The sequence below is a fragment of the Streptomyces soli genome, from assembly GCF_003999195.1.
In the GTDB taxonomy this organism is placed as follows: domain Bacteria; phylum Actinomycetota; class Actinomycetes; order Streptomycetales; family Streptomycetaceae; genus Actinacidiphila; species Actinacidiphila soli.
Map to the genome: position 1 here is coordinate 1 of NZ_RJVR01000088.1, position 41,860 is coordinate 41,860.

Genomic DNA, 41,860 nt, shown 5'->3' on the forward strand with positions numbered 1-41,860 from the left:
CGTCCGCCAGCTCGAACAGCGCGTCCGCCCGCAGGGTCAGGCACGAGTAGAACTCGCGGCGGAATCGGGACAACCTGGTCAGGGCCTCGACGCGCGCGGCATCGTCTTGCAGACTGTCCATCACGGCCTTTGGTTGATCAACGTGTCTCTTGGTGGAAACACATGATCAAGCAGAGGCCGCCTCGCTGTCCGGCGAACGGCGAACCCCACCAAGAAATGATCTTGATGGGGTTTAAAGCCAAGCTTAGGCGCCGCTCACCACGGCAGGGGGCGGCCGTCCCGGAAGAAGCCGCCGGTGGGGCCGCTGTCCGGGAGGAGGGCTGCCCAGACGATGCCGGCGGCGCCGTCGGGGACGGGGCGGCCGCCGGGGCCGCCCAGGTCGGTGGCAACCCAGCCGGGGCAGATGGCGTTGACGAGGATGGCGTCGGGGCGGAGTTCGGCGGCGAGCATGCGGGTGAGGGCGTTGAGGGCGGTTTTGGAGGCGGCGTAGGCGGGGGTGCCGCCGCCCATGTTGGTGAGGGAGGCCGCTTCGCTGCTGACGTTGACGATGCGGCCGTGGCCGCCGGCGCGCAGCAGGGGGAGGAAGGCCTGGACGGTGCGCCAGGGGCCGTAGAGGTTGGTCTCGGCGGCTTCGCGGACGACGTCGAGGTCGGCGGTGGAGGCGCGCTGCCAAGTGTCGTACGTGATGGCGGCGTTGTTGACCAGGACGTCCAGCCGCCCGAAGCGGCTCCGTACCTCCTCGGCTGCCCGTACGACCCCGGGGGCGTTGGTGACGTCCAGGGTGACCGGGTGGACGTCACCGGTGATCCCCTGGGCGGCGGTCTCGGCGGCCTCGGGGGAGCGGGCGGTGAGCAGGACGGTGGCGCCTCGCGCCGCGAGCCGGCGGCAGACCTCGCGGCCGATGCCACGGTTGCCGCCGGTGACGAGGCAGACGGGCGGGCCTGCGGTGGTTTCCATGGGCCGATCGTGCTGCGGAAATGGGTTAGCCGTCCAAGACCCGCCGTGATAGCCAGGGGTTATGGACGCCCATTTGCGCGATCTCCGCTACTTCGTGGCCATCGCCGAGGAGCTCAACTTCACCCGCGCCGCAGAGCGGCTCTTCGTCTCGCAGCCCGCCCTCAGCAAGCAGATCCGGCAGCTGGAGGAGGGCCTGCGCGCCCGCCTCTTCGACCGCGACCGGCGTGCCGTGGCCCTCACGGCCGCCGGGCAGGCGCTGCTGCCCCGGGCGAGTGAACTGATCCGTTCCTGGGACGAGGCGCAGCGGGCCGTCAGCGACGCGGCGGCCGCCGAGGCCGCCGTGCTCACCGTCGGGCTGTCGACCAGCATCGGACGGGGCCTGCTGCACGGCGTACGGGAGCGCTTTGCCGAGCGGCGGCCGGGATGGCAGGTCCAGTACCGGCAGATCAACTGGGACGACGCCACGGCGGGCCTGGCCGAGGGCAGGGTGGACGTCGCCCTCGTCTGGCTGCCGGTGCCGGGGCAGGAGGCCTTCCGGACCCGGACGGTCGCCACGGAGGCCCGGTGGGTCGCGATGCGCGAGGACCACCGGCTGGTCTGGCGGGACGAGATCGCCTTCGACGAACTGCACGACGAGCCGTTCCTGGCGCTCCCGCCCAGCGCGGGCCCGCTGCGCGACCACTGGCTCGCCGTCGAGCAGCGCGCCGGCCGGGCGCCCAGGATCGGCGCGGTCGTCCGCAACGCGGAGGAGACCTTCGCCGCCGTGGAGGAGGGCAGCGGCATCGTCCTACTAGCGGCAGGCAACGCCGAGATCTACCGGCGCCCCGGCATCATCGCCCGGCCCGTCACCGGCCTGCCGCCCACCGAACTCGCCGTCGCCTGGCGGCCCGACGACCACCGCGTCGTGCTGCGCGACTTCGTCGAGGCGTGGGCGCCGGACAGCGATAGCCAACGGTTATCTCAGCGGGTCTTGGACGCCGAGCAGTGACCGCCCCAAGGCTTGCTGCCATGACGACGAACCCGATCCCCACCCGCACCCTCGGTCGGCTCACCAGCTCCGCCATCGGCTTCGGCTCGATGGTCCTTTCCCCCGGCGTATACGGCGACATCGACGACGACCGCGCCTTCGCCGCCCTGGGCGCAGCCCTCGACGAGGGCGCCACCCACATCGACACCTCCGACGCCTACGGCGAAGCCGGCCACAACGAACGCCTGGTCGGCCGGGCCCTGCGCGGCAGCGGGCGCCGCGACGAGGTGCTGCTCGCCACCAAGTTCGGCCTCGCCATCCGGGCGGGCGCCGAGGCCCACACGTATCCCGTCAACTACGACTTCGGCGAGCTCAAGGTCAACGCCGAGCCCCGTTACGTACGCGGCTACGCCGAATCGTCGCTCCGCAACCTCGGCACCGACCGCATCGACCTCTACTACCTGCACTTCCCCGACCCCACCGTCCCCGTCGAGGACACCGCCGGCGCCGTCGCCGAGCTGATCAAGAACGGCGACGTCCGCCACCTCGGCCTCTCCAACGTCACCGCCGAGCAGCTGGCCCGCGCCCACGCCGTCCACCCGGTGGCCGCCGTCCAGGTGCAGTGGTCGATGTGGAGCCCTGTCGACCACGAACTGCTGGCGACCGCACGCGAGTTGGGCGTTGGTGTCGTCGCCTGGAGCCCGCTGGGCAGCGGCTTCCTCGCCGGTACGGTCCAGCAGGTCACCGACGACGACTTCCGCCGCCACATCCCCGGCTTCCGCGACGAGAACCTCAAGGCCAACAACGACCGCTTCGCGCCCGTTCGGGCCATCGCCGCCGAACTCGACCTCACCCCGAGCCAGTTGGCCCTGGCCTGGCTGCTCCACCAGTACGAGCACGTCGTGCCCATCCCCGGCAGCCGTACCCCCGCCCACATCGCGGAGAACCTCGCCGCCGCGCGCGTCGAGCTGGCCCCGGACACCCTCACCCGCATCGACCAGGCACTGTCCGCCTTCGTCCCCGAGGGCACCTCAACCCTGCTGAACAGGAGCTGACCGCCGCCATGTCCGCTGAACGCCTCGCCATGAACGCCAGGATCATCGACGAGTTCCGCGCCAACGACGGACTCGTCGGCGGCGACTTCGACGGCACGCCGATGCTGCTCCTCACCACCACCGGCGCCCGCAGCGGCGAGCCCCGCACCATGCCGCTGACCTACCTGCCCGACGGCGACGACCGGCTCGTCGTCTTCGCCGCGAACGGCGGCCGCCCGAACCACCCCGGCTGGCTCCACAACCTTCTGGCCGACCCCGGCGTGACCGTCGAGGTCGGTGCCCGGCGCTTCGCCGCGACCGCCCGCATCGCGGAGGGCCCGGAGCGCGAACGCCTCTGGGCCGCCAAGCTCGCCGTCATGCCGACGCTCGCCGACTTCCAGGCCCGGGCGGGCGCCCGCCGCATCCCGGTGGTCGTCCTGTGCGGGCTCAGGAGTGCCAGACCTCACTGATGCGGGTGATGGTGCCGGACGACGACACGGTGATGTCGTAGATGTTCCCGGAGCAGGAGTACGGCTCGTTTTCGGCGGTCCGCTGGAGGCATGCGCGGACGTGCGCGGTCAGCGCGTCGAAGGTGACGGTGCGGTGGGTGGTGGCGCCGGTGCTGAGCTGGGCTACGACGTCCGTGGCGAAGGTGTAGTCCTTGGCTGTGCCGGTTCCCGCATAGCCGCCCCCGTTCGGGTCGCAGCTGAAGGTCGCGGCCTTCGCCTGGACGATGAACTGGGCCGGCGGGTTGACCAGCTCCACCATCTTGTGCCCGGCGGGCACGTCGCCGGACCCGCAGTCGTCGGACGGCTCCGGGTCCACGGGGAGGTCGCTGGCGGACTGCGAGGCCGTTGCGGAGGCTGCGGAAGCCGAGGTGACGGGCGCGGCGGCGGACGTGCCGCCGGCCTTGCAGGAGGTGATCGTGAGCAGGGCAGCGGCGAGTGCGGCCGCGCCGAGCAGGCGGGGGGAGGTCATGGCGGAATTCCTCGGGTGTGAGACGGGCTGAGAGGGTTAGAGTCCGTTCCTGCGGTAGGGCAGGTAGGGCTGGCCGATCGACCTCTCGTGGGCGGCGTCCCCGGAGTAGTAGGGGTACGGGATCACATGCGAGACGGTGCCCTGCGAACCGTTGTCCTCCAGCGCGATGTACTTGGTGTGTGAGGCGTCGGCCCAGCCGCCGAACAGCACGGTGTGGTCGCCGGCGATCAGGGCGTCGCCCGGCTGGAGATCGTCCTTGGTGATCTGGTGGGAGTACTGGCTGCCCATCAGGCCGTCGGTGTTGGCGCCCGGCGGATCCAGGCCCCAGGCGGCCGAGACGAAGCCGGAGCAGTCGTCGCGGTACCCGTTGGTGGTGGCCGACTGGCTGTAGCCGATGCGGTGGTTGATCCGCTCCAGGGCGCGGTTGACGACGTCCTTGCGCTCGTCGGAGAGCCCGGAGGTGTCCGGGGCGTCGATCACACCCGCACCCCGGCTCGTGTGGTGCTTCCCAGGTGACCAGGCGTCCCAGTTACCCACCGTCTTCCACTTCCCGTCGCCCTGACTGTCGAAGGAGTCGGACTTGGTGGGGCTGCTGCTTCCGCCTCCGCCACCTCCGCCACTGTTTCCTCCTCCGCCTCCTCCCGAGTGCGCGGGCGCCGTAGGGGTGGAGTCGCCCTTGTCGTGCTTCTTCATCTCGTCGTGGTTTTTGCGCTCGACGGCGGCGTACTCCTCCACGACGGTCTTGAGCTTTGTGGCGTCGGCCGCCAGAGCTGCCTTCAGCTTCTCCTGTACTTCGGCGAGGGTGTGTGCCTCGGCCTCGATCTCCCGGACGTCCTGCAGGACTTCGTATGCCGTGGCGAGGCCGGCCAGGAGGGCCGGGCCCATGACGGCCGCAGCGGCGGCGAGGTCGGTCGCGGCTGCTCGCGCGATGGCGGCTTTTACGTCGCCGAGCTTCTGGGATATCTCCTCGACGCGCCGGCTCGCGGCGTGCCAGTCCTTCTGGAGCTCGGTGAGATGGTGCAGCTGAACGCCGAACTGTTCCTTGGCCATGCGGTTTTCCCCGTTCCCCGTTTCCCCGTCACCTGTTCCCCTGTCAGGTCACAACACGTTGCCGAGACGTCCCACCGACGCGCTCAGCGCCTCAAGGTTGTCCGCGGCGGACCGAAGCTCTCGGATGCGGCCGTGAGCGTGGGCCTGGAAGGCATCAGCTGCCTCGCCATGCCAGTCGACCTGGTCGACGGCGGTGTTGATCTCCTTGCTCAGCTGGTCGATCTGCTTGCCCAGCGCGGCCAGTTCGGCCGCGATCCGGCCCAGGTCCTCGGTGCTGCCGAACATCTTCTCCAGGGCCCAGTGCGCGATCTCCACCGGCGCCATGACGATGTCCTCGCCGACCTGCACGGCGTCGCCGACCAACTGCTCGCCGTCGTGCCACGCATTGCTCAAGAAGTTCATGCCAGCGTTCCCCCGTGTCGAACGACATACCCCGCCGTACCGGCCGGTAGCCTAGTCGAAAGCCCGCGCCCCACTGCGCACTTGGGTATCACCAGAACCACTCTTGAGCATGACCATGCCGTTGTCGTACGCGGTCTCGGCGTGGACGGTGAGGTCGAGCCCGGTGAGCTCTTCCTCGGCCGAGGCGCGGAAGCCCATGAGGCGGTCGATGCCCTTGCCGAGGCCGTAGCTGACCCCGAAGGCGTAGGCGCCCACGACGAGCACCGCGACCAGCTGTTTGCCGAGCTGGGCCAGCCGGCCGCCGTACAGCAGCCCTCGGGGCCGTCCGGATGTGGGCGTAGATGTTTTGCCTGTGTTTCATTGCGGGCCGGTTACCGGAAATTCACGGTCGGCCGGGCCGACCGGATCAGGGACAATGGCGCCATGAGCGCTCGTACTGACTCCGCCACCGTCCCGCACCGCGCCGGCTTCGCCTGCTTCGTGGGCCGCCCCAACGCCGGCAAGTCCACCCTCACGAACGCTCTGGTCGGCACGAAGGTGGCGATCACCTCAAACCGGCCCCAGACGACCCGCCACACCGTGCGCGGCATCGTCCACCGCCCGGACGCCCAGCTCGTCCTCGTCGACACCCCCGGGCTCCACAAGCCCCGCACCCTGCTCGGCGAGCGGCTCAACGACGTCGTACGCACCACCTGGGCCGAGGTCGACGTCATCGGCTTCTGCGTCCCCGCCGACCAGAAGCTCGGCCCCGGCGACAAGTACATCGCCAAGGAGCTGGCGGAGGTCCGCAAGACCCCCAAGATCGCGATCGTTACGAAGTCCGACCTCGTCGACTCCAAGCAGCTCGCCGAGCAGCTCATCGCCATCGACCAGCTCGGCAAGGAACTCGGCATCGAATGGGCCGAGATCATCCCCGTCTCCGCCGTCGGCGACAAGCAGGTCTCCCTCCTCGCCGACCTCCTCGTCCCCCTCCTCCCCGAAAGCCCGCCCCTCTACCCCGAGGGTGACCTCACTGACGAGCCCGAGCAGGTCATGGTCGCCGAGCTCATCCGCGAAGCCGCGCTCGAAGGCGTACGCGACGAGCTCCCGCACTCCATCGCCGTCATGGTCGAGGAAATGATCCCCCGCGAGGGCCGCCCCGAAGGCAAACCCCTCCTCGACATCCACGCCAACATCTACATCGAGCGCCCCAGCCAAAAAGGCATCATCATCGGCCCCAAGGGCGCCCGCCTCAAAGAAGTCGGCACCAAGTCCCGCCGCCACATCGAAGCCCTCCTCGGCACCCCGGTCTTCCTGGACCTGCATGTGAAGGTCGCCAAGGACTGGCAGCGGGATCCGAAGCAGTTGCGCAAGCTGGGCTTCTGAGTGGAGCGGCACCGCTGGTCGGAGGCCGGCACCATCACCCGGAGGGGGCTCAGGCGCCTTCCTTCAGGACTGTGCGGATGAGTTCGCGTTGGGCGTCGGTGAGGTGGGGGTCGGCGCAGTGGATGGTGTGGCCTTCGATGGTGATGGCGTAGTGGAAGCCGTCGGGGACGCCGGGGGGAGGGGTGCCCTGGCCGGCGGTGAGGGTGTTGCGGGCCAGGGCGTGGAGGTGGACGGCGTCGGGGCGGCCGGTGGTGTCGAGGGTGGCGTGGCGCTCGATTCCGGCGAAGCCGCCGGAGCGGTTCACGGATATACGCATGGGTGGCGCCTACCCGTGGACGGGAGGCTGCGCACCCTCGGGCGCCGGGGTCTGGTGGGGGAGTTCGGCGGCGCCGCCGTTGGTGGCTACGCCGACCTGGGACCAGGCCTTGAGGACGGACTGGTACTCCTCGCCGTCCCCGTAGCGGGCGCGGGCCGAGGCGGCGGTGAGCGCGGCGAAGGCGGCGAAGTCGGCGGTGGTGGAGAGCTCGCCGCCGGTGAGGGTGTCGTACCAGATCTGGCCGGCCCGCTCCCAGGCGAAGCCGCCCAGGGACTCCGCGACGAGGTAGAAGACGTGGTTGGGGATGCCGGAGTTGATGTGGACGCCGCCGTTGTCCCGGCCGGTCCGTACGTAGTGGTCCATCGTGGCGGGCTGCGGGTCCTTGCCGAGGACGTCGTCGTCGTACGCCGTGCCCGGGGCCTTCATGGACCTGAGCGCGACGCCGGTGACCCGGGGGGCGAGCAGGCCGGCGCCGATGAGCCAGTCGGCCTGGTCGGCGGTCTGCTGGAGAGCGTACTGCTTGACGAGCGAGCCGAAGACGTCCGACAGCGACTCGTTCAGAGCGCCGGACTGACCGAAGTACTCCAGATTCGCGGTGTGGAAGGTGACGCCGTGCGTCAGCTCGTGGCCGATGACGTCGACGGAGATGGTGAAGTCGTTGAAGATCTCGCCGTCGCCGTCCCCGAAGACCATCTGCTCGCCGTTCCAGAAGGCGTTGTTGTAGCTCTCGTCGTAGTGGACGCTGGCGAGCAGCGGCAGGCCCGAGTCGTCGATCGAGTGCCGGTTGTAGGCCTTGAGGTACAGCTCGAAGGTGGCGCCGAGACCGTCGTACGCCCGGTTGACCGTGAGGTCCTTGGCGGTCTTGTCGCCCTCGGCACGGACCTTCCTGCCGGGCAGGTCGGTGCGGTGCTTGGCGTCGTAGACGGTCCGCGCGGGCTGGTCCGATGGCGCCCCCGCAGGCACCGGACCAATCGCGCTGACGGTCTCGAGGCGGCGTCGGGTACGCAGCGCGGCATCGCGTTCCAGGGTGCGGCGGGCCGGCTCGGCAAGCGCCTGGTCCTCGTTGCGGGCCAGCTTGTCGAGGACGTGCGGCGGGACAATGGTGCAGAAAATTGGCTCCATGCACGGCAATCTCGCACACCGTAAACACCCTGTCACCGGAAGCGATGACGATTGACGAGAAGGAGGGAAGATCTGCGCCTTTAGGCGTATCCCGGCCGGTCTTGCATAGTGAGAAGAACGGCTCCGCGGCTGCGGGAGGTCACCGCCCTGGGCTATGGTCATCAACATCATGCGTTTCGGGCTGCTTCTCCTTAGCTGCCGCGGCGAGGGCCTGTAGTCGAGGCCGACCCCCTCCCCGCGGAGTTTGGCGTTGCGCATCCGCCGCCGTCGGCCGCACGTCAGCCGGACCCAAGAGGAGCCCCAGCACATGACCAGTCCCAACGCCGTCGGCCGCCCCACGCCCATCACCGCCGCGACCGTGCGCCAGCAGCCCACCGCGATGCCGATCCACAAGTACAAGCCGTTCGACGCCGTGGACATCCCGGACCGCACCTGGCCCGACGCCCGCATCACCAAGGCTCCCCGCTGGCTGTCCACCGACCTGCGCGACGGCAACCAGGCGCTGATCGACCCCATGTCGCCGGCCCGCAAGCGCGCGATGTTCGACCTGCTGGTGAAGATGGGCTACAAGGAGATCGAGGTCGGCTTCCCCTCCTCCGGTGAGACCGACTTCAACTTCGTACGCTCCATCATCGAAGAGGGCGCGATCCCGGACGACGTGACGATCTCCGTCCTGACCCAGGCCCGCGAGGACCTGATCGAGCGCACCGTCGAGTCCCTGCGCGGCGCGGCCCGGGCCACGGTCCACATGTACAACGCCACGGCGCCGACCTTCCGCCGGGTGGTCTTCCGGGGATCCAAGGAGCAGATCAAGGCCATCGCCACGGACGGCACGCGGCTGGTCATGGAGTACGCCGAGAAGATCCTGGGCGACGACACGGTCTTCGGCTACCAGTACAGCCCCGAGATCTTCACCGACACCGAGCTGGACTTCGCCCTGGAGGTCTGCGAGGCCGTCATGGACGTCTGGCAGCCCGAGGCCGGCCGCGAGATCATCCTCAACCTGCCCGCCACTGTTGAGCGTTCGACCCCGAGCACGCACGCCGACCGCTTCGAGTGGATGTCCCGCAACCTGTCGCGGCGTGAGTTCGTCTGCCTGTCAGTCCACCCGCACAACGACCGCGGTACGGCCGTGGCCGCCGCCGAGCTGGCCCTGATGGCGGGCGCGGACCGCATCGAGGGCTGCCTGTTCGGGCAGGGCGAGCGCACGGGCAACGTCGACCTGGTCACGCTGGGCATGAACCTGTTCAGCCAGGGCGTGGACCCGCAGATCGACTTCTCGCAGATCGACGAGATCCGCCGCACCGCCGAGTACTGCAACCAGATGGAGGTCCACGCCCGCCACCCGTACGTGGGCGACCTCGTCTACACCTCCTTCTCCGGCTCCCACCAGGACGCCATCAAGAAGGGCTTCGACGCGATGGAGGCCGATGCGGCCGCCGCCGGCAAGACCGTCGACGACATCGAGTGGGCCGTGCCGTACCTGCCGATCGACCCGAAGGACGTCGGCCGCTCGTACGAGGCCGTCATCCGGGTCAACTCGCAGTCCGGCAAGGGCGGCATCGCGTACGTCCTGAAGAACGACCACAAGCTGGACCTGCCGCGCCGCATGCAGATCGAGTTCTCGAAGATCATCCAGGCCAAGACAGACGCCGAGGGCGGTGAGATCACCCCCGCCGAGATCTGGTCGGTCTTCCGGGACGAGTACCTGCCGGTGGCCGAGAACCCGTGGGGCCGCGTCCAGCTGCGGGCCGGCCAGTCCACCACCGACAAGGACGGCACCGACACCCTGACCGTCCAGGCGGTCGTCGACGGCCAGGAGACGGTTCTCACCGGCTCCGGCAACGGCCCCATCTCCGCCTTCTTCGACGCCCTGGCCGCCGTCGGCGTGGACGCCCGCCTCCTGGACTACACCGAGCACACCATGAGCGAGGGCGCCAGCGCCCAGGCCGCCTCCTACATCGAGTGCGCCATCGACGGGCAGGTCCTCTGGGGCATCGGCATCGACTCCAACACCACCCGCGCCTCCCTGAAGGCCGTCATCTCGGCCGTCAACCGCGCGGCACGCTAGCCTCCGGCGACTTCAGACCCTGGGGACGGCCCGAAAAATCGGGCCGTCCCCAGGGTCTTTTATGAATTGCCCCCTTACGTGGTACTGACTGCGAGTCGTCGGTGTGGCTAACATCACGGCAACACGGCAACGATGCCGAAGCGTTACGCACGCACGCGTGCGGGGCCGTGTCGGGACGAGGACGAACCGGGACGATACGGCCGGAGGGTGCGAGGTGCTCCAGTTCAAGGGCTTGTGTGTCTTGGGCGTGCGTACGACCTGGCACACCGAGGGCGACGGCGACTTCTTCTGCGCCGACTGCGGCGGAGACCGTGGCTACCGGCGCCGCAGCGGCGTCCGACGGCTCACCGTGCTCGGCCTCCCGCTCTGGCCACGCGGCAGCGCGGGCACCATCGTGGAGTGCTTGGTCTGCCGGGCCCGCTACGGCCCCGACGCCCTGGAACGCCCCACGACCACCGTCTTCTCCGCGATGCTCCGCGACGCCGTGCACACCGTCGCCCTCGCCGTCCTCACCGCCGGCGGCGCCAACGGCGGGGCCGCCCGCAGTGCGGCGGTCGGCGCCGTACGCTCGGCCGGCTTCACCGACTGCACCGAGGACCAGCTGCTCGGCCTTCTCGCCGCGATCGTCGCCGACGAGGGCCGCTTCCCCGGTGCCGCCGACGCCTGGGGCCCGGCCGGACTGGCCGACGCCATCGACGGCTGCGGCAGCTGGCTCTCCATCGAGCTCCACGAAGCCCTCGAACCCCTCGCCCGTCACCTCGCTCCCCAGGGCCGCGAACGCATCCTTCTCCAGGGCGCTCGCATCGCCCTCGCGGACGGCCCCTACCTCCCCGCCGAGCGCGAGGTCCTCACCGCCGTCGGCCGCTGTCTGTCCATCACCCGTGAGGAGACCGACCGGCTCCTCGAGGCGGCGGCCGGCACGCCCTCGTAGGCATCGGGCCCGCGCGTCCTTACTCCCCCGGGAGTAACCCACACCCCTCGCAGTAGCGGCCGACTCGGCCTTGCGCGCGACGAAACGACCTCCCAAGGCCGGAAGTCTGGAAGGCATCAGGCACCAGCCACATCCGGCACGGAGGGAGGCCCATCATGGGGGCCCCGAGCAGTACGACCGTCGCGACAGCGGCACCAGGACAGCAGCGAAGGCGACGATGGCGTGCCCTGCCCTGGGCGGTGCTCGTGCTGTGGGTGGCCGTGGTGGCGCTGGCCGGGCCGCTGGCGGGCAAGCTCGCGGACGTACAGCAGAACCGGGCGGTGGACTACCTGCCGGTGAGCGCCGACTCCACACAGGTGGCCAAGGTCCAGGACGCGCTGCCCGGCGGGGAGGCCACGGACCTGGTGGTCGTCTACCACCGGGACGGCGGGCTGACCGCCGCCGACCGCAGCAAGGCACGCACGCAGACCGCCGAGATCGCGCGGGCGCACGAACTCACCCGGCCGCCCACGGGCATCCCGTCCAAGGACGGCACAACGCTGATGTACGCGGTGTCCAGCACCCAGCCGGGCCAGGACGACGCGGCCAGGAACGCCTTCGTGGACGACGTACGGAAGGTGACCAGCGGCGGCGGACTGACCGCCGAGGTGGGCGGCGCGGGGGCGCTGAACACCGACATGAAGGAGGTCTACTCCTCCCTGGACGGCCCGCTGCTCTACACGACGGTCGCCGTGGTCGCGGTGCTGCTGATCCTGATCTACCGCAGTCCGCTGCTGTGGCTGCTGCCGCTGGTCGTCGCGGGCGTCGCCGACGTCACCGCCATGGGCGTCGTCTACGGCCTCCACAAGTCCTTCGACATCACCGTCACCGGCCAGAGCCAGGGCGTGATGACCATCCTCGCGCCGCGCTCGCCGCGGGCGTGCTCGCGGTGCAGTGCGCGCTCGCGGCCCTCGTCCCGCAGGACAACGGGCACCGCCCGGACGCGCTGGGCTGGGCGCTGCTCGTCGTCACCGCGCTCGGGCTGGTGCTGCGGCGGCTGGCGCCGATGACCGGGATGCTGGTGATCATCGCGGCCGTCGCGCCCTACCACGCGCTGGACAACGTGCACTTGGCCGTCGTCCCGGCCAGCATGGTCGGGATCTACTCGCTGGCCGTGGCCGGCCCGCCGCTGAGGACGTATCTGACGGTGGCGTCGGTCATCGGGATCATGGCGGCGGTGATGTCGGCTACGCCCCTCCAGCACGCGGCCTCCGACACGCTGCGCAGCGGTGGCTGGGTGCTGGCGGTCGCGCTGATCGGGGAGGCCTCGCGCATCCACCGTAAGTACGTGGCCGCGATCGTCGAGCGCCAAAACCCACGTCAGCCGCATCATGGGCAAGAACGCTGGCGCTCTGCAGGCGGATCATGGGGTCGCGCGTTGTGTTGCGCAAAGAGGATTTCTCACCAAGCTCGTCGGCGTCGCCTGAGGCATACGGGAGAATGGGTGCCATGAGTCTGTTCCGCGACGACGGCATCGTGCTGCGCACCCAGAAGCTGGGTGAGGCGGACCGGATCATCACGCTGCTCACCCGCCGCAGTGGACGCGTGCGGGCGGTGGCCCGGGGGGTACGGCGTACGAAGTCGAAGTTCGGCGCGCGGCTGGAGCCGTTCTCCCACGTCGACGTGCAGTTCTTCGCGCGGGGCGGTGAGCTGATCGGCCGGGGGCTGCCGCTGTGCACGCAGGGTGAGACGATCGCGGCGTACGGCAGCCGGATCGTCACCGACTACGCCCGCTATACGGCCGGGACGGCGATGCTGGAGACGGCGGAGCGTTTCACCGACCATGAGGGCGAGCCGGCGGTGCAGCAGTATCTGCTGCTGGTGGGCGGGCTGCGGACGCTGGCCGAGGGCTCGCACGACCCCCGCCTGGTGCTGGACGCGTTTTTGCTGCGCTCGCTCGCCGTCAACGGCTACGCGCCGAGCTTCGGGGAATGCGCGAAGTGCGGCATGCCCGGCCCGAACCGGTTCTTTTCGGTCGCGGCGGGAGGAGTGGTATGCGGCGAGTGCCGCCCGGCCGGAAGCGTCGTACCCTCACTGGAGTCCCTGGAACTGCTCGGCGCACTGCTCGGCGGCGACTGGGAGACGGCGGACGCGTGCGAGCCACGTCACTGCCGGGAGGGCAGCGGGCTGGTGGCGGCGTATCTGCAGTGGCATCTGGAGCGCGGCCTGCGCTCGCTCAGGTTCGTGGAGAAGTAGAAGAAGTAGGAGAGGCACGCGCATGGCAGTACGCGGGATTCTGACCCGTTCCCGACGCGAGTACCGGGCCCCCGACCCGCACCCGTCCGGCGCGAAGCCCCCCAAGATCCCGGGCGAGTTGGTGCCGAAGCACGTCGCGTGTGTCATGGATGGCAACGGCCGATGGGCCAAGGAGCGCGGCCTGCCCCGCACCGAGGGCCACAAGGTCGGCGAGTCGGTGGTGCTGGACGTCCTCAAGGGCTGTCTGGAGTTGGGCGTCAAGAACCTGTCTCTGTACGCCTTCTCGACGGAGAACTGGAAGCGTTCGCCGGACGAGGTCAAGTTCCTCATGAACTTCAACCGCGACGTCATCCGCCGCCGCCGCGAGGAGATGGACGCCATGGGCATCCGGATCCGCTGGGCGGGCCGGATGCCGAAGCTGTGGAAGAGCGTGGTCAACGAGCTGCAGATCGCCGAGGAGATGACCCGCGGCAATGACGCGATGACGCTCTACATGTGCGTGAACTACGGCGGCCGCGCGGAGATCGCCGACGCGGCGGCCGCGATGGCGCGGGACATAAAGTCCGGGCGGCTCGACCCTTCCAAGGTCAACGAGAAGACGCTGTCGAAGTACATGTACCACCCCGACATGCCGGACGTGGACCTCTTCATCCGGCCGTCCGGCGAGCAGCGCACGTCCAACTTCCTCATCTGGCAGTCCGCTTACGCCGAGATGGTCTTCCAGGACGTGCTGTGGCCCGACTTCGACCGCCGTGACCTGTGGCGGGCCTGCCTGGAGTACGCCTCCCGGGACCGTCGATTCGGCGGCGCGCTGCCCAACGAGGTCGAAAGGGCTTAGACGCCGCCCCACCTATTCGCGCGGCCTCTTCACGGCCTCAGCGGGCAGCCGTCGCGCACTCCGCGCACGTACCGAAGATCTCCACGGTGTGCGCGACGTCGACGAAGCCGTGGTCGGCGGCGATCGCGTCGGCCCACTTCTCGACGGCCGGGCCCTCGACCTCGACCGCCTTGCCGCAGACGCGGCAGACCAGATGGTGGTGGTGGCCGCTGGAGCAGCGGCGGTAGACGGACTCACCGTCGCCGGTGCGCAGGACGTCGACCTCGCCGGCGTCGGCCAGGGACTGGAGGGTGCGGTAGACCGTGGTGAGGCCGACGGAGTCGCCGCGGTGCTTGAGCAGGTCGTGCAGTTCCTGGGCGCTGCGGAACTCGTCCACTTCGTCGAGCGCTGAGGCCACTGCGGCGCGCTGCCGGGTCGATCGGCCGCGCACTGGGGGCTGCTTGGCGGTCGTCACCGGTGCCTCCTTCTCGGTCGTCCCGTGTTTCCGTCCGACGGGCCATTGTGCCAGGCCGGGCGGCGGCCGGTCGTCATACCTTCACGTCGTCGCCGGGGGAGCGGCTCGCGGGTACCTCAAGGGTGCACCGTTCCTCGGCCTCCGTGGCCTGCCGCGCGCCCCCGGTGACGGCCGTGGGGGCTATGAGGCGGCGACCTATGTTCATGACTCCCATTTTCAACAAAACTGGAAACGATTGTCAATTGACCTGACTGTGACCCCCGTCCTAGCTCCGCCCCCGCCCCCGGACCGGGAACCGATTTGATACGGCCCCCTCACCCGCCGGTAATCTGAGGTATTCGCCGGAACGCACGCACCGCACACGCATCCCGGCGGACTCCATCGACCGCTTCGTCGTACTGAAGAGAGCACCGTGGCCGCCGACAAGATCGACACCATCGTCAGCCTGAGCAAGCGCCGTGGCTTCGCATTCCCCAGCAGTGAGATCTACGGCGGCCAGCGCGCCGCCTGGGACTACGGGCCGCTCGGCGTCGAGCTCAAGGAGAACATCAAGCGTCAGTGGTGGCGCTCCATGGTCACCTCGCGCGACGACGTCGTCGGGATCGACTCGTCGGTGATCCTCGCCCGCGAGGTCTGGGAGGCCTCCGGCCACGTCGCCACCTTCACCGACCCGCTCACCGAGTGCAACTCCTGCCACAAGCGTTTCCGCGCCGACCACCTCATCGAGGCGTACGAGGCCAAGCACGGCCGTGAGCCCGCCAACGGCCTCGCCGACATCAACTGCCCGCACTGCGGCAACAAGGGTGCCTTCACCGAGCCCAAGGAGTTCTCCGGCCTGCTGAAGACCACCCTCGGCGTCACCCAGGACGCCTCGGGCACCGCCTACCTGCGGCCCGAGACCGCTCAGGGCATCTTCATCAACTTCGCCACCGTTCAGCAGACCTCGCGCAAGAAGCCGCCGTTCGGCATCGCCCAGACCGGCAAGTCCTTCCGCAACGAGATCACGCCGGGCAACTTCATCTTCCGTACCCGTGAGTTCGAGCAGATGGAGATGGAGTTCTTCGTCAAGCCGGGTGAGGACGAGACCTGGCACGAGTACTGGATGCAGCAGCGCTGGGACTGGTACCGCGACCTCGGCATCCGCGAGGAGAACATCCGCTGGTACGAGCACGCCAAGGAGAAGCTGTCGCACTACTCGAAGCGCACCGTCGACATCGAGTACCGCTTCAACTTCGGCGGCAGTGAGTTCTCCGAGCTGGAGGGCATCGCCAACCGGACCGACTTCGACCTCAAGGCGCACTCCGAGGCGTCCGGCACCGACCTGTCGTACTTCGACCAGGAGGCCGGCGAGCGTTACTTCCCGTACGTCATCGAGCCCGCGGCCGGTCTGAACCGCGCCATGCTCGCCTTCATGCTCGACGCGTACAACGAGGACGAGGCGCCCAACGCCAAGGGCGTCATGGAGAAGCGCACCGTCATGCGTCTCGACCCGCGCCTGGCGCCGGTCAAGGTCGCGGTGCTCCCGCTGTCCCGCAACCCGCAGCTCTCGCCGAAGGCGAAGGGCCTGGCGGCCGACCTGCGCCGGATGTGGAACATTGAGTTCGACGACGCGGGCGCGATCGGCCGTCGCTACCGACGCCAGGACGAGATCGGTACGCCGTTCTGCGTCACGGTCGACTTCGACACGCTCGACGACAACGCGGTGACGGTCCGCGAGCGCGACACGATGAAGCAGGAGCGTGTCTCGCTCGACCAGGTCCAGTCCTACCTGGGCAGCCGTCTGGTCGGCTGCTGACCGCTTGTGACTGTGCCGCCGGGTGGGCTTGTCGAGCAAGCCCACCCGGCGGCATCGTTGCGTCATGGCCACCACAAGTTCGGTCCGTGGGTCCGACCCACGGGGGCGGCAGCACACCGTGCGCGTCACCAGCCGCGGCTCCTCACGCCGTCTGGAGTGCGACACCTGCGGCTGGGTCCAGTCCGCCCAGTTCCTGCCCTGGCTGAAGGCCCGCGACCACCTGGCCGAGGCACATGGCGCCGAAGCCGCGCCGGAGTGATCGCCCGGACAGGGCTAGGCCGCCAGGCCCCTGAGGATCAGGTCGCATACGGCCGTGAAGGCCTCGTCGATGCCGGGCCGGGACCAGTCCGCGGCGTAGGTGGGGTCGTGGAAGCGTCCGGAGGCGTCCCAGACCGCCTGGGCGGTGGCGGGGACATCGGCGGGCGCGAACTCGCCGTTCTGGATGCCGTCGCGGACTATCGCGGCGATCTGGCCGACCATCGTCTCGATGTGCCGCTCCACCACACCGCTGTTCTCGGCCACCAGCGCCATGTACGTCGCGAACAGCTCAGGATCGTCCCCCGACTTTCGTCGTTTCGCAGCGAACAGCGCCGCCAGCCAGGCGGGCAGCCGCTCCGCCGCCGGGCCGGTGCCCTCGCTGATCGCCTCCAGCGTGGCGTGCGACTGGTCCAGCCAGCGCTGCGTCACCGCCTCGCGCAGCGCCGCCTTCGTCCGGTAGTGCCGGTAGACGCTCCCGTGGCTGACCCCGAGCGCGCGCGCCACGTCCACCACGGTGGCTTTCGCCGGGCCGTAGCGGCGCAGCACGTCCTCCGTGGCGGCGAGGATGCGGTCGGGTGTCAGCGTCTCGGGCGGCATCGCGTCGCGGGCCTTTCGCGGTTCGGGTGATCCCTCAAGTGAACCAATCTTCCCGCCGCCCTCCCGGGGCGGGATACGGAGGCCACCGCCGCGTCAGCCCCGCTCGCTGTCGAGGTGGGCCATCTGGGCCGCCGGGTAGCGGTCGCCCGCGGCCGAGCCGCTGGGAACGGCACGCTCGATGGCGGCCAGGTCGTCCGCGTCGAGGGTGACGTCGAGGGCCCCGAGCGCCTCGCTCAGCCGCTGGCGGGTACGCGCGCCGACCAGCGGGACGATGTCCTCGCCCTGCGCCAGTACCCAGGCGATGGCGATCTGGGCGACGGAGACGCCCTTCTGCTCGGCGATCTTCCGGAGCGACTCGACGAGGTCGAGGTTCCGGTCGAGGTTGTCGCCCTGGAAGCGGGGGCTCATGGCGCGGAAGTCGTTCGCGCCGAGCTGCCGGTCCCGGGTGAAGTGGCCGCTGATGAGCCCCCGCGACAGGACTCCGTACGCGGTGACGCCGATACCCAGCTCGCGCGCGGTGGGCAGGATCTCGGCCTCGATGCCACGGGAGATGAGCGAGTACTCGATCTGCAGGTCGCTGATGGGCGCGACGGCGGCCGCCCGGCGGATGGTCTCGGCGCCGACCTCGCTGAGGCCGATGTGGCGCACGTGGCCCGCCTCGACGAGCTCGGCGATGGCACCCACCGTCTCCTCGATCGGGACGTCGGGGTCGATGCGCGCGATCCGGTAGATGTCGATGTGGTCGGTGCCGAGCCGCTGGAGCGAGTACGCGGCGAAGTTCTTCACCGCCGCCGGGCGGCCGTCGTAGCCGAACCACTCACCGCCCGGCCCGCGCAGGGCGCCGAACTTGACGCTGAGCAGCGCCTTTTCGCGGGCGGCCGGGTCGGCGGTGCGCAGGGCCTCGCCGACGAGCAGTTCGTTGTGACCCATGGCGTAGAAGTCGCCGGTGTCGAGCAGGGTGATCCCGGCGTCCAGGGCGGCGTGGATGGTGGCGATGGACTCGGTGCGGTCGGCGTCACCGTAGAGGGCCGACATACCCATGCAGCCGAGACCGAGGGCGGAGACCTGGGGGCCGGTGGTGCCGAGGGTGCGGTTCAGCACGGTGTGCTCCTTTTGCCGAAGGTGGCGAGGGTGGTGAAGCTGATGAAGCTGATATCGGCAAGAGTGGCACATGGACTGACAGATTTCAATATCTGTCAGTCCATCGCCGTCAGTCGCAGGCTCATCAGAGCCGTCACCACGACCGCAGCCAGTTGCACCACCAGCACCGTCACCAGCGCGTCCCGCATGCCGTGCGAGGGGGCCAGGGACAGGAAGAGCGTGCCGAGCGTGGCCACGCCCAGCGCCAGCGCGGACTGCTGGGCGGTGACCATGACACCGCTGCCGACGCCCGCCCGCTCCGCGGGCACGCCGGTGAGGACCAAGCGCATCAGCAGCGGCAGTTGCAGCCCCTGCCCGAAGCCGGCGAGCGTCACGCCGGGCACCAGGTCGAGGACGGTCAGGTTGGACCAGTCCCGCGCCACGGTGACGGCGAGTACGGCCACGCCGGCCGCCTGCAGCAGCCCGCCGACCGTGACCACCCGGCTGCCGTAGCGGCCGATCAGGCGCGGTCCGCCCAGGGACGCCACGAAGAAGGCCGCGGCCATCGGCGCGAGCGCCAGGCCGGCCGCCACGGGCCCGTAGTGCAGGCCCTCCTGAAGGGCGACCGCGATGACGAACATGAAGCCGCCGAAGCCGATCGAGAACGGCAGCACCATCGGCAGCGCCCGCCGCATCCCGGGCAGTTCGAACAGGCTCGGCGGCACCAGCGGGGTCCGCCCGGCGCGGTCCGCGCGCCGCTCGACGGCGTAGAAGGAGTAGGCAGCGAAGGGGAAGATCGCCAGCGACACCCAGGTCCACACCGGCCAGCCCGCCGCGCGGCCCTCGGTCAGCGGGGCCAGCAGGGTCACCAGCGACACCGCGAGCAGCGCCGTGCCCGGGCCGTCGATCGGCGTCGGGTGCGCGGAGCGGGTCTCGGGCACCGTACGCACGGCGAGCACCAGCCCGACCAGCGCGACCGGCACGTTGACCAGGAACACCGCCCGCCAGTCGGTCCCGGCGATGTTGGCGGCGACCAGGACGCCGCCCAGGATCTGGCCCGCCACCATGGACAGGCCGGCCGTGGCGCCGTACAGGCTCAGCGCCTTGGCGTGCCGCTTGCCGCGGGTCGCGGAGTGGATGGTCGCCAGCACCTGCGGCATCATCAGCGCCGCCGCAGCGCCCTGCGCCACCCGGGCCCCGACCAGCGTCCAGGCGTTCGGAGCGAGCCCGCAGGCCAGCGAGGTCAGGCCGAAGGCGGCCATCCCGGCGAGGAAGAGCCGGCGGCGGCCGAAGGTGTCGCCGATCCGCCCGCCGAGCACCAGCAGCACGGCGTACGCGACGCCATAGCCGGCGACGACCAGCTCCAGCACGGCCGCCGAGGCGTGGAGGTCGGAGGAGATGGCCGGCAGCGCGACATTGACGATGAAGAAGTCGATCAGGGGCAGGGAGGCGCCGAGCAGCACGGTGAACAGCCCGATCGCGGAGAGCACGGGCGCCACCGGGGCGGGCGCGGACGTCGCCTGCGCGGAGGTACGGCCGAGGCGGGTCACCCGGGGCAGCACTTCTGCACGGGAGTGAAGGTCAGTCGTCAGTTCCACAGGTTCGGTCACATTAGTTACGATCCTTCGTATTTTAGAGTGGTACCAGAGAGTGTTTATCCAGGTATCGGAACCACCTGGCAATGGCTTGAGCCCAGAGCAGCGACGAGGCACCCTGGAACCATGACGACGACCGGCGCGGCACGCCACGAACTGGCCCACTTCCTGCGCAGCCGCCGCGAGCGCATCACCCCCGAGCAGGTCGGCCTCCCGCCCGGCCGCCGTCGGCGCACGCCTGGCCTGCGCCGCGAGGAGGTCGCCACGCTCGCCGCCGTGGGTGTCACCTGGTACACGTGGCTGGAGCAGGCCCGCGACATCCAGGTCTCCGCCCAGGTCGCCGACGCCATCGCGCGCGCCCTGATGCTGGACACCAACGAGCGCAGCCACCTCTTCGTCCTCGCCGGCGTCCCCGACCCCAACCCGCGCGCCAACTGCCCGGGCATGTCGCCGCAGGTGAGGGAGATGCTCGAAAAGCTGGAGCCGCTGCCCGCCGCCGTCCACAACAGCCGCACCGACGTCATCGCCCACAACCGCACGTACGGCCGGCTGGTCGGCGACCTCGACCTGCTGCCCTACGAGGACCGAAACATCATGTGGCTGATCTTCACGGACCAGGCCTGGCGCGAAGCCATGCCGGACTGGCCGGAGACGAGCCGCCTCATCGTCGCCAAATACCGCGCGGCCATGGCCGAACACCTCGCCGAGCCCGCCTGGAAGGCCCTCGTCAAGCGGCTCCAGGAAGCCTCACCCGAATTCGCGGCGCTCTGGGACCGCCACGAGGTCCTCCAGCCCGAGAACCGCATCAAGCGCTTCCTCAACCCGGAAGTCGGCCTCCTCACCTTCGACTTCACCCACCTCTGGCTCGGCCCCCGTCAGGGCCCCCGGCTCGTCACCTACACCCCGGCCGACGCCGTCACCCGCGACCGCCTGGACCGGCTCTACGACCTGGCGCTCAGGCGCGAAGCCGCTCCCGTGCCGGCCTGAGCGCGGATCGGCACGTCAGGCGGGGGATTCGACCGGTAGGTCGCGCTTCCGGGCCGCAGCGGCGAGCCGCTTGTCGTACGAGACGAACGCGGTCAGGGCCTGTTCCAGGTGCTCGGCGCTCGCCAGGTGGATGGCGTCCAGACTGCGGAGATGCCGAGCCGGGAACTGACCGGCGGCACGCAGGATGGGATCCGTCGTGACCCGTTGCTCAGGCGGCGGCGGCCCCAGCACCGCGATAAGGCGGCCGTTCCGGGTGATCTCTACGCGCTCGCCCGCCACGACTCGGTCGATGAGCTCACTGGCGTGCTGTTGCAGCTGCCGAATGGGTACTCGCGTGGTAATGACTCAAGGCTAGGCGTGTCGTGCGGCGAACGGCGAAAACGTGCGTCGATTTACCCCGATCGAAGTACGGGCTTCGTTCGCACCAGGCTCGCCATGATCCCGTCCAGGGCCGCCAACTCGGCCTCGTCGAGGTCTCGGAGGGCGGGGGGCGGGGTGCCCAGGATCCGTTCGGCTTCGGCGGCGGCGGAGGCGCCGGAGGGGGTCACGGAGACGATCTTGGAGCGGCGGTCGGTGGGGTGGGGGGTACGTTCCACGAGGCCGCGCTTGGCGAGGTCGTCGACGACGAGCGTGGTGTAGGGGCGGTCGGTCATGAGGTCGGCGGCGAGGTCGCCGAGCTTGACGGGGGCGGCGGCGATCCGGCGCAGGGCCTTGACCCGGAAGAAGCTCATGCCGAGGGCGTCGCAGACCTCGCCGCGGCGTTCGTTGCCCAGGACGAGTCCGCGCATGGCGGCCCAGACGCGGGAGGTGGCGGCGTCATTCACCGAACGCTCACCACGCTCTTCGGGGCGGGCTCGCGGAGCCGCTCGGCGGCCCGGTCGGCGGTCCCGCGGGCCCAGCGGCCGGTGGTGAGGAGGCCCAGGAGCAGCACGGCCGCGCCGCAGCCGGCGATGACGGCCCAGGCCACGATGTTCAGGCTCGCCGCGATGAGGGCGCCCACGATGGCGACGCCGAGGGACTGGCCGACCTGGCGGCTGGTGGAGGCGACGGCGGCGGCGACGCCGGCCTGGTCCCGGGGCATGCCGGAGACCGCGGTGTTGGTGATCGGGGCGTTGACGAAGCCGAAGCCGATGCCGAACAGGATGTACGCCGCGTAGAGCCGCAGGTCCGACGTGTGGGCGTTCAGCGTCGTCAGGAGCAGACCGCTCGCGGTCGTCGCCACCCCCGCGAGCACCAGGGGCAGCCGTGGGCCCCGGTTGCCGACCATCCGTCCGGACAGCGGTGCGAAGATCAGCGCCATGGCGGCCATCGGCAGCAGGTGCAGGCCCGCGTCGAAGGCGGACAGGCCACGGGTGTCCTGCAGATAGAGGGTGTTGAGGAACAGGAAGCCCGCCAGCGCGGCGAAGGCGCTCACCGCTATCACCGTCGCCCCGCTGAAGGGCGCGCTGCGGAAGAAGCGCAGCTCGATCAGCGGTTCCACGCGCCGTCTCTCGTACGCGATCAGCCCCACCAGGGCGGCCGCCGCGACCCCGATGCAGCTGAGGATCAGCGCCGAGGTCCAGCCCGCGTTCGGCGCCTCGATGATCCCGTACGTGAGCGAGCCGAGCAGCACGATGACCAGCAACTGGCCGACCGGGTCCACCCGGCGGGCCTTGGGCGCCCGGGACTCGGGGACGTACCGGGCCGTGAGCAGCAGCGCCGCGAGCCCGACCGGCACGTTGATCCAGAAGATCGCCCGCCAGCTCGCGTACTCGACCAGCGCGCCGCCGATGATGGGCCCGGCGGCCATGCTGATGCCGACGACACCGCCCCAGACGCCGATCGCGCGGGCCCGCTCGCGCGGCTCGGTGAAGGTGTTGGTGATGATCGACATGGCGACCGGGTTGAGCATCGAGCCGCCGATCGCCTGCAGCATCCGGAAGACGATCAGCCACTGCAGGCTGGGCGCGATGCTGCACAGCACCGAGGCGGTCGTGAAGAGCGCCAGGCCGGTCTGGAAGACCCGGCGGCGGCCGATCCGGTCGGCGGTGGACCCGGAAAGCATCAGCAGCGAGGCCAGCACGAGTGTGTAGGCGTCGATCGTCCACTGCAGGCCGGAGACGGAGGCGTGCAGATCGCGCCGCAGCGAGGGCAGGGCGACGTTGAGGATCGTGTTGTCGAGGCTCACGATCAGCAGGCTCATGCAGCAGATCGCCAGGATGAGCAGGCGGCGCCGGGGGCTCAGTTCAGGCATGATCGGAGACCTCGAGTTAGTTGTACGAATATAATGGATTCACCATACAATGAATGCGGCCATCCGTATACGCGAGAATGGACCCATGACCGCTGACGCCGCCGCCAACACCACCCCCCTCCAGATCGGCCCGCACTCCGTGTGGCCGCCGGTCGTGCTGGCGCCGATGGCCGGCATCACCAACGCGCCCTTCCGGACGCTGTGCCGGGAGTTCAGCGGCGGCAAGGGCCTCTTCGTCAGCGAGATGATCACCACCCGGGCGCTGGTCGCGCGCAACGACAAGACCATGCACCTCATCCATTTCGACGGCACCGAGAAGCCGCGCTCCATGCAGCTCTACGGCGTCGACCCGGCGACCGTCGGCGCGGCCGTCCGCATGATCGTCGACGAGGACCTCGCCGACCACATCGACCTCAACTTCGGCTGCCCGGTCCCCAAGGTCACCCGCAAGGGCGGCGGCTCGGCGCTCCCGTACAAGCGGAATCTGCTCCGCTCGATCCTGCGCGAGGCGGTGGGGAATGCCGGGGCGCTGCCGGTCACCATCAAGATGCGCAAGGGCATCGACGACGACCACCTGACCTACCTGGACGCCGGGCGGATCGCCGTCGGGGAAGGCGTGACGGCGGTCGCGCTGCACGGCCGTACGGCTGCCCAGCACTACGGCGGCACTGCCGACTGGGAGGCCATCGCCCGCCTCAAGGAGGCCGTGCCGGAGATCCCGGTGCTCGGCAACGGCGACATCTGGCGCGCGGACGACGCGGTGCGGATGATGCGCGAGACCGGCTGCGACGGTGTCGTGGTCGGCCGGGGCTGCCTCGGGCGACCGTGGCTCTTCGGCGATCTGGTCGCGGCCTTCGAGGGTACGCACGCCCCCGCGACCCCGGGGCTGCGCGAGGTCGCCGGGGTCATGCGCCGGCACGCGGAGCTGTTGGGGGAGTGGCTGGAGGACGAGGAGCGGGGCGTCATCGACTTCCGCAAGCACGTCGCCTGGTACACCAAGGGCTTCTCGGTGGGCTCCGAGATGCGGCGCAAGCTCGCGATGTCCTCCTCGCTCGCCGAGCTCGACGCCCACCTGGCCGACCTGGACCTCGACCAGCCCTGGCCGGCCGGGGCGGAGGGCCCGCGCGGGCGTACGGCGGCCGGCAAGCGGGTCGTCCTGCCGGACGGCTGGCTCGGCGACCCGTACGACTGCGCTGTCGTGGGCGCGGACGCCGAGCTCGACACCTCCGGCGGCTGACCGCCCCAGGACTTAGGGCCTGTCTGGCGGATCATGGCCGGGTCCATGACCCCTGGCACGGCACCTCGCCGCGTTGCCGAAACGCCCGGATGGCTCCGCTATCAGGACGCTCTCCCCCAGACTCCGTCCGGTGGGGGTCCCCCCGGCCGGAGGCTGGGGGAGTACCCCCAGCGCCTTGCGACGCACCGCACCTGGGGCCCCCGGCCGAAGGCTGGGGGAGCCGCGGCCTATCCGACCCTGATCCGCCGGACAGGCCCTAACCCCCGATCAGGTCCAGCGTCGTGGCCGCCGTCCAGCTGAAGCTGCGGATGCCTCGGCCCTCGCCGGTGTGCGGGTCGACGTACTCGGCGAAGCCGGACCGCCCCGCGGCGTCCAGCAGGCCTTCCCGGAGCTGCTTGGCGTCGGCCTCGGCGCCGTACTGCCGCAGGCCGCGGTGGAAGAGCCAGGCGATGTTGAACCAGGACGGGCCGCGCCAGTAGCGGGCCGGGTCGAAGGCGGGGGAGAGCAGGTCGTAGCTGGGGAGCAGGTGGACGCGGCCGAGGCCGAAGCGGTCGCCGGCGGCAGTGCGCAGCAGGGCCTGGACGACGTCGTCCGGCAGCCCGGGGACCACCAGGGGGACCAGCCCCGACGCACTGCGCTCGTCGATCAGCTCCTCGCCCGAAGCCGCGCGCAGGTCACGGCACCGGAAGAGCCCGGCCTCGGCGTCGTACAGCCGGTCGACGAGGGCGGCAGTGAGCTGCTGGGCCCGGTCGCGGTGTGGCTCGGGCGCGGCGCCGATGGCGTCGGCGATGTCGGCGAGGGCGTACTCGGAGACGATGAGCAGCGCGTTGAAGCAGGGGTCCTCGACGGCGAAGGCGTGCTCCAGGTGCGTGTCGTCGTAGTCGGCCTCCCGGTAGTCCGTGCAGAGCCGTACGTAGCGCCCGTAGTCGTCGTCGGTGGGCCGGTCGGCGGCATCGGAGTGGGCGAGGTCACGGCGGACGTACGTACCCGGGTCGGCCGGCGCGATCCGGGCGAGAGGTCCGTCCCAGCAGGGGCTGTTGTCCCAGCCGGACTCCCAGGGGTGGACGATGGAGGCGAGTCCGGCGCCGCCGAGGTCGCGGTGGACGCGCAGATAGTCGTGCCACAGGACGAGCCGCGGGTACAGGCGGCTCAGGAAGCCCACCTCCAGCGAGGCGCTGGGGTCGGTGCGGTGGACCTCCCACGCGGCGAGGGCGTGCACGGGCGGCTGGACGATGCCGGACGTGCCGGTGAGGCCGCACTCGCCGGGGACGCCGACCTGCCAGAAGTCGGGGCCGGGGAAGTAGGCGTCGGCGGGGACGGAGTCGTTGAAGACGATGTGGGGGACGCGGCCGTCCGACCGCCACTGGGCGGAGAAGAGGGTCTCCAGCTCGCGGCGGGCGCGGCGCGGGGAAAGATGCCGCAGCCCGATGGCGATGAAGGCCGAGTCCCAGCTCCACTGGTGCGGGTAGAGGGTGCGGGAGGGGACGGTGGAGCCGCCCGCCCAGTTTCCCAGGAGTACGGAGCACGCGGCCGCGCGCAGCCCCTCGGAATCGGTGTCAGCTGAGTTCCACGGTTCACCGGGTGCGTTCAAAGGTGAGGACACGCCTCCTATAACAGCAGTGAGCGTGGCGGCAAACAAAACTCTGGGGAATGTCCCACGAGATCGTCCGGGGAGTGAGACTGAAGGCGTGATTCTCGCCACGCCTGATAGGGGTATCGCTCAGATGAGCACCCCGTCTGATAGGACACCTCTCCAAGGCGTGGCACTCAGTGCCATCGTTGTCGAGGTCATGTGATCAAGGAATTCGATACGGACCGTGTCCGTCGCCGCCTGAATCGATCACGGCTCGCGGTCATGCGTTCGGGAAGTAAAGGAACATCCGGCCGCCCCAATACCGTGAGATCACTTTCAATCGCACGGCGGATGGGTGGTTACGGCCATGTGACGTGGTGGTGGACGTACTGCGAGGCCTTCGAGATGGGTACGCTCCCCGCCAGTCAGGGCAACCGGTCGCGAGGAGAGCAGTCCCGTGTCGGAACGAAACGAAAACCAGAAGTTCGTCTACGACTTCACTGAGGGCAACAAAGACCTCAAGGACCTGCTCGGCGGCAAGGGTGCGAACCTCGCCGAGATGACCAACCTCGGCCTGCCCGTCCCTCCGGGCTTCACCATCACCACCGAGGCGTGCAAGGTCTACCTGGAGTCCGGCGCCGAGCCGTCGGCGCTGCGTGACGAGGTGAGTGCGCACCTCGACGCGCTTGAGCAGCACATGGGCAAGAAGCTCGGCCAGCCGGACGACCCGCTGCTGGTGTCCGTACGCTCCGGAGCGAAGTTCTCCATGCCGGGCATGATGGACACGGTCCTCAACATCGGCCTGTCCGACGCGTCCGTCGCCGGGCTCGCCGCGCAGGCAGGCGACGACCGCTTCGCGTGGGACTCGTACCGCCGCCTGATCCAGATGTTCGGCAAGACCGTGCTGGGCGTGGACGGCGAGCTGTTCGAGGAGGCGCTGGAAGAGGCCAAGCGGGCCAAGGGCGCGGACAGCGACCTCGGCCTGGGCGCCGACGACCTGCAGAGCCTGGTCGAGGAGTTCAAGGGTATCGTCGCCAAGGAGGCCGGCCGCGAGTTCCCGCAGGAGCCGCGCGAGCAGATGGACCTCGCCGTGCGCGCGGTCTTCGACTCGTGGAACACCGACCGTGCCAAGCTCTACCGCCGCCAGGAGCGCATCCCGCACGACCTCGGCACCGCGGTCAACGTCTGTTCCATGGTCTTCGGCAATCTCGGTCCCGACTCCGGCACCGGCGTCGCCTTCACCCGCGACCCGGCCAGCGGTCACCAGGGCGTCTACGGCGACTACCTACAGAACGCGCAGGGCGAGGACGTCGTCGCCGGCATCCGCAACACGGTGCCGCTCGCGGACCTGGAGGGCCTGGACAAGGCCTCGTACGACCAGCTCATGCAGATCATGGAGACCCTTGAGACGCACTACAAGGACCTGTGCGACATCGAGTTCACCATCGAGCGCGGCAAGCTGTGGATGCTCCAGACGCGGGTCGGCAAGCGGACGGCGGCCGCCGCCTTCCGTATCGCCACGCAGCTGGTCGACCAGGGCCTGATCGACGAGGCGGAGGCCCTGCAGCGGGTCAACGGCGCGCAGCTCGCGCAGCTGATGTTCCCGCGCTTCTCGGAGGACGCGAAGAGTGAGCGCATCGGCTGGGGCATCGCCGCCTCGCCGGGCGCGGCGGTCGGCAAGGCCGTCTTCGACTCGTACACCGCCGTGAAGTGGTCCCGGTCCGGCGAGAAGGTCATCCTGATCCGCCGCGAGACCAACCCCGACGACCTCGACGGCATGATCGCCTCCGAGGGCATCCTCACCTCGCGCGGCGGCAAGACCTCGCACGCCGCCGTCGTCGCCCGCGGCATGGGCAAGACCTGCGTCTGCGGCGCCGAGGAGCTCGAGGTCGACACCAAGCGCCGCCGGATGACCGCCCCCGGCGGGCTCGTGGTGGAGGAAGGCGACATCGTCTCCGTCGACGGCTCCACCGGCAAGGTCTACCTCGGCGAGGTGCCAGTCATCCCCTCGCCGGTCGTCGAGTACTTCGAGGGCCGTATGCACGCCGGCGCCGACGACGCCGACGAGCTGGTCGCCGCCGTGCACCGGATCATGGCGTACGCGGACCGAGTACGCCGGCTCCGAGTACGCGCCAACGCCGACAACGCCGAGGATGCCTCGCGGGCCCGCCGCTTCGGCGCCCAGGGCATCGGTCTGTGCCGCACCGAGCACATGTTCCTCGGCGAACGCCGCGAGCTGGTCGAGCGGCTGATCCTCGCCGACACCGACGCCGAGCGCGACGAGGCACTCAGTGCCCTGCTCCCGCTCCAGAGGGCCGACTTCATCGAGCTCTTCGAGGCAATGGACGGCCTCCCGGTCACGGTGCGGCTGCTGGACCCGCCGCTGCACGAGTTCCTGCCGGACATCACCGAACTCTCGGTGCGGGTGGCGCTCGCCGAGTCCCGCCGGGACTCCAACGAGAACGACCTGCGGCTCCTGCAGGCCGTCCACAAACTCCACGAGCAGAACCCCATGCTCGGCCTGCGCGGTGTCCGCCTCGGCCTCGTCATCCCGGGCCTGTTCTCCATGCAGGTCCGCGCCATCGCCGAAGCTGCCGCCCACCGCAAGAATGCCAAGGGCGACCCGCGTCCCGAGATCATGATCCCGCTCGTCGGCACCGTCCAGGAGCTCGAGATCGTCCGCGACGAGGCCGAGAAGGTCATCGCCGAGGTCCAGGCCACCACCGGAACGGACCTCAAGCTCACCCTCGGCACCATGATCGAACTGCCCCGCGCCGCCCTGACGGCAGGCCAGATCGCCGAGGCCGCCGAGTTCTTCTCCTTCGGCACCAACGACCTCACCCAGACGGTGTGGGGCTTCTCCCGGGACGACGTCGAGGCCTCCTTCTTCACCGCCTACCTCGAAAAGGGCATCTTCGGCGTCTCCCCCTTCGAAACCATCGACCGCGACGGCGTCGGCGCCCTCGTCCGCTCCGCCGCCGAAGCCGGCCGCGCCACCCGCCCCGACCTCAAACTCGGCGTCTGCGGCGAGCACGGCGGCGACCCCGAGTCCGTCCACTTCTTCCATGAGGTCGGCCTCGACTACGTCTCCTGCTCCCCCTTCCGCATCCCCGTCGCCCGACTCGAGGCGGGGCGCGCGGCCGCCCTCAGCAAGACCACCAACGACAGTCGGTAGGCCCGTAGGGCCCGTCGGCCCGTAAAGACCATCTCCGCACCCTCACCGGGGGCGGCGCCTTGTGCGGAGGCGCCGCCCCCGTCCTTTTGTCATGGAAAAGCCACAGCTCGGCGCCTCACCGGTCAGGCCGCCACACTGATCCGATGCGAACCAAGCTGATCACCACGGCGGCCGTCGGCCTCCTCGCCCTCACGGCCTGCGGAGGCACCCCAGGCCTTCGTCAGCTGCCCGGGCCTCGACAACTCCTGACCGCACCATGAGGCTCGACATCCCAGGGCTAGAGCCCCGCGTACGTGACGCCGGTCAGGTGTTCGGAGGCGGCCCAGAGGAGTTGGGCGGCGCGGTCATCGCGGGTCCAGGGGGCGCGCCAGGAGGGGGCGGGGGAGCCGCGCCAGCCTTGGAGGCGGGGGCCGGTGAAGGAGTCGGGGGCGACGGAGGGGGCGGTGGCAGCGTAGAGGGTGGGGAGGGCGCCGGCGTCGGCGGACTGGGCGATGACGCGGTTGGCCAGGGTTGCGACGCGCTCGGCGACGTGGCGGCCTTCCATGCGTACGCCGGCGGTCTGGAGGTTCGTGGCGGCGTAGCCGGGGTGCGCGGCGGCGGCGACGGTGTCGGAGCCGGCGGCGGCCAGGCGGCGCGCCAACTCGTGGATGAAGAGCAGGTTCGCGCTCTTGGAGCGGCCGTACGCGACCCAACGGCGGTAACGGCGCTCGCTGTTGAGGTCATCGAGGTCGACGTTGGACAGGGCGTGCATGCCGCTGGAGAGGCTCACCACGCGTGAGCCGGGGGTGGCGAGCAGCTGCGGCAGGAGCAGCCCGGTCAGAGCGAAGTGGCCGAGGTGGTTGACGCCGAACTGGGTCTCGAAGCCGTCGGCCGTGGTGCTGTGGGGGAGGGCCATGACGCCGGCGTTGTTGATCAGGAGGTCGAGCCGCTCGTCGTCGTAGTTCTTGGCGAAGCCGCGTACGGTCGACAGGTCACCCAGATCGAGGTGGCGGTAGCCCGCCCGGGCGGACGGCACCTCGTGCTGGAGCCGCCGCACGGCCTCCTGGCCGCGCTGCTCGCTGCGGCAGGCCAGCAGTACGCGGGCACCGTGGCGGGCCAGTTCGCGGGCGGTGACGTATCCGATGCCGCTGTTGGAGCCGGTGACGACGGCGGTGCGGCCGGTCTGGTCGGGGATGTCGTTCGCGTTCCAGGCCATTCGGGTCTCTCTCCTCGTTCGCGTACGAGCCGTGTCCCCCCGGTGTCGTTGTCCCGCTCGGTCAGGGTAGTTCAGTCGTCGATTCCGGTGCGCTCCACGCCCGCGACGATGAAGCGCTGCAGGGTGAGGAAGACCAGCAGCAGCGGAAGAACCGACACCGCCGCCGCCACGAAGAGCTCGTGCAGATTGACGGTCTGCGCGGTGGTGAAGGTCGGCAGCGCGACCTGCACGGTCCAGGCCTCGCGGTTCTGGCCGATGACCAGCGGCCAGAGGAAGGAATTCCACGACCCGATGAAGACGATCGTGTCGACGGCCGCGAAGACCGGCCGCGAGGTGGGGACGACGATCCGCCAGTACGTACGCCAGTAGCCGAGCCCGTCCACCCGCGCGGCGTCCGGCGGCGCAGCTTGCCGAGGGTCCTGGCGGCCTGCGGGTCGTCGAAGCCGACCCTTCCGTCGTCGGCGACCAGGTGGAGGCCGGCGGCCTGGAGCGGGGTGCCGCCGAGGACGCCGGCGCCGCCGTCGTTGCCGAGGACAGGCCCTTGACGTCCTTGGTGGTGAGCGCCCTCGCGGCGTCGACGAGTTCGTCGAGGTGCCACTGGACGGTGACCTTCGCCTTAGGCGGCGGCGTACCACTTCACGGCCTGCTCGGTGCCGGCCTCTCCGTACTGGTGGTACTGCTGGAGGGCCGCGCCCTGCGAGCCGGAACTGCCGTCGCCACGGCCGGTGTTGGACCCCCAGGCGGCCAGGGCCGCCGACAGTGCGACGCTGCCGCCGCTCGCGATGAGCTGCCCGCGGCTCACCGTCATGTCGAGGTCCCCCCGGTGCAGGTCGCCGTGTCGCCCTGTTACGGCTCAACGACCAACAGTGGCGGAGGTTTGCGAAAACCGTATTGCGGGGGCATGAAAGCACCCCGGGACCCCCGTTGGGCCGGTCCCGGGGCATCCCAGCGGTGGCGCCCGGTGGCGCCCCTGTTGCGGCCGGATCAGGTCAGGTACGCGGCCGGTCGTCTCCTGAGCCGAACTGGTCGTTCAGCTTCTGCTGCGTCGTGTCGGTCTGGCCGCTGTACTTGTTCTGGGTCTTCGCGTCGAACGCGTCACCGGCCTTTTCCACGCCCTGGCGGGCCTGGTCCGGGTGACCCTTGAGGATGTCCTTGATCTTGTCCAGCATGGACATGAAAGTCCTCCTTGCCGTGAAATGGCACTGCTTTCAGGATCACCGCCCGGCACGCGATCCGCATCCGCAGGGCTCTGACCAGCGCTATTTCGCCCGCACCTCGCAGAGCAGTCGCCGCCGGTGGTCCACGGTGCGCTCCGCCCCGGTCAGCGTCAGCGACACGCGATGCCTTACGTCGCCGCTGGACGCGGCCAGACGCAGCTCCAGCGCGCCGGGCTCGACGATCCGATGCCCCTGGGCGAGCGTGTACGAGGCCAGGTCGGCGTGGAAGGTCAAGCGGACCTCCGCCGAGGCGCCGCCTGCGCCGCTGGATGGCGATATCTGAGCTGCCGGATTCATTCCATCGAGGGGATCAACCGGCTGTGATCGCTGCCACCAACCTCCGTGGACAGAACACCTAGCGCGCCCGCACCGCGAACGCCGCCACCGACACCTCGCCGTCGTCCAGGCACTCGCCGCTTGCCAGGTCGAAGCGCTGCTTCAGCAGCGGCGAGGCGACGTAGGCCCGGCCTCCCACCGAACCGAGCAGGCCGCGCGAGAGGACGTACGCGCCGGTGAAGGGGTCGCGGTTGTCGACCGCGTACAACCGACCGTGCCGGTCGGCGAACAGCGCGGCCTGGCGCCCGTCCGGGAGGAGGGCGGCGATGCCGCGGCCGGGCGTGAGACGGTCGCGGTCGCAGACGGCGAACCACTCGTCGTCCAGCAGTAGTTCGACGGTCATGACGCGGGGGTCCCTTCGAGGGTGCGGATGGGAAGGACCGGCCCGGCGAGCAGCTGGAGATCGGGCTTGACCTGGTCGCGCGCGGGGACGAACTTCACCGAGGGGTCGGGGACGTCGGGGGCGTTGACGAAGGAGACGAAACGGGCAAGCCGCTCGGGGTCGTTGACGGTGTCGGCCCATTCGTCGCGGTAGCCCGCGACATGGGCGGCCATCAGGGCCTCCAGCTCGTCACAGATGCCGAGGGAGTCGTGGACGACGACGTCCCGGATGTGGTCGAGGCCGCCCTCGATGCGCTCCAGCCAGACCGAGGTCCGCTCCAGGCGGTCGGCGGTGCGGATGTAGAACATCAGGAACCGGTCGATGAGCCCGACCAGTTCGGCGTCGCTCAGGTCCTGGGCCAGCAGGTCGGCGTGGCGCGGGGTGGCGCCGCCGTTGCCGCCGACGTAGAGGTTCCAGCCGCTGGCGGTGGCGATGACGCCGAAGTCCTTGCTCTGGGCCTCCGCGCACTCGCGGGCGCAGCCGGAGACGGCGGACTTGAGCTTGTGCGGGGACCGCAGGCCCCGGTAGCGCAGTTCCAGGTCGATGGCCATGCGGACGGAGTCCTGGACGCCGTAGCGGCACCACGTCCGTCCCACGCAGGACTTCACCGTGCGCAGCGACTTGCCGTACGCGTGGCCGGACTCGAAGCCCGCGTCGACCAACCGGGCCCAGATCATGGGCAGTTGATCCACTCGGGCGCCGAACATGTCGATCCGCTGGCCACCGGTGATCTTCGTGTAAAGACCGAAGTCCCTGGCCACCTCGCCGATGACGATGAGCTTTTCCGGCGTGATCTCGCCGCCGGGGATGCGCGGCACTATCGAGTACGAGCCGTTCTTCTGCAGGTTGGCCAGGAAGTGGTCGTTGGTGTCCTGCAGTGCCGCCTGCTCGCCGTCCAGTACGTGTCCGGGGGCGCCGATCGTCGGCGCGAGCGAGGCGATGATCGAGGCGACGGCCGGCTTGCAGATCTCGCAGCCGTCGCCACCCCGGGCGGACTCACGGCCGTGGCCGTCGAGGAGTTCGGCGTACGAGGCGATGCGCAGGGCGAGCACGATCTCGTACAGCGCCTGCCGGGTCTGGCCGAAGCAGCCGCACAGGCCCTTGTCGACCTCGACGCCGCTGGCTTCGAGCTCGGCGGTGACGAGCCGGCCCAGCACCTTGACGCAACTGCCGCACCCGGTGCCCGCCTTGGTGCACTTCTTGACCTCGGGGACGGTGGTGCACGAGTGCTCGGTGACGGCGGAGCGGATCGTGCCCTTGGTGACGTTGTGGCAGGAGCAGATCACCGCCTCGTCGGGCAGGGCGGACGGCCCGAGGGCGACCGGGGCGCCCGCGCCCGCCGGAAGGACCAGCTGCTCGGGGGAGACCGGCGGTACGGAGCCGGTGAACGCGCGCAGCGTGCCGTACTGCTCGGCGTCGCCGACCAGGACGCCGCCGAGCAGGACACCGTCGGGGGAGACGACCAGCTTCTTGTAGACCCCGGCGCGGGAGTCGGAGTAGACGACGTCGAGGCAGCCCTCCGCCGTGCCGTGGGCGTCGCCGAAGGAGGCGACGTCGACGCCGAGCAGCTTGAGCTTGGTGGACAGGTCGGCGCCCGTGAACGAAGTGGCGGCCTCCCCGGCGATCGCGGTGGCCACCGTCTCGGCCATCTCGTAGCCGGGCGCCACCAGGCCGTACACCCGGCCGTCGGAGGCGAGCGCGCACTCACCGATCGCGTATACGGCCTCGTCGCCGGTCCGGCACTGCTCGTCGACCACGATGCCGCCGCGCTCGCCCACCGGCAGCCCGCACTCGCGGGCCAGCTGGTCCCGGGGGCGTACGCCCGCCGAGAAGACGACGAGGTCGACGTCGAGCGCTGAGCCGTCCGACAGCTTCATGGTGCTCACCGAGCCGTCCTCGGTGGCCGTGATCTCCTGCGTCCCCACGCCCGTGTGGACGGTCACCCCCATGCCCTCGATGGTCCGGCGCAGCGCCTCACCGCCGCCCTCGTCGACCTGCACCGGCATCAGGCGCGGCGCGAACTCCACGACGTGCGTCGCCAGGCCCAGTCCCTTGAGCGCGCCCGCCGCCTCCAGCCCGAGCAGCCCGCCGCCGACGACCGCGCCGGTGCGCGAGGTCATGGCGTACTCCTCGATGGCGAGGAGGTCCTCGATGGTGCGGTAGACGAAGCAGCCCGTGGCGTCGTTCCCCGGGACCGGCGGTACGAAGGGGTACGAGCCGGTGGCCAGGACGAGCGTGTCGTACGCGACCGTGAGCCCTGAGCGGGCCGTGACGGTGCGGGCCGCGCGGTCCAGAGCGACGGCCGGGTCACCGACGTGCAGCTCGATGCCGTGCCTCGCCATGAAGCCGTCCTCGACCATGGACAGGTCGGCCGGCGTCCTGCCGCTGAAGTACGAGGTGAGCTGGACCCGGTTATAGGCGGGGCGCGGCTCCTCGCAGAACACCACGACCCGGGAGGTCTTCGTGACGCCCCGGTCGGCCAGCGCCTCCAGGAAACGCTGGCCGACCATCCCGTGGCCGACCAGCACGATCGTAGGCGTGGTCATGATCAAGAGCCTCCGTTGTCGGTGAGCAGATGGAGTGGCGAGGCACGGTCGGGCAGCGGCTCGTCGCCCTCCCACGCGCGGGCCAGCTCACCGACCGTGGCGAGCTCGCCGAGCAGAATCCCGCCGACCAGGCGGTCGCCACGAGTGACGACCTTCCGGTACGTGCCTCGGGTCGCGTCCGCGAGCCGCAGCACGTCGTCCCCGGGCATGGCCGTGGTCTCGCCGAAGGCGGCGATGTCCATGGCCTGCGGGCCGTTCAGGGTGAGCCGGGTGAGGGCGCGGGTGCCGCGGTAGTTACGGCCGTTCCGGGTGAGGACACGGGCGAGCGCATCGGCCTGTTCGGTGGCCGCGCCCGCGAGGCCGTAGACGACGCCGTCGTGCTGCGAGCAGTCGCCGATGGCGTGAACGTACGGATCGGATGTGCGCAGTTCGTCGTCCACGACGATGCCCTTGGCGACGTCCAGCCCGGCCGACTGCGCGAGGCCCACCCTTGGGCGTACCCCGCAGGCCAGCACTACCAGCTCGGCGTCGAGTCGGTAGCCGTCGGCCAGTTCGACGGACCGTACGGGTCGTCCGGCGCCCGTGGCGTGGTGCAGGCCGCGCACCCGGCACTCCGTGTGGACCTCGACGCCCAGCGATGCGAGGTGGGCGCGCAGCAGCTGGCCTGCGGCCTGATCGAGGTGACGTTCCATCAGGTGTTCCCCCTGCTGGGCCAGCACCACCTGCGCCCCGCGCGCCGCCAGCGCCCGCGCCGCCGACACCCCCAGCAGCCCCCCGCCGACCACGACTGCCCTGGCCCCCGCCCGCACGGCCCCCGACAGCGCCAGGCAGTCCTCCATCGTCCGGAAGGCGTGCACCCCGCCCGGCAACTCCCCGCGCCCCTCGGCGAACAGCCCTCGCAACGGCGGCAGCACCGCATTCGACCCCGTCGCCAGCACCAGCCGGTCATACGGCACGACGGTGCCGTCGTCGCACACCACCACCCGCTCCGCCCGGTCCACCCGCACCGCCCGCACCCCGCGCCGTACGGCGCCCCTTGCGGCGTCCGGGAGCCTGATCACGTCGGCCTGATACCGCCCGGCCAGCACCTCCGCCAGCAACACCCGGTTGTACGGCGCGTACGGCTCCTCGCCCACCACGGTGACCTCGACCCCGCCGCACGGCGCGAGCTGCCCCGTGAGCCGCGCCCCCGCCATTCCGGCACCGACCACCACGATCCTCATGCCCACGAGCCTGCGGCGTGGCTGTTACCCCGTCGCATCCCCGCCGTTTCCCCCACGGAACAGTGCCCTCAGCGCGGGGCTGGGCGGGCTGTGAGCATGCGGGCGGTGCCGCCTGCGCCGGGCGCGTTCGGCTCTTCCTTGGGTCGGGGGCGTGTCGGGGCGGGTCCTATGAGACAGCGCTGCGGTCGATTCGCGGCCGGCGCCGCGTGGTCGCCCGCCCTGTTCCTCGCCAGCTCGGAACCGGGCGTTCTGCGTCGCCTCAGCATCTCTACGGACCCACCCCGCCCCACCCCCTCCCCGCCGTAGGCGGCTGCCGGTCCGTGGGGGTTGTTCCCGTGTGGTTCGAGCGCTGAGGTGGGGGCACCCCCGGACGAAGTCTGGGGGAGGTAGCGCGGCGGCACCGGCCAACCGACCAACAGAACCCGCAATTGGCCCAGCAAGTGCGCCCCGTATTGGCTCTCGCACCCAGGCCATTGCCGCCCTTACGGTCGTCGCATGTCCTTGAAGCGGATCCTCCCAGCGGCCGGCCCGGCACGGGTCCTCGCGCTTGCGCAGCTCACCAACTCGATCGGGGACGGCGCGTATTACGTGTGCTCCGCGCTCTACTTCACGCGGGTCGTCGGGCTGTCGGCGCCGCAGATCGGGCTGGGGCTGACGCTGGCGTGGGCGGTGGGGTCGGTGGCGGGGGTGCCGTTGGGGCATGTGGCTGATCGGCGGGGGGCGAGGGGGACAGCGGTGGTGTTGGCGGTGGCGACGGGGGTGTCGGTGGGGGCGTTCTTGTTCATACGGTCGTTCGGGCCGTTCGTGGTGGCGGCGTGCTGCTATGCGACGAGCCAGTGCGGCCTGGCGGCTACCCGGCAGGCGCTGTTGGCGGGGCTGGTGGAGAAGGCCGAGCGGACCGGGGTGCTGGCGTATCTCCAGTCGACGCTCAACGCAGGGCTGGCGGTGGGCGCCGCGCTCGGCGGGGTGGCGCTGCGGTACGACTCGCGGGCGGCGTATTTGGCGGTGTTCGCGATGGACGCGGTGAGCTTCCTCGCCTGCGCCCAGTTGCTGCGGCGGCTGCCGGCCGTGGCGGCGGCGGTGGAGGAGACGGCGGCGGGGGAGCCGAGGCTCGCGGTGTTGCGGGACCGGCCGTACGCCGTGGTCACGTTGCTCAACACCGTGCTGCTGTTGCGGATGCCGTTGCTCAGCCTGGCGATCCCGCTCTGGACGGTGCAGCGCACGTCCGCGCCGAGTTGGACGGTATCCGCGCTGCTGTTGCTCAACACGGTGGCCGTCATGCTCTTCCAGGTGCGCGCCGCCCGCCGGGTGACCGGCCTCGAGACGGCCGCCCGGACGGTGCGGTGGTCGGGCGCGGTGCTGCTGGCGTCGTGTGTGGTTTTCGCCATGTCCGGTGCGGGGATGTCCGGTTGGGCCGCCGGGGCGGTGCTGCTGGCCGGGGCGTCGCTTCAGGTGGTGGGCGAGATGATGCAGTCCGCCGGTTCCTGGCAGCTCGCTTTCGACCTGGCGCCGGACGACAAGCAGGGCCAGTACCAGGGCTTCTTCGGCACCGGTGTCGCCGTCGCCCGTACTCTCGGCCCGCTGTTGCTCACTGCGCTGGTAGTGACCTGGGGGGTGCCGGGCTGGCTGCTGCTGGGCGGGCTTTTCCTGGTGGCGGGAGTGGCGATGGGCCCGGCCGCCCGCTGGGCGGAACGCAGTTCTACGCCTGCGCTCGTTCCACTCGCACCGCGCACACCTTGAACTCCGGCATACGCGAGGCCGGGTCGAGGGCCGGATTTGTCAGCGTGTTGGCCCGGCCCTCGCCCGGCCAGTGAAAGGGCATGAAGACCGTGTCCGGCCGGATCCCCCGGCTCACCCGCGCCGGAGCCACCGCCCGTCCGCGCCGCGACGTCACGGCGACCGGCTCGCCGTCCGCCACGCCGAGCCGGTCCGCGAGCTGAGGGTGCAGTTGTACGAAGGGCCCGGGCGCGGCGGCGTTCAGTTCCGCCACGCGCCGGGTCTGGGCCCCGGACTGGTACTGGGCCAGCACCCGGCCCGTCGTCAGGTACAGCGGATACTCCGCGTCCGGCTCCTCCGCCGAGGGCCGGTGCATCACCGGTACGAACCGGGCCCTCCCGTCCGGCGTCGCGAACCGGTCGAGGAAGAGCCGGGGCGTACCGGGATGGCTGTCGGCCGGACAGGGCCAGAACACCCCCTCCTCCTCCGCGATCCGCCGGTAGGTGATGCCGGAGTAGTCCGCCGGACCGCCCGCCGAGGCACGGCGCAGCTCGTCGAAGACCTCCTCCGGGTTCGTGGCGAAGCCTTTCTCCCAACCCAGGTGCGCGGCAAGGACGTTGAGGACGTACAGGTCGCTGCGTACGCCGTCCGGCGGATCGATCGCCTTCCTGCGCAGCAGCACCCGCCCCTCCAGATTGGTCACCGTCCCCGTCTCCTCGGCCCACTGGGTGACCGGGAGCACCACGTCCGCCATCGCCGCTGTCTCCGACAGGACGACATCGCACACCGCCAGGAAGTCCAGCGCCGCGATCCGCTCGGTGATGTGGGCCGCGCGCGGCGCCGAGACCACCGGGTTGGAGCCCATCAGCAGCAGCCCCTTCACGTCCCGCCCCAGCGCGTCGAGCAACTCGTACGCGCTCCGCCCCGGCCCCGGCAGGTCATCCGGGTCCACGCCCCACACGCCCGCGACGTGTGCCCGTGCCGCCGGGTCGTCCAGCTTGCGGTACCCCGGCAACTGGTCGGCCTTCTGGCCGTGTTCGCGGCCGCCCTGGCCGTTGCCCTGGCCGGTGAGGCAGCCGTAGCCGGACCGGGGGCGCCCGGCGCGGCCGGTGGCCAGGCAGAGGTTGATCCAGGCGCCCACGGTGTCGGTGCCCTTGGCCTGCTGCTCGGGGCCGCGCGCGGTCAGCACCATGCCCTCCGGGGTGCCGCAGAAGAGCCGCACCGCCTCCCGCAGCGCGGGCACCGGCACCCCTGTGATCCGCTCGACCAGCTCGGGCCAGTGCGCCATCGCCGCCGCGCGGGCCTCAGGCCAGCCGTGCGTACGCTCCTCGACGAACGCCTCGTCGACCAGGCCCTCGGCCACGACCAGGTGCAGCAGGCCGAGCGCCAGCGCCAAATCCGTCCCCGGCCTCGGCTGCAGATGCAGGTCCGCCTGCTCGGCGGTCCTGGTCCGGCGCGGGTCGACGACGATCAGCTTGCCGCCGTTCGCCTTCAACTCGGTGAGGTAGCGCAGCGCGGGCGGCATCGTGTCGGCCAGGTTGGACCCGACCAGGATCACGCAGCCCGTACGGGCGATGTCCGCCACCGGAAAGGGCAGTCCCCGGTCCAGCCCGAAGGCCCGCTGGTGCGCGGCGGCCGCCGAGGACATGCAGAAGCGGCCGTTGTAGTCGATCTGCGAGGTCTTCAGCACGACCCGCGCGAACTTCCCCAGCGCGTAGGCCTTCTCGTTCGTCAGCCCGCCCCCGCCGAACACCCCCACCGCGTCCGCCCCATGCCCCGCCCGCACCCGTACGAGCCCCTCCGCCACCCGGTCCAGCGCCGCACCCCACGACGCCGGTTCCAGCTCCCCGGTGGCCCCACTCCGCACCAGCGGCCCCGTCAGCCGCACCCCCTCCGCCAACAACACCCCCGGCGCGGTTCGCCCCTTCCCGCACAGGGCGCCCTTGTTCACCGGGAAGTCCCGCTCCACGACCTCCACCGTGCCCCCGGCGGTGGGCCTGAGCCCCATGCCGCACTGCAGCGCGCAGTAGGGGCAATGCGTGTCAACGGTGCTGGTCGCGGTCATGCGGCCAGCTTGCTTCGGCTGTGTTTCGCCCGTTACGCCGACGGGTTACGCCACCGGCACGGGGCCCTCAGCGGGCGGCCGACCCGGCGGTGAGGCCCAGCGCCTTGGCGACCCCCGTCTCACGCGGGCCCAGGAACTGCGGGTCCGGGGTGAACGCCGCGTCGAAGGCCGCCTTGCCCGCGCCGGCGATCTCGCGGGCGCCGCCGTAGTACCAGGTGAGGTCGTGGTTCTCGTCCACGCCGACGCCGTATGCGTCGATGCCGGCGGCGGCGCACAGCGCGAGCGCCCGCCGGATGTGGAAGGCCTGGCTGACGAGCAGGGCCCGGTCGACGCCGAAGATGCGTTTGGCGCGGCTGCACGAGTCCCAGGTGTCGAAGCCCGCGTAGTCCAGCACGACACGGGACCCGGGTACACCGTGCTGGCGAAGGTAACTCCGCATCGCGCCGGGCTCGTTGTAATCCGTACGGCTGTTGTCACCGGTCACCAGGATGACGCGTACCTTGCCCGACTCGTACAACTTTGCCGCCGCGTCCAGTCGGTGCGCCAGGTACGGGGACGGCTCGCCGTTCCACAGTCCCGCCCCGAAGACGACCGCCACCGGCGCGGCCGGCGCGTCGGCCACCGTACGGATGCGGTCGGCCGCCGAGGCCTGCAGCCAGGTCGCGGGAAGCAGCGCCAGAACGCAGCCCAGCATGACGGCCTGGAGCAGGCGCCGACGGTCCCGTCTTTCGCGCGGCAACCGCATATGCGGCAGGTGCAAGCGCGACGGCAAGCGCCTGCGCAACCGCAGTCGTGGCCTCATCGATTCACCTCATCTTTGAATCTATGATGATCAACCCCCCGCTCGACTCGACGCGCAGGCCTCCGATGCGGTTGCATTTCCGTCGTGCTCGACCACGACCACTCCCAGTTGCCCTTCTTCGTCTACGGCACGCTCCGCCAAGGCGGGGCCAATCACGCCGGGCTGCTTCGCGGCCGTACGAAGGTCGTGACCGCCGCCGTACTCTCCGGTGCGGTCCTCTACGACGGCCCCGGCTTCCCGTATGCCGTCAACGCCCCCGAAGGCCGAGTCCAGGGCGAACTCGTCTTCCCACTGCCTGAGTTCTATTCCGCTGTACTCGCCGACCTCGACCAGTTGGAGGAGTACGTGCCGGGCGCGCCCGACAACCTCTTCGAGCGCGTCGCCCGAGGCACCCGTACCGAGGACGGCGAACCCCTCCTCGCCTGGGTCTATCTCGCCGCTCCGCTGGAGGAACAGCGGCTGCTCGCCTCCGGCCGCATCATCCCCAGCGGCGACTGGCATCGGCGGTAGTACCGACGGCAGATCTCACATCGGCCGCCGGGCGGTGTGAAATGGCGGAAACCTCCCGTCATTTCGGTGCAACGGCTCGGCAACCCCGGCTCGCCACACTCTCTGCATGACGGCACTGGAGTTTTCCGGACCGGAACCCTTCGACAGTACGGCGCAGCTCATGACCCAGATCACGGCCCAGCCCAGCAGCCAGCTCACCGGAGTCACGCTGCATCGCCGAGGCGAGATCCGTCGTGAGACCTCCACGTCTCCCACGCTGGTGGCCGTGGCGCACGGCAGCCGTGATCCGGAGGCGCTGCGCACCGCGCAGGCGCTGCTGGACCGGATCCGGGCCGTGCGCCCCGGCCTGCCCGTGCGCCTGGGGCACATCGAGTTGAACGAGCCCCGGCTGGGTGACACGCTGGCGGGCCTGCGCGGTGATGTGGTCCTGGTCCCGCTGCTGCTGAGCCGGGGGTATCACGTCAAGCAGGACATCCCGCAGGCCCTGGCCGGGGCCCCGCATCTGCGCGGCGTCGTCGCCGGCCCGCTCGGGCCGCACCCGCTGCTCGCCGAGGCGCTGCACGGCCGCCTCGCCGAGGCAGGCTGGCGTGCGGGCGCGGCCCGGTCGGGCGTGGTGCT

The 41,860-nt window shown here is 70.6% G+C and carries 39 protein-coding genes and 5 pseudogenes; 18 read left to right on the forward strand and 26 right to left on the reverse strand.

From position 1 onward, the window contains the following. Positions 1-255 precede the first annotated feature (255 nt). Positions 256-957, reverse strand: a complete 702-nt coding sequence (locus EFK10_RS07125; protein WP_127354896.1) for an SDR family NAD(P)-dependent oxidoreductase — start codon at positions 955-957, stop codon at positions 256-258. A 61-nt stretch (positions 958-1,018) separates the two neighbouring features. Between EFK10_RS07125 and EFK10_RS07130 the strand changes: the two genes are divergently transcribed. From EFK10_RS07130 to EFK10_RS07140, 3 genes are read left to right on the forward strand one after another with little or no spacing between them, the layout of a single operon-like run. Continuing rightward, the gene (locus tag EFK10_RS07130; protein WP_127354897.1) at positions 1,019-1,945 is read left to right on the forward strand and encodes a LysR family transcriptional regulator; all 927 of its coding nucleotides are present in this window, start codon (positions 1,019-1,021) and stop codon (positions 1,943-1,945) included. Between the two features lie 20 nt (positions 1,946-1,965). Beyond that, positions 1,966-2,979, forward strand: a complete 1,014-nt coding sequence (locus EFK10_RS07135) for an aldo/keto reductase (protein WP_127354898.1) — start codon at positions 1,966-1,968, stop codon at positions 2,977-2,979. Between the two features lie 8 nt (positions 2,980-2,987). Next, on the forward strand, positions 2,988-3,428 hold the full coding sequence (locus EFK10_RS07140) for a nitroreductase family deazaflavin-dependent oxidoreductase (protein WP_127354899.1): 441 nt from the start codon (positions 2,988-2,990) through the stop codon (positions 3,426-3,428). On the opposite strand, the gene EFK10_RS07145 is transcribed toward EFK10_RS07140, so the two are convergent. The 4 genes and pseudogenes from EFK10_RS07145 to EFK10_RS07160 form a co-directional block, all read right to left on the reverse strand. Then, on the reverse strand, positions 3,406-3,936 hold the full coding sequence (locus EFK10_RS07145) for a hypothetical protein (protein WP_127354900.1): 531 nt from the start codon (positions 3,934-3,936) through the stop codon (positions 3,406-3,408). The genes EFK10_RS07140 and EFK10_RS07145 overlap by 23 nt on opposite strands. Positions 3,937-3,972: 36 nt before the next feature. Then, positions 3,973-4,986, reverse strand: coding sequence for an NlpC/P60 family protein (locus EFK10_RS07150; protein ID WP_127354901.1), 1,014 nt, complete (start codon positions 4,984-4,986; stop codon positions 3,973-3,975). Positions 4,987-5,034: 48 nt separating this feature from the next. Then, a complete protein-coding gene (locus EFK10_RS07155; protein ID WP_127354902.1) occupies positions 5,035-5,388 on the reverse strand; it encodes a hypothetical protein in 354 nt (117 codons plus the stop codon). Between the two features lie 51 nt (positions 5,389-5,439). Continuing rightward, positions 5,440-5,718, reverse strand: a pseudogene (locus EFK10_RS07160) (hypothetical protein); the annotation flags it as partial. A 93-nt stretch (positions 5,719-5,811) separates the two neighbouring features. Here EFK10_RS07160 and era point away from each other — a divergent pair. Next, positions 5,812-6,753 carry a GTPase Era gene (gene era, locus EFK10_RS07165; protein WP_127354904.1) on the forward strand — a complete coding sequence of 314 codons (942 nt, stop codon included), beginning with the start codon at positions 5,812-5,814 and terminating at the stop codon, positions 6,751-6,753. 49 nt (positions 6,754-6,802) lie between these two features. Here era and EFK10_RS07170 read toward each other — a convergent pair whose 3' ends face one another. Further along, positions 6,803-7,069, reverse strand: coding sequence for a protealysin inhibitor emfourin (locus EFK10_RS07170; RefSeq protein ID WP_127354905.1), 267 nt, complete (start codon positions 7,067-7,069; stop codon positions 6,803-6,805). A gap of 9 nt (positions 7,070-7,078) precedes the next feature. Beyond that, positions 7,079-8,191, reverse strand: a complete 1,113-nt coding sequence (locus EFK10_RS07175) for a M4 family metallopeptidase (RefSeq protein WP_127354906.1) — start codon at positions 8,189-8,191, stop codon at positions 7,079-7,081. A gap of 307 nt (positions 8,192-8,498) precedes the next feature. Between EFK10_RS07175 and leuA the strand changes: the two genes are divergently transcribed. The 6 genes and pseudogenes from leuA (at position 8,499) to EFK10_RS07205 (ending at position 14,266) form a co-directional block, all read left to right on the forward strand. Beyond that, positions 8,499-10,262, forward strand: a complete 1,764-nt coding sequence (gene leuA / locus EFK10_RS07180) for a 2-isopropylmalate synthase (RefSeq protein WP_127354907.1) — start codon at positions 8,499-8,501, stop codon at positions 10,260-10,262. A gap of 232 nt (positions 10,263-10,494) precedes the next feature. Further along, positions 10,495-11,193 (forward strand): TerB family tellurite resistance protein, encoded by a 699-nt coding sequence (locus EFK10_RS07185; RefSeq protein ID WP_240677051.1) that lies wholly within the window; start codon positions 10,495-10,497, stop codon positions 11,191-11,193. Positions 11,194-11,348: 155 nt separating this feature from the next. Further along, positions 11,349-12,092, forward strand: a pseudogene (locus EFK10_RS07190) (MMPL family transporter); the annotation flags it as partial. A gap of 155 nt (positions 12,093-12,247) precedes the next feature. Beyond that, positions 12,248-12,685, forward strand: coding sequence for a hypothetical protein (locus EFK10_RS07195; protein ID WP_206305340.1), 438 nt, complete (start codon positions 12,248-12,250; stop codon positions 12,683-12,685). Then, entirely contained in the window at positions 12,682-13,428 is a 747-nt protein-coding gene (gene recO / locus EFK10_RS07200; protein ID WP_127354910.1) for a DNA repair protein RecO, read from the forward strand. The genes EFK10_RS07195 and recO overlap by 4 nt, the downstream gene beginning before the upstream one ends. A gap of 22 nt (positions 13,429-13,450) precedes the next feature. Then, positions 13,451-14,266 carry an isoprenyl transferase gene (locus EFK10_RS07205; protein WP_127354911.1) on the forward strand — a complete coding sequence of 272 codons (816 nt, stop codon included), beginning with the start codon at positions 13,451-13,453 and terminating at the stop codon, positions 14,264-14,266. Between the two features lie 37 nt (positions 14,267-14,303). On the opposite strand, the gene EFK10_RS07210 is transcribed toward EFK10_RS07205, so the two are convergent. Together EFK10_RS07210 and EFK10_RS51920 are read right to left on the reverse strand one after the other, a co-directional pair. Continuing rightward, on the reverse strand, positions 14,304-14,720 hold the full coding sequence (locus tag EFK10_RS07210; protein WP_127354912.1) for a Fur family transcriptional regulator: 417 nt from the start codon (positions 14,718-14,720) through the stop codon (positions 14,304-14,306). Positions 14,721-14,793: 73 nt separating this feature from the next. Further along, the gene (locus tag EFK10_RS51920) at positions 14,794-14,925 is read right to left on the reverse strand and encodes a hypothetical protein (protein ID WP_265737477.1); all 132 of its coding nucleotides are present in this window, start codon (positions 14,923-14,925) and stop codon (positions 14,794-14,796) included. A gap of 207 nt (positions 14,926-15,132) precedes the next feature. Between EFK10_RS51920 and EFK10_RS07215 the strand changes: the two genes are divergently transcribed. After that, entirely contained in the window at positions 15,133-16,515 is a 1,383-nt protein-coding gene (locus EFK10_RS07215) for a glycine--tRNA ligase (RefSeq protein ID WP_127354913.1), read from the forward strand. Between the two features lie 64 nt (positions 16,516-16,579). Further along, the gene (locus tag EFK10_RS07220) at positions 16,580-16,774 is read left to right on the forward strand and encodes a hypothetical protein (RefSeq protein WP_127354914.1); all 195 of its coding nucleotides are present in this window, start codon (positions 16,580-16,582) and stop codon (positions 16,772-16,774) included. A gap of 14 nt (positions 16,775-16,788) precedes the next feature. Here EFK10_RS07220 and EFK10_RS07225 read toward each other — a convergent pair whose 3' ends face one another. From EFK10_RS07225 to EFK10_RS07235, 3 genes are all read right to left on the reverse strand, one after another. Further along, positions 16,789-17,370 (reverse strand): TetR family transcriptional regulator, encoded by a 582-nt coding sequence (locus EFK10_RS07225; RefSeq protein WP_127354915.1) that lies wholly within the window; start codon positions 17,368-17,370, stop codon positions 16,789-16,791. 93 nt (positions 17,371-17,463) lie between these two features. Further along, positions 17,464-18,471, reverse strand: coding sequence for an aldo/keto reductase (locus EFK10_RS07230; RefSeq protein WP_127354916.1), 1,008 nt, complete (start codon positions 18,469-18,471; stop codon positions 17,464-17,466). A gap of 95 nt (positions 18,472-18,566) precedes the next feature. Next, positions 18,567-19,949, reverse strand: a complete 1,383-nt coding sequence (locus EFK10_RS07235) for an MFS transporter (RefSeq protein WP_240677052.1) — start codon at positions 19,947-19,949, stop codon at positions 18,567-18,569. 222 nt (positions 19,950-20,171) lie between these two features. Here EFK10_RS07235 and EFK10_RS07240 point away from each other — a divergent pair, with 222 nt between their 5' ends. Beyond that, positions 20,172-21,032 carry a helix-turn-helix transcriptional regulator gene (locus tag EFK10_RS07240; protein ID WP_127354917.1) on the forward strand — a complete coding sequence of 287 codons (861 nt, stop codon included), beginning with the start codon at positions 20,172-20,174 and terminating at the stop codon, positions 21,030-21,032. A gap of 15 nt (positions 21,033-21,047) precedes the next feature. Here EFK10_RS07240 and EFK10_RS07245 read toward each other — a convergent pair whose 3' ends face one another. Genes EFK10_RS07245 through EFK10_RS07255 form a run of 3 tightly spaced genes read right to left on the reverse strand, consistent with a single transcriptional unit; the run spans position 21,048 to position 23,265 of the window. Continuing rightward, positions 21,048-21,374, reverse strand: a complete 327-nt coding sequence (locus tag EFK10_RS07245) for a type II toxin-antitoxin system prevent-host-death family antitoxin (protein ID WP_127354918.1) — start codon at positions 21,372-21,374, stop codon at positions 21,048-21,050. 50 nt (positions 21,375-21,424) lie between these two features. Beyond that, positions 21,425-21,856 carry a MarR family winged helix-turn-helix transcriptional regulator gene (locus EFK10_RS07250; RefSeq protein WP_127354919.1) on the reverse strand — a complete coding sequence of 144 codons (432 nt, stop codon included), beginning with the start codon at positions 21,854-21,856 and terminating at the stop codon, positions 21,425-21,427. Further along, positions 21,853-23,265 (reverse strand): MFS transporter, encoded by a 1,413-nt coding sequence (locus tag EFK10_RS07255; RefSeq protein ID WP_127354920.1) that lies wholly within the window; start codon positions 23,263-23,265, stop codon positions 21,853-21,855. The genes EFK10_RS07250 and EFK10_RS07255 overlap by 4 nt, the downstream gene beginning before the upstream one ends. Before the next feature lie 85 nt (positions 23,266-23,350). Between EFK10_RS07255 and dusB the strand changes: the two genes are divergently transcribed. Continuing rightward, a complete protein-coding gene (gene dusB / locus EFK10_RS07260; protein ID WP_127354921.1) occupies positions 23,351-24,502 on the forward strand; it encodes a tRNA dihydrouridine synthase DusB in 1,152 nt (383 codons plus the stop codon). A 256-nt stretch (positions 24,503-24,758) separates the two neighbouring features. Here the strand turns inward: dusB and EFK10_RS07265 are convergent, their stop codons facing one another. Further along, entirely contained in the window at positions 24,759-26,105 is a 1,347-nt protein-coding gene (locus EFK10_RS07265; RefSeq protein ID WP_127354922.1) for an MGH1-like glycoside hydrolase domain-containing protein, read from the reverse strand. Positions 26,106-26,532: 427 nt separating this feature from the next. Between EFK10_RS07265 and ppdK the strand changes: the two genes are divergently transcribed. Continuing rightward, positions 26,533-29,250, forward strand: a complete 2,718-nt coding sequence (gene ppdK / locus EFK10_RS07270; protein ID WP_127354923.1) for a pyruvate, phosphate dikinase — start codon at positions 26,533-26,535, stop codon at positions 29,248-29,250. 277 nt (positions 29,251-29,527) lie between these two features. Here the strand turns inward: ppdK and EFK10_RS07275 are convergent, their stop codons facing one another. The 8 genes and pseudogenes from EFK10_RS07275 to EFK10_RS07310 all read right to left on the reverse strand — a co-directional run bounded on the left by EFK10_RS07275 (position 29,528) and on the right by EFK10_RS07310 (position 36,149). Further along, the gene (locus EFK10_RS07275; RefSeq protein ID WP_127354924.1) at positions 29,528-30,445 is read right to left on the reverse strand and encodes an oxidoreductase; all 918 of its coding nucleotides are present in this window, start codon (positions 30,443-30,445) and stop codon (positions 29,528-29,530) included. 71 nt (positions 30,446-30,516) lie between these two features. Next, positions 30,517-30,840 (reverse strand): annotated as a pseudogene (locus tag EFK10_RS07280) (ABC transporter permease subunit); the annotation flags it as partial. Between the two features lie 2 nt (positions 30,841-30,842). Further along, positions 30,843-31,253: pseudogene (locus tag EFK10_RS07285) on the reverse strand (hypothetical protein); the annotation flags it as partial. A gap of 181 nt (positions 31,254-31,434) precedes the next feature. After that, on the reverse strand, positions 31,435-31,620 hold the full coding sequence (locus tag EFK10_RS07290) for an antitoxin (RefSeq protein ID WP_127354925.1): 186 nt from the start codon (positions 31,618-31,620) through the stop codon (positions 31,435-31,437). An 84-nt stretch (positions 31,621-31,704) separates the two neighbouring features. Continuing rightward, positions 31,705-31,917, reverse strand: a pseudogene (locus EFK10_RS07295) (hypothetical protein); the annotation flags it as partial. A 100-nt stretch (positions 31,918-32,017) separates the two neighbouring features. Next, positions 32,018-32,341 carry a nitrite reductase small subunit NirD gene (nirD, locus tag EFK10_RS07300; RefSeq protein ID WP_127354926.1) on the reverse strand — a complete coding sequence of 108 codons (324 nt, stop codon included), beginning with the start codon at positions 32,339-32,341 and terminating at the stop codon, positions 32,018-32,020. After that, positions 32,338-34,926 carry a nitrite reductase large subunit NirB gene (gene nirB, locus EFK10_RS07305; RefSeq protein ID WP_127354927.1) on the reverse strand — a complete coding sequence of 863 codons (2,589 nt, stop codon included), beginning with the start codon at positions 34,924-34,926 and terminating at the stop codon, positions 32,338-32,340. Before nirB ends, nirD begins: the two co-directional genes overlap by 4 nt. A gap of 2 nt (positions 34,927-34,928) precedes the next feature. After that, complete coding sequence (locus EFK10_RS07310; protein WP_127354928.1) at positions 34,929-36,149, reverse strand: NAD(P)/FAD-dependent oxidoreductase; 1,221 nt, start codon at positions 36,147-36,149, stop codon at positions 34,929-34,931. Between the two features lie 495 nt (positions 36,150-36,644). On the opposite strand from EFK10_RS07310, the gene EFK10_RS07315 reads away from it, so the two are divergent. Further along, entirely contained in the window at positions 36,645-37,889 is a 1,245-nt protein-coding gene (locus EFK10_RS07315; protein ID WP_206305342.1) for an MFS transporter, read from the forward strand. Here EFK10_RS07315 and EFK10_RS07320 read toward each other — a convergent pair. Beyond that, complete coding sequence (locus tag EFK10_RS07320; protein ID WP_127354929.1) at positions 37,849-39,930, reverse strand: molybdopterin oxidoreductase family protein; 2,082 nt, start codon at positions 39,928-39,930, stop codon at positions 37,849-37,851. The genes EFK10_RS07315 and EFK10_RS07320 overlap by 41 nt on opposite strands. A gap of 67 nt (positions 39,931-39,997) precedes the next feature. Further along, on the reverse strand, positions 39,998-40,675 hold the full coding sequence (locus EFK10_RS07325) for a SanA/YdcF family protein (RefSeq protein WP_127354933.1): 678 nt from the start codon (positions 40,673-40,675) through the stop codon (positions 39,998-40,000). 141 nt (positions 40,676-40,816) lie between these two features. Here EFK10_RS07325 and EFK10_RS07330 point away from each other — a divergent pair, with 141 nt between their 5' ends. Further along, positions 40,817-41,242, forward strand: a complete 426-nt coding sequence (locus EFK10_RS07330) for a gamma-glutamylcyclotransferase family protein (RefSeq protein ID WP_127354930.1) — start codon at positions 40,817-40,819, stop codon at positions 41,240-41,242. Between the two features lie 106 nt (positions 41,243-41,348). After that, positions 41,349-41,860: sirohydrochlorin chelatase (locus tag EFK10_RS07335; protein WP_240677050.1), on the forward strand; the 512-nt coding region annotated here is incomplete at its 3' end.

Coding starts and splice junctions, on each gene's coding strand:
- EFK10_RS07145 (WP_127354900.1), bottom strand. CDS start 3,936: ATGACCTCCCCCCGCCTGCTCGGCGCGGCCGCACTCGCCGCTGCCCTG.
- EFK10_RS07195 (WP_206305340.1), top strand. CDS start 12,248: ATGCTGGTGATCATCGCGGCCGTCGCGCCCTACCACGCGCTGGACAAC.
- EFK10_RS07240 (WP_127354917.1), top strand. CDS start 20,172: ATGACGACGACCGGCGCGGCACGCCACGAACTGGCCCACTTCCTGCGC.
- era (WP_127354904.1), top strand. CDS start 5,812: ATGAGCGCTCGTACTGACTCCGCCACCGTCCCGCACCGCGCCGGCTTC.
- nirB (WP_127354927.1), bottom strand. CDS start 34,926: ATGACCACGCCTACGATCGTGCTGGTCGGCCACGGGATGGTCGGCCAG.
- EFK10_RS07150 (WP_127354901.1), bottom strand. CDS start 4,986: ATGGCCAAGGAACAGTTCGGCGTTCAGCTGCACCATCTCACCGAGCTC.
- EFK10_RS07255 (WP_127354920.1), bottom strand. CDS start 23,265: ATGCCTGAACTGAGCCCCCGGCGCCGCCTGCTCATCCTGGCGATCTGC.
- EFK10_RS07220 (WP_127354914.1), top strand. CDS start 16,580: ATGGCCACCACAAGTTCGGTCCGTGGGTCCGACCCACGGGGGCGGCAG.
- EFK10_RS07325 (WP_127354933.1), bottom strand. CDS start 40,675: ATGCGGTTGCCGCGCGAAAGACGGGACCGTCGGCGCCTGCTCCAGGCC.
- EFK10_RS07225 (WP_127354915.1), bottom strand. CDS start 17,370: ATGCCGCCCGAGACGCTGACACCCGACCGCATCCTCGCCGCCACGGAG.
- EFK10_RS07170 (WP_127354905.1), bottom strand. CDS start 7,069: ATGCGTATATCCGTGAACCGCTCCGGCGGCTTCGCCGGAATCGAGCGC.
- EFK10_RS51920 (WP_265737477.1), bottom strand. CDS start 14,925: ATGAACATAGGTCGCCGCCTCATAGCCCCCACGGCCGTCACCGGGGGC.
- EFK10_RS07320 (WP_127354929.1), bottom strand. CDS start 39,930: ATGACCGCGACCAGCACCGTTGACACGCATTGCCCCTACTGCGCGCTG.
- EFK10_RS07130 (WP_127354897.1), top strand. CDS start 1,019: ATGGACGCCCATTTGCGCGATCTCCGCTACTTCGTGGCCATCGCCGAG.
- EFK10_RS07175 (WP_127354906.1), bottom strand. CDS start 8,191: ATGGAGCCAATTTTCTGCACCATTGTCCCGCCGCACGTCCTCGACAAG.
- leuA (WP_127354907.1), top strand. CDS start 8,499: ATGACCAGTCCCAACGCCGTCGGCCGCCCCACGCCCATCACCGCCGCG.
- EFK10_RS07205 (WP_127354911.1), top strand. CDS start 13,451: ATGGCAGTACGCGGGATTCTGACCCGTTCCCGACGCGAGTACCGGGCC.
- EFK10_RS07310 (WP_127354928.1), bottom strand. CDS start 36,149: ATGAGGATCGTGGTGGTCGGTGCCGGAATGGCGGGGGCGCGGCTCACG.
- EFK10_RS07290 (WP_127354925.1), bottom strand. CDS start 31,620: ATGTCCATGCTGGACAAGATCAAGGACATCCTCAAGGGTCACCCGGAC.
- EFK10_RS07155 (WP_127354902.1), bottom strand. CDS start 5,388: ATGAACTTCTTGAGCAATGCGTGGCACGACGGCGAGCAGTTGGTCGGC.
- EFK10_RS07275 (WP_127354924.1), bottom strand. CDS start 30,445: ATGGCCTGGAACGCGAACGACATCCCCGACCAGACCGGCCGCACCGCC.
- EFK10_RS07125 (WP_127354896.1), bottom strand. CDS start 957: ATGGAAACCACCGCAGGCCCGCCCGTCTGCCTCGTCACCGGCGGCAAC.
- EFK10_RS07140 (WP_127354899.1), top strand. CDS start 2,988: ATGTCCGCTGAACGCCTCGCCATGAACGCCAGGATCATCGACGAGTTC.
- EFK10_RS07135 (WP_127354898.1), top strand. CDS start 1,966: ATGACGACGAACCCGATCCCCACCCGCACCCTCGGTCGGCTCACCAGC.
- EFK10_RS07315 (WP_206305342.1), top strand. CDS start 36,645: ATGTCCTTGAAGCGGATCCTCCCAGCGGCCGGCCCGGCACGGGTCCTC.
- dusB (WP_127354921.1), top strand. CDS start 23,351: ATGACCGCTGACGCCGCCGCCAACACCACCCCCCTCCAGATCGGCCCG.
- recO (WP_127354910.1), top strand. CDS start 12,682: ATGAGTCTGTTCCGCGACGACGGCATCGTGCTGCGCACCCAGAAGCTG.
- nirD (WP_127354926.1), bottom strand. CDS start 32,341: ATGACCGTCGAACTACTGCTGGACGACGAGTGGTTCGCCGTCTGCGAC.